General features: G+C 44.0%; 58 protein-coding genes (2 of these 58 cut by a window edge). 26 read left to right on the top strand and 32 right to left on the bottom strand.

Annotated elements, in window-relative coordinates; translation table 11 throughout:
- The 4 genes from AAFX28_RS15900 to AAFX28_RS15885 all read left to right on the top strand — a co-directional run.
- Positions 1 to 829: the 3' portion of an MFS transporter gene (locus AAFX28_RS15900; protein ID WP_408689079.1), read on the top strand. The gene continues 422 nt to the left of window position 1, outside the view; 829 of the gene's 1,251 nt are visible here — the last part of the coding sequence; the start codon falls outside the window, past its left edge; its stop codon occupies positions 827 to 829.
- Positions 826 to 1,389, top strand: coding sequence for a DUF1415 domain-containing protein (locus AAFX28_RS15895; protein WP_408689077.1), 564 nt, complete (start codon positions 826 to 828; stop codon positions 1,387 to 1,389). Before AAFX28_RS15900 ends, AAFX28_RS15895 begins: the two co-directional genes overlap by 4 nt.
- 172 nt (positions 1,390 to 1,561) lie before the next feature.
- A complete protein-coding gene (locus tag AAFX28_RS15890) occupies positions 1,562 to 2,248 on the top strand; it encodes a response regulator (protein WP_408689075.1) in 687 nt (228 codons plus the stop codon).
- Positions 2,245 to 3,627, top strand: coding sequence for an ATP-binding protein (locus tag AAFX28_RS15885; protein WP_408689073.1), 1,383 nt, complete (start codon positions 2,245 to 2,247; stop codon positions 3,625 to 3,627). The genes AAFX28_RS15890 and AAFX28_RS15885 overlap by 4 nt, the downstream gene beginning before the upstream one ends.
- Here AAFX28_RS15885 and AAFX28_RS15880 read toward each other — a convergent pair whose 3' ends face one another.
- Genes AAFX28_RS15880 through AAFX28_RS15815 form a run of 14 tightly spaced genes read right to left on the bottom strand, consistent with a single transcriptional unit; the run spans position 3,628 to position 14,975 of the window.
- Positions 3,628 to 4,272, bottom strand: coding sequence for an OmpA family protein (locus AAFX28_RS15880; RefSeq protein WP_408689072.1), 645 nt, complete (start codon positions 4,270 to 4,272; stop codon positions 3,628 to 3,630). It abuts the gene before it with no gap.
- Between the two features lie 16 nt (positions 4,273 to 4,288).
- Positions 4,289 to 5,575: a pilus assembly protein TadG-related protein gene (locus AAFX28_RS15875; RefSeq protein ID WP_408689070.1), complete on the bottom strand. Its 1,287-nt coding sequence runs from the start codon at positions 5,573 to 5,575 to the stop codon at positions 4,289 to 4,291.
- 1 nt (position 5,576) lies between these two features.
- Entirely contained in the window at positions 5,577 to 6,125 is a 549-nt protein-coding gene (tadF, locus tag AAFX28_RS15870; protein ID WP_408689068.1) for a tight adherence pilus pseudopilin TadF, read from the bottom strand.
- On the bottom strand, positions 6,100 to 6,585 hold the full coding sequence (locus AAFX28_RS15865; protein WP_408689067.1) for a TadE/TadG family type IV pilus assembly protein: 486 nt from the start codon (positions 6,583 to 6,585) through the stop codon (positions 6,100 to 6,102). The genes tadF and AAFX28_RS15865 overlap by 26 nt, the downstream gene beginning before the upstream one ends.
- Positions 6,575 to 7,354: a tetratricopeptide repeat protein gene (locus AAFX28_RS15860; protein WP_408689065.1), complete on the bottom strand. Its 780-nt coding sequence runs from the start codon at positions 7,352 to 7,354 to the stop codon at positions 6,575 to 6,577. Before AAFX28_RS15860 ends, AAFX28_RS15865 begins: the two co-directional genes overlap by 11 nt.
- A complete protein-coding gene (locus AAFX28_RS15855; protein ID WP_408689064.1) occupies positions 7,347 to 8,237 on the bottom strand; it encodes a type II secretion system F family protein in 891 nt (296 codons plus the stop codon). Before AAFX28_RS15855 ends, AAFX28_RS15860 begins: the two co-directional genes overlap by 8 nt.
- Positions 8,237 to 9,154, bottom strand: coding sequence for a type II secretion system F family protein (locus AAFX28_RS15850; protein WP_408689063.1), 918 nt, complete (start codon positions 9,152 to 9,154; stop codon positions 8,237 to 8,239). The genes AAFX28_RS15855 and AAFX28_RS15850 overlap by 1 nt, the downstream gene beginning before the upstream one ends.
- 9 nt (positions 9,155 to 9,163) lie before the next feature.
- Positions 9,164 to 10,447 (bottom strand): CpaF family protein, encoded by a 1,284-nt coding sequence (locus AAFX28_RS15845; RefSeq protein ID WP_408689061.1) that lies wholly within the window; start codon positions 10,445 to 10,447, stop codon positions 9,164 to 9,166.
- Between the two features lie 5 nt (positions 10,448 to 10,452).
- Positions 10,453 to 11,682, bottom strand: coding sequence for a CpaE family protein (locus AAFX28_RS15840; protein WP_408689059.1), 1,230 nt, complete (start codon positions 11,680 to 11,682; stop codon positions 10,453 to 10,455).
- A 22-nt stretch (positions 11,683 to 11,704) separates the two neighbouring features.
- Positions 11,705 to 12,178 (bottom strand): hypothetical protein, encoded by a 474-nt coding sequence (locus tag AAFX28_RS15835; protein ID WP_408689057.1) that lies wholly within the window; start codon positions 12,176 to 12,178, stop codon positions 11,705 to 11,707.
- Positions 12,175 to 13,464 carry a type II and III secretion system protein family protein gene (locus AAFX28_RS15830; protein WP_408690890.1) on the bottom strand — a complete coding sequence of 430 codons (1,290 nt, stop codon included), beginning with the start codon at positions 13,462 to 13,464 and terminating at the stop codon, positions 12,175 to 12,177. The genes AAFX28_RS15835 and AAFX28_RS15830 overlap by 4 nt, the downstream gene beginning before the upstream one ends.
- A gap of 48 nt (positions 13,465 to 13,512) precedes the next feature.
- A complete protein-coding gene (cpaB, locus tag AAFX28_RS15825) occupies positions 13,513 to 14,301 on the bottom strand; it encodes a Flp pilus assembly protein CpaB (RefSeq protein ID WP_408689056.1) in 789 nt (262 codons plus the stop codon).
- A gap of 8 nt (positions 14,302 to 14,309) precedes the next feature.
- Entirely contained in the window at positions 14,310 to 14,708 is a 399-nt protein-coding gene (locus tag AAFX28_RS15820; protein WP_408689054.1) for a prepilin peptidase, read from the bottom strand.
- Between the two features lie 54 nt (positions 14,709 to 14,762).
- Entirely contained in the window at positions 14,763 to 14,975 is a 213-nt protein-coding gene (locus tag AAFX28_RS15815; protein WP_408689052.1) for a Flp family type IVb pilin, read from the bottom strand.
- A 259-nt stretch (positions 14,976 to 15,234) separates the two neighbouring features.
- Here AAFX28_RS15815 and AAFX28_RS15810 point away from each other — a divergent pair, with 259 nt between their 5' ends.
- Positions 15,235 to 15,810 carry a nucleoside triphosphate pyrophosphohydrolase family protein gene (locus AAFX28_RS15810; protein ID WP_408690889.1) on the top strand — a complete coding sequence of 192 codons (576 nt, stop codon included), beginning with the start codon at positions 15,235 to 15,237 and terminating at the stop codon, positions 15,808 to 15,810.
- A 75-nt stretch (positions 15,811 to 15,885) separates the two neighbouring features.
- Here the strand turns inward: AAFX28_RS15810 and btuD are convergent, their stop codons facing one another.
- The 9 genes from btuD to AAFX28_RS15765 all read right to left on the bottom strand — a co-directional run bounded on the left by btuD (position 15,886) and on the right by AAFX28_RS15765 (position 24,347).
- Positions 15,886 to 16,641 carry a vitamin B12 ABC transporter ATP-binding protein BtuD gene (btuD, locus tag AAFX28_RS15805; RefSeq protein ID WP_408689051.1) on the bottom strand — a complete coding sequence of 252 codons (756 nt, stop codon included), beginning with the start codon at positions 16,639 to 16,641 and terminating at the stop codon, positions 15,886 to 15,888.
- Entirely contained in the window at positions 16,628 to 17,623 is a 996-nt protein-coding gene (gene btuC, locus AAFX28_RS15800; protein ID WP_408689050.1) for a vitamin B12 ABC transporter permease BtuC, read from the bottom strand. Before btuC ends, btuD begins: the two co-directional genes overlap by 14 nt.
- Positions 17,624 to 17,731: 108 nt before the next feature.
- On the bottom strand, positions 17,732 to 18,760 hold the full coding sequence (locus tag AAFX28_RS15795) for a succinylglutamate desuccinylase (RefSeq protein ID WP_408689049.1): 1,029 nt from the start codon (positions 18,758 to 18,760) through the stop codon (positions 17,732 to 17,734).
- 201 nt (positions 18,761 to 18,961) lie between these two features.
- On the bottom strand, positions 18,962 to 20,752 hold the full coding sequence (locus AAFX28_RS15790) for a M3 family oligoendopeptidase (protein ID WP_408689047.1): 1,791 nt from the start codon (positions 20,750 to 20,752) through the stop codon (positions 18,962 to 18,964).
- A 9-nt stretch (positions 20,753 to 20,761) separates the two neighbouring features.
- A complete protein-coding gene (locus AAFX28_RS15785; RefSeq protein WP_408690888.1) occupies positions 20,762 to 21,379 on the bottom strand; it encodes a histidine phosphatase family protein in 618 nt (205 codons plus the stop codon).
- Positions 21,380 to 21,384: 5 nt separating this feature from the next.
- Positions 21,385 to 21,924 (bottom strand): bifunctional adenosylcobinamide kinase/adenosylcobinamide-phosphate guanylyltransferase, encoded by a 540-nt coding sequence (gene cobU, locus AAFX28_RS15780; protein ID WP_408689046.1) that lies wholly within the window; start codon positions 21,922 to 21,924, stop codon positions 21,385 to 21,387.
- A complete protein-coding gene (locus AAFX28_RS15775; protein WP_408689044.1) occupies positions 21,924 to 22,697 on the bottom strand; it encodes an adenosylcobinamide-GDP ribazoletransferase in 774 nt (257 codons plus the stop codon). Before AAFX28_RS15775 ends, cobU begins: the two co-directional genes overlap by 1 nt.
- Positions 22,694 to 23,728, bottom strand: a complete 1,035-nt coding sequence (gene cobT / locus AAFX28_RS15770) for a nicotinate-nucleotide--dimethylbenzimidazole phosphoribosyltransferase (RefSeq protein ID WP_408689042.1) — start codon at positions 23,726 to 23,728, stop codon at positions 22,694 to 22,696. The genes AAFX28_RS15775 and cobT overlap by 4 nt, the downstream gene beginning before the upstream one ends.
- Before the next feature lie 7 nt (positions 23,729 to 23,735).
- Positions 23,736 to 24,347 carry a flavin reductase family protein gene (locus tag AAFX28_RS15765; RefSeq protein ID WP_408689041.1) on the bottom strand — a complete coding sequence of 204 codons (612 nt, stop codon included), beginning with the start codon at positions 24,345 to 24,347 and terminating at the stop codon, positions 23,736 to 23,738.
- 534 nt (positions 24,348 to 24,881) lie between these two features.
- On the opposite strand from AAFX28_RS15765, the gene AAFX28_RS15760 reads away from it, so the two are divergent.
- From AAFX28_RS15760 to cdd, 6 genes are all read left to right on the top strand, one after another.
- Positions 24,882 to 25,562 (top strand): oxidoreductase, encoded by a 681-nt coding sequence (locus AAFX28_RS15760; RefSeq protein ID WP_408689039.1) that lies wholly within the window; start codon positions 24,882 to 24,884, stop codon positions 25,560 to 25,562.
- A gap of 188 nt (positions 25,563 to 25,750) precedes the next feature.
- Complete coding sequence (locus AAFX28_RS15755) at positions 25,751 to 27,124, top strand: L-cystine transporter (RefSeq protein ID WP_408689037.1); 1,374 nt, start codon at positions 25,751 to 25,753, stop codon at positions 27,122 to 27,124.
- A gap of 148 nt (positions 27,125 to 27,272) precedes the next feature.
- Positions 27,273 to 28,697, top strand: coding sequence for an exodeoxyribonuclease I (gene sbcB, locus AAFX28_RS15750; RefSeq protein WP_408689035.1), 1,425 nt, complete (start codon positions 27,273 to 27,275; stop codon positions 28,695 to 28,697).
- A gap of 142 nt (positions 28,698 to 28,839) precedes the next feature.
- Positions 28,840 to 29,205, top strand: a complete 366-nt coding sequence (locus AAFX28_RS15745; protein WP_408689034.1) for a CidA/LrgA family protein — start codon at positions 28,840 to 28,842, stop codon at positions 29,203 to 29,205.
- Positions 29,205 to 29,882, top strand: a complete 678-nt coding sequence (locus tag AAFX28_RS15740) for a CidB/LrgB family autolysis modulator (RefSeq protein ID WP_408689032.1) — start codon at positions 29,205 to 29,207, stop codon at positions 29,880 to 29,882. The genes AAFX28_RS15745 and AAFX28_RS15740 overlap by 1 nt, the downstream gene beginning before the upstream one ends.
- Positions 29,883 to 30,124: 242 nt before the next feature.
- Positions 30,125 to 31,012, top strand: coding sequence for a cytidine deaminase (cdd, locus tag AAFX28_RS15735; RefSeq protein WP_408689030.1), 888 nt, complete (start codon positions 30,125 to 30,127; stop codon positions 31,010 to 31,012).
- A 66-nt stretch (positions 31,013 to 31,078) separates the two neighbouring features.
- On the opposite strand, the gene AAFX28_RS15730 is transcribed toward cdd, so the two are convergent.
- Positions 31,079 to 32,299: an HD-GYP domain-containing protein gene (locus AAFX28_RS15730; protein ID WP_408689029.1), complete on the bottom strand. Its 1,221-nt coding sequence runs from the start codon at positions 32,297 to 32,299 to the stop codon at positions 31,079 to 31,081.
- Between the two features lie 295 nt (positions 32,300 to 32,594).
- On the opposite strand from AAFX28_RS15730, the gene purT reads away from it, so the two are divergent.
- Entirely contained in the window at positions 32,595 to 33,770 is a 1,176-nt protein-coding gene (gene purT / locus AAFX28_RS15725; protein WP_408689028.1) for a formate-dependent phosphoribosylglycinamide formyltransferase, read from the top strand.
- A gap of 83 nt (positions 33,771 to 33,853) precedes the next feature.
- Here the strand turns inward: purT and AAFX28_RS15720 are convergent, their stop codons facing one another.
- Entirely contained in the window at positions 33,854 to 34,501 is a 648-nt protein-coding gene (locus AAFX28_RS15720) for a thiopurine S-methyltransferase (RefSeq protein WP_408689026.1), read from the bottom strand.
- Between the two features lie 338 nt (positions 34,502 to 34,839).
- Here AAFX28_RS15720 and AAFX28_RS15715 point away from each other — a divergent pair, with 338 nt between their 5' ends.
- Both AAFX28_RS15715 and AAFX28_RS15710 read left to right on the top strand, forming a co-directional pair.
- Positions 34,840 to 35,613: a phosphoribosylglycinamide formyltransferase gene (locus AAFX28_RS15715; RefSeq protein ID WP_408689025.1), complete on the top strand. Its 774-nt coding sequence runs from the start codon at positions 34,840 to 34,842 to the stop codon at positions 35,611 to 35,613.
- A 108-nt stretch (positions 35,614 to 35,721) separates the two neighbouring features.
- Positions 35,722 to 36,702 (top strand): DUF3187 family protein, encoded by a 981-nt coding sequence (locus AAFX28_RS15710; RefSeq protein WP_408689023.1) that lies wholly within the window; start codon positions 35,722 to 35,724, stop codon positions 36,700 to 36,702.
- On the opposite strand, the gene AAFX28_RS15705 is transcribed toward AAFX28_RS15710, so the two are convergent.
- The gene (locus tag AAFX28_RS15705) at positions 36,695 to 37,438 is read right to left on the bottom strand and encodes a sporulation protein (protein ID WP_408689021.1); all 744 of its coding nucleotides are present in this window, start codon (positions 37,436 to 37,438) and stop codon (positions 36,695 to 36,697) included. The two genes, AAFX28_RS15710 and AAFX28_RS15705, sit on opposite strands and share 8 nt — an antisense overlap.
- Positions 37,439 to 37,628: 190 nt before the next feature.
- On the opposite strand from AAFX28_RS15705, the gene hutC reads away from it, so the two are divergent.
- The 5 genes from hutC to hutH all read left to right on the top strand — a co-directional run bounded on the left by hutC (position 37,629) and on the right by hutH (position 43,985).
- Positions 37,629 to 38,339 carry a histidine utilization repressor gene (gene hutC / locus AAFX28_RS15700; protein WP_408689020.1) on the top strand — a complete coding sequence of 237 codons (711 nt, stop codon included), beginning with the start codon at positions 37,629 to 37,631 and terminating at the stop codon, positions 38,337 to 38,339.
- 107 nt (positions 38,340 to 38,446) lie between these two features.
- On the top strand, positions 38,447 to 39,658 hold the full coding sequence (gene hutI, locus AAFX28_RS15695; RefSeq protein ID WP_408689018.1) for an imidazolonepropionase: 1,212 nt from the start codon (positions 38,447 to 38,449) through the stop codon (positions 39,656 to 39,658).
- On the top strand, positions 39,651 to 40,649 hold the full coding sequence (gene hutG / locus AAFX28_RS15690) for a formimidoylglutamase (protein WP_408689016.1): 999 nt from the start codon (positions 39,651 to 39,653) through the stop codon (positions 40,647 to 40,649). Before hutI ends, hutG begins: the two co-directional genes overlap by 8 nt.
- A gap of 85 nt (positions 40,650 to 40,734) precedes the next feature.
- Positions 40,735 to 42,432 (top strand): urocanate hydratase, encoded by a 1,698-nt coding sequence (gene hutU / locus AAFX28_RS15685; protein WP_408689014.1) that lies wholly within the window; start codon positions 40,735 to 40,737, stop codon positions 42,430 to 42,432.
- Positions 42,433 to 42,443: 11 nt separating this feature from the next.
- Positions 42,444 to 43,985, top strand: a complete 1,542-nt coding sequence (hutH, locus tag AAFX28_RS15680) for a histidine ammonia-lyase (protein WP_408689012.1) — start codon at positions 42,444 to 42,446, stop codon at positions 43,983 to 43,985.
- Positions 43,986 to 44,056: 71 nt separating this feature from the next.
- Here hutH and AAFX28_RS15675 read toward each other — a convergent pair whose 3' ends face one another.
- Together AAFX28_RS15675 and AAFX28_RS15670 are read right to left on the bottom strand one after the other, a co-directional pair.
- Complete coding sequence (locus tag AAFX28_RS15675) at positions 44,057 to 44,518, bottom strand: methyltransferase family protein (RefSeq protein ID WP_408689010.1); 462 nt, start codon at positions 44,516 to 44,518, stop codon at positions 44,057 to 44,059.
- Between the two features lie 64 nt (positions 44,519 to 44,582).
- Complete coding sequence (locus AAFX28_RS15670; protein WP_408689008.1) at positions 44,583 to 47,615, bottom strand: FAD-linked oxidase C-terminal domain-containing protein; 3,033 nt, start codon at positions 47,613 to 47,615, stop codon at positions 44,583 to 44,585.
- Positions 47,616 to 47,817: 202 nt separating this feature from the next.
- Here AAFX28_RS15670 and AAFX28_RS15665 point away from each other — a divergent pair, with 202 nt between their 5' ends.
- From AAFX28_RS15665 to AAFX28_RS15640, 6 genes are all read left to right on the top strand, one after another.
- A complete protein-coding gene (locus tag AAFX28_RS15665; RefSeq protein ID WP_408689006.1) occupies positions 47,818 to 48,498 on the top strand; it encodes a DUF3334 family protein in 681 nt (226 codons plus the stop codon).
- Positions 48,499 to 48,704: 206 nt separating this feature from the next.
- A complete protein-coding gene (locus AAFX28_RS15660; protein WP_408689004.1) occupies positions 48,705 to 49,388 on the top strand; it encodes a DUF2786 domain-containing protein in 684 nt (227 codons plus the stop codon).
- A 143-nt stretch (positions 49,389 to 49,531) separates the two neighbouring features.
- Positions 49,532 to 50,200: an OmpA family protein gene (locus AAFX28_RS15655; protein ID WP_408689002.1), complete on the top strand. Its 669-nt coding sequence runs from the start codon at positions 49,532 to 49,534 to the stop codon at positions 50,198 to 50,200.
- Positions 50,201 to 50,354: 154 nt separating this feature from the next.
- Positions 50,355 to 51,386, top strand: a complete 1,032-nt coding sequence (locus AAFX28_RS15650; RefSeq protein ID WP_408689000.1) for a hypothetical protein — start codon at positions 50,355 to 50,357, stop codon at positions 51,384 to 51,386.
- A gap of 170 nt (positions 51,387 to 51,556) precedes the next feature.
- Positions 51,557 to 51,742 carry a hypothetical protein gene (locus AAFX28_RS15645; protein ID WP_408688998.1) on the top strand — a complete coding sequence of 62 codons (186 nt, stop codon included), beginning with the start codon at positions 51,557 to 51,559 and terminating at the stop codon, positions 51,740 to 51,742.
- A 383-nt stretch (positions 51,743 to 52,125) separates the two neighbouring features.
- A complete protein-coding gene (locus AAFX28_RS15640) occupies positions 52,126 to 53,076 on the top strand; it encodes a GGDEF domain-containing protein (protein ID WP_408688997.1) in 951 nt (316 codons plus the stop codon).
- On the opposite strand, the gene maiA is transcribed toward AAFX28_RS15640, so the two are convergent.
- From maiA to hppD, 4 genes are read right to left on the bottom strand one after another with little or no spacing between them, the layout of a single operon-like run.
- On the bottom strand, positions 53,030 to 53,683 hold the full coding sequence (gene maiA, locus AAFX28_RS15635; protein ID WP_408688995.1) for a maleylacetoacetate isomerase: 654 nt from the start codon (positions 53,681 to 53,683) through the stop codon (positions 53,030 to 53,032). The two genes, AAFX28_RS15640 and maiA, sit on opposite strands and share 47 nt — an antisense overlap.
- Positions 53,676 to 54,689 (bottom strand): fumarylacetoacetate hydrolase family protein, encoded by a 1,014-nt coding sequence (locus AAFX28_RS15630; protein WP_408688994.1) that lies wholly within the window; start codon positions 54,687 to 54,689, stop codon positions 53,676 to 53,678. Before AAFX28_RS15630 ends, maiA begins: the two co-directional genes overlap by 8 nt.
- Before the next feature lie 2 nt (positions 54,690 to 54,691).
- Positions 54,692 to 55,834: a homogentisate 1,2-dioxygenase gene (locus AAFX28_RS15625; RefSeq protein ID WP_408688992.1), complete on the bottom strand. Its 1,143-nt coding sequence runs from the start codon at positions 55,832 to 55,834 to the stop codon at positions 54,692 to 54,694.
- Positions 55,827 to 56,900, bottom strand: coding sequence for a 4-hydroxyphenylpyruvate dioxygenase (hppD, locus tag AAFX28_RS15620; RefSeq protein WP_408688991.1), 1,074 nt, complete (start codon positions 56,898 to 56,900; stop codon positions 55,827 to 55,829). Before hppD ends, AAFX28_RS15625 begins: the two co-directional genes overlap by 8 nt.
- Before the next feature lie 338 nt (positions 56,901 to 57,238).
- Between hppD and AAFX28_RS15615 the strand changes: the two genes are divergently transcribed.
- On the top strand, positions 57,239 to 57,671 hold the 5' portion of the coding sequence (locus tag AAFX28_RS15615) for a TetR family transcriptional regulator (RefSeq protein WP_408688989.1). It continues 26 nt past the right edge of the window; 433 of the gene's 459 nt are visible here — the first part of the coding sequence; its start codon is at positions 57,239 to 57,241; its stop codon lies beyond the right edge, outside the window.

Genomic DNA, 57,671 nt, shown 5'->3' with positions numbered 1-57,671 from the left:
CGCGGCTAACTCGTTAGGTGGCATCACCGGGCGAATAGTTGGTGGTACTTTGACCGATGCTTTCGGTTGGCAGCAAGCTGTATTGGCAATGGCCCTATTCACGTTAATCAGTGCGATCGGTGTCGTGTTCATGCTGCCGAAACAAAAAAACTTTACGCCGCAACGTGGAATGTTACGTCAGCACAACCGAGCCTTGGTGAAGCATATCACTAACAAAACTATTTGGTTTGCCATGCTGATTGGTGGTGTCAACTTTGCGCTATTCGTTAACTTATACTCTGTAATGGGTTTTAGGCTGGTTAGCGAACCCCATAACCTACCAATTAGTTTAGCCTCATTGATTTTCTTGTGTTATCTGGCAGGTACCTTGAGTTCAAAAATGACATCGGTTTGGACGAAAAATCGAAGTACTATTTCTGGAATGGTCACAGGAACAATAATCAGCTTGCTTGGTATGCTGATCGCCTATGTAGATGCTTTACCATTCATGATGCTTGGCTTATTGCTCATTAGCTTTGGGGCTTTCTTTACCCATACCCTCGCCTACTCTTGGGTTAGCCGCAAAGCCACCCATGCTAAAGCGACCGCAACAGCACTATATTTGGTGCACTACTATATTGGCGGCAGTATTGGTGGGTTCTTCCTCATCTATCTGTGGCAACACGGTGGCTGGAGCAACGTTATTTTTGGAGGCTTGTTCCTGTATGCCACAATATTCGTGCTTTGCCATCGATTAAACCTGATTGAATCGAGTGAAAGCATCATAGAGAAGCATCCCCGATCAGATTCTGCTATTCTTGCGCCAAATTCTAATTTGGAAGCAAAATGACAACCAATAGCTCAACACAAGTCGATGTCGTAACTAAAGCCGTAGACCAATGGTTAAACGACGTAGTTATCGGACTTAACTTATGCCCTTTTGCCGCAAAGCCACAGCGTAATAAGCAAATTAAAATCTTTGTTAGTGAAGCAACAACGGAAGAGCTCTTGCTAGAGGATATCCTAACTCAGCTTTTAGAACTTGAGTCTACTGAGCCAGAGCAACTTGAAACCACACTGGTTGCTATTCCAAATATGCTGGAAGATTTTTACGACTATAACCTGTTCATTGATTGGGTTGAGGCGCTGATCCGCCAACAAGATTGGGAAGGTATTTTCCAACTCGCGACCTTCCATCCAGACTACTGCTTTGGTGGTGCACAGCCGGAAGATGCGGAAAACTTAACCAATCGTTCTCCATACCCAGTCTTCCACCTTATTCGTGAAAAGAGCATGGAAAAAGTGCTCAAACACTATCCAAACCCTGAAGCTATTCCAGACACAAACATCGCACGAGTTGAATCATTAACTCCTGCAGAAAGAGCTAAGCTATTCCCTTACTTGATCTAGTTTTAGCCTCATATTCCAGCTACCTATTTCTTAGGTAGCTGCTAAATATCACAAGATCCGCTCAGTTAATATCAGAAAACGCTTAAGATACTGACTTCACTAACACATTGGTTTCTCTTTCTTTTCACCAGTGCTATCGTTAGTGATTGAATGTCTTATCGAGGATCTGTCTATGTTGGTTGTATTGGTTGAAGACAATGAGATTTTAAATCACCACCTCTCATCTCAGCTAAAAGAGCGCAATCACACGGTTTATGCAGATAAAACCGCTTCAGCATGCTTACAAACCATCCAGAAACACCCAAACGCTGATGTCATGATCATCGATTTAGGCTTACCTGACTTCGATGGTATTACGCTTATCAAACAGATTCGCCGTAAAGAGATTAACGTGCCAATACTAATATTGACTGCACGTGGCGATTGGCAAGATAAAGTTGAAGGACTCAATGTCGGGGCTGACGACTACCTCACGAAACCTTTTCAGTTCGAAGAGCTAACAGCGCGCCTAGAAGCGCTCGTTCGCCGCAATCAGGGCTTTGCATCATCCACACTGTCTGTTGGAGACCTCAACCTTGATACCCAAGCGAACACCATCACTTTCAGTGAGAACCTGCTAGATTTAACTGCATTAGAGTACCAAATCTTCGAGTACTTGATTCGTCATCATCAACAGGTCATCTCTAAAGAGCAAATTGCTGACTCGTTATATGACTCAGGTGAAGAGGTACAGCTCAATAATATTGAGGTGATTATTTCCCGATTGCGCAAAAAACTCGCGGCGTATACGGATGCGAAAATCATTTCAACCATTCGAGGTCAGGGTTACCGCTTAGATGCTAAGGAAAATGAGTCGTGAAACGTTTAGTCTCCACCAGCTTTAGGCGTCGAGTCCTCGTTTTATCATTGCTTGTCGGGCTCAGCTTTGTCCTATTACTTGGATTTCTTTTTTATCACATAGAAAAGGACAAGTTGATTCGAGACTACTCGAATGAGGTCTCTAGCCACATCCCATCCATCACCAATGAACTCATCTCGTCAAACCAACTACCGCCGCTTTCTGAATGGCATAAGATATACTCCCCACAGTCGTCCCTATTCTCGATGTTCATTTGTGATGCAGAAAACAATGAGCTTTGGCGATCGATGGATGAAGAGTCGAGAGCCGAGTTACTCACTCAAGGTATTGATATTCCAAAAATCGACAACTATTGCCTCGACCCACTACTGCCTTCCAAAATTCACAGCTTTAAATTGATTCAAACTAGCCGAGGCAATGCCTTTATCGCGCAAGTGCTGCCTTTAGAAGCCACCGACTATAACCCTGATGGACGGATTGTAATCTTACGTCGTATGGAAGAGAAAATTGAATTGCTCACCGATTTAAAGGTACAAGTTTCCATTGCAACGATCATTTCGGCGCTGATCATCGCTTTTCTTATTCGCTTGGTTTACCGCTGGGGATTTAGACCATTTGTGACTTTAGAAGAAGAGCTCAAGCAAGTACGTTCTGGCAAACTAAACAAGCTGCAAAAAACCTATCCCGAAGATTTAGCCTCTTTGACTAATGCACTTAATGAGATGTTGTTCCAGCAGCACGAAAATGAACAACGCTACCGCAGAGCTCTCAATGACTTGGCCCATAGTCTAAAAACTCGAGTTGCTGTCTCCCAAGCGCTTTTGAGCGATATAGAGCAAGGTAAGATCGACGCAATCAACCAGCAATTGCTTGAAATGGATGACGTAATCCAAGGGCAACTAAAGCGAGCTTCTTTTGGGGTGAAAGGGATTGCTGAAAATTCGACTCTGATTAAGCCAGTGCTCAATAGTCTGATTATGATGTTCGATAAGGTCCATCTTGAGAAAGGCCTTCAGGTCGAACTATTTATCTCCAAAGGGCAAACCTTACCGATGAGCAAATCAGACATCATGGAGGTGTTTGGCAATATTCTTGAAAACACCTATCGCTTTGCTCAATCTCGTATCGATATATTCATTAACAATAGTGAGAGCGGCCTAATGGTCACCATTAACAATGATGGACCTCCGATTGAACCTCAAATACGAGATAGTCTTTTCCAACGAGGTGTTCGCGCCGATGAACAAAACCCAGGAACTGGATTAGGTTTAGCACTATGTGACGAAATTATTCACAGTTATAAAGGGGCAATTTGGTTTGAAGACCCTTCTGACCCATCCATGGGTATTAGTCTCAAGATCATGCTGCCCTATAAGTGATTAGCTTTGTGGTTTAAGTTCTATTTCAACCCGGCGATTTAGGTGGCGTCCATACTCAGAATCATTACTTGTGATTGGATGTAGTTCACCATCTGAATTAGCTTCGCTATCAATATCTAGAAATTCTGTCACGGCTTGAGAGCGCTTCAGGCCCAATACCAAATTATATTGCTCAGCCCCGACAGAGTCGGTATTGCCCACAACCATTAAATTGCTGTCGCCATCTTCGATACGAACTTTAAGCTGAGAGAGAAGATAACGTGACTGAGCATTTAGAGCACTCTTATCAAAATCGAACAAGATTTGCGCAATTAGGTTAGCTTGCCATTGGTCATTTTCATCGATAGTCGCATGACTCAAAAGGTATTGCGCGCATTGAGCCTCTACCCCGACAGCTTCTAAGTTATGGCGAACAGCGTCAAGTTGCTCTTGAGAGTCGCTGTTGGCAGTAATTTGCATAAACGGCCCTTGGTGATACATGACCTTCTGCCCCGAACCTACAATCACTTGCTCTTGGTATTCATTACTACCTTGCTGACAGTAATAATAAAGTGCTTCGTTTACATTACCGTTGGTTGAGCTTGCCAAAGCGGATTGGCTGACCGGTAAAGCCGCCAAAAAGCACCACATAAATTTACTATTCATCTTTTATTCGCCTCTATTACTGCGCCAAATGACCGACTTCTTCGGTTATCAATGACAAGATCTGGTTGAGAATGTCATCTCTATTCTCAGCTTTATATACATTGTCTTTTCCGACACAATTTTTTAAGTTCACGTTCTCTTTTAAGTCATAATCAAAACCAATCACCGCTAAGCGTGCCGTCATTTCATCTCCGCTTGGTGTTTTCATCCCTTGGCTGGTTCCCATGCCACTGACCGTCATTTCGCCACCGTTCACTAGATTAAGAATATTGGTACACATGCCTCTGCTGATCAGTTTTGGTACTTGTTTTTCATACACATCAGAGTCTTCACCATCCGAAAGTACGATAATGAGCTGCTTAGGGTTTTCGGCGAAGGTTTTGACAATCTGGCCCGCTCGGATCACCCCTTGTAAAAAAGCAGTACCGCCGTGAGCTTTAAACTTTTTGATTTTTTTCATAAAGCCCTCAAGATCTGTCGTCGGGTAGATATCGTAAAACTCAGCTAAATCATCTTCATTTGGAATGCGCTTTGCAGCCCCCTTAACCGTGAACTGAGCATTGATCGTTTTTTGCGGATAGAACTTATCGTCTTTATCGTATCCATCTGGATCATAGTCAGTGATTCGTTGGTCACGAAAAACTAACTTACCTTTGTCATTTTTATTGCTGGTACGTCGGTTGTAGCCTGTGATAGCCACTCTATGCGGATGTTCAGGGTACAATTGATTGTAGAGACTGAGCTCGTCTGTTACTTCTTCAATGATATCCATTAAGTCTTCCAACTTAGAATGTCTACCACCGCTCCAGCCGTTATTCATGGACCCTGAAAAGTCGACAACAAAAGTAATGTCTACTGGCTGGCTTTGGTAACGACGAGCTTTTGAAGATCCCGTCACGTCGAATGTTTCTCCGAAGCCCACTATCGCATCATTTCCCGGAAACCATGACTTGTGCTCAGTTTTCCCAGCTACACGATATTCGAAATACCGAGCCTCTCCTCTTTCAACTGCGGCGGCGCACTCTGGCATCTCATCGCACTCTAGTTTTTTAACGGACACCGATTGGATCGACTCCAAGTCGTAGAGGTAATGGTCAATATAATCTTGAGCCAGTTGATCATCTTCCTCGTCTTTAGCAGAGACAGCCAGCACAGCCGCTTCCGCTGCTTCCTCTAATCGCGCTTTGGTCTGTAATGCTCTTGCCCCATCAGAACCAAGCATGAATACACCAAACAATGCGGGGATCATCATGGCAAATAGCATAGCAGCATGGCCGGACTGTTTGTTCATTGCACGTCTCATGTTATCTCCCAATCACTACAGAGTCTGACATTACGTTAGTAAACTTTTTGCCCAGCAAATCGCCAATCCAATTACTGGTTTGATAGCACAAGGTAACCCTATACAACGGCATTTCTCGGCCACGGTTGCTGACAACGGTGAGGTACTCTAAATCGCGGATTGATTGCCCAACCTGGCAAGTCATACCGCCACGATTCTCAGCGATGATCGGGTTAGGCTTACCCACTTCCTCAAAGCTAAGCTCTTCAACCAATAAACCATAGTTATCCGCTTCAAACGCGCCAAAGGTCCTTTGCAATGAACGCTGCGCGAGGGTATCGATATCATCAACCTCTTTCGCTGTCAGTTGGTAGTTAGCGTCATAGAGCTGAGTGCGTTCTTTGACTACATTGACAAGTGAGTACGATAAGCGATCTAGCTTTCCTTTAACCGAGAGCTTAATGATCACATCACCACTAAACGCCAGAAGTAAGCTGAAGAAAATGCCGACGATGGCGAGTTCGACACTAAAAGTGCCTCGCTGCTTAAACTTCAAATTGAGAGCGTTCATATTCTTGCACCACTATCATCTCGCGACTCATTAGGTTGTGAGTTGTCACGAAATAGCTAAAAATGGGGTTGAAACGATAGTTAATTCGATAGATAGCCAAGGCTGCGTTTTGCTCCTTGCCACACTCAGTACTCTCTAGAATTTCCGCTTCGCCACATAAGTTTTCGACGTTAACGAGATTCTTTAGCGAATCGACATATTGAATCGTGACTTGAAAGTCATTTCCGTCCACTACTTGATTCCAAATACTGTCTTCTTCATGAAGCACTTCTTGAACCGTCTGCATATAATCAGAGGAGTCTTTTTTAGCTGTTCGAGCAATTTCAGAAATGGCTAGATCATTAATCGCTGAGATGTAAGAGATATAGCTCATCTCAACCCACGCCATACACATCAACCAAAATGCGAAAAAGCCAATTGCAAATTCGATGGTTGCAACACCTCGCTGCTTAACTTTCATCAGATACTCCGCTGTCTTGAATACCACTTAACGCTAGGGCGCGATTTTCAGCTGAATACGGGCGATGGTTGCGAAGAGAACGATATATCTGTTGTATTTGATGCTTGCTATAACGATCACTCAATACAGAGTGAACAAATTCATAGTGGCCAAGTTTCGCCATGCTTAGCGTCAAATTCGCCATCATCTGCTCATTGGCTTGACCGCGTTTATACAATGGCAGTAATCGTTGAGCTGCAAGCTTGTATTGCTCCTGAGCAATATCCAACACCGCTAGATTATTTTTTACTACTGCTGCATCGTAGAAATGCTCTCTTGCACGTTCGAAGTAGCCACGGGCCAGTTCAAATTGGTAACTGTAGCCATACAGAGTGCCAAGCAAGTTTTCTGCTTCTGCATGCTCAGGGGCTTGCTCTAGTACTCTTTTCGCACTGTTTATTGCCGCTGGGTATTGGCCTAATTCGCTATAAGCTTTAGCTTGTAAAAGTAGACTCGCAACACTGGCAGAGTGCTTTTGGGCTACTGGAGCGATATAGAACAAAGCTGACTCAGCATCACCCATTGCCAAATAACTATTAGATAGCTTTTCTCTAACCTCATTGGTGTCGTTGGCTTTGAGCTGCTTCTTGTAGAGTTCAGTCAATTGGACATAATTGTCTGTTTGTTGATAGATGGTTTCTTTTGACTCATCTTGCTGCCAACTCGATTGAGTAGAACTACAAGCAGCGAGAAACAACGTAAAAGAAATTGTGATGATTTTCTTAAGCATTGAGCATTAACCTCATGACACCAGGAGCGGCGATAACAAAAACAATCGGGATCAAGATGAAGACGATTAACGGTATCGACATCTTGGCGGCTAACTTCCCTATTTCTTCTTCCAACTCCAGCATCTGAACTTCACGGATATCACCCGCCAATGTCGTCAACATGGTGTAAATCGATGAGCCGTGTTGAATACTTTGGCTCAAGGTCATCACAAAACTACGCATTTCTGATGACGGTACTTTTTCATATAACTCTTCAAGCGCTTGCTCCATTCCCACTACTCGCGCGCGATGGTTAGTTTTATCAAGCAAGCTTGCCATCTCTTGGTTAAAGCTCTGCATCTCCACCGATAGGTACTTCATAGAAGCTTCAATTGTCATACCGGTTTGCACGCATATCGCCATCAAATCAATCAAGTACGGCATTTGCTTAGAAACGCGTCTCTGCCTCGCTTTTGCCATTGAGTTGAGCACAATGTCTGGCAAAGCAATCGCAATCATTGCCCAAGCTCCGGCTGCTGCAACCCACTGTTCTAGTTTCCCTTCAGTTGACCAAAACAGAGCCGCTATAAGCCCCTGTCCCACGACAAGGGCCGTATATTTGAGTGGCATGAATAAATGAGCAATACGAGAATCATTTATTCCGGCGTTTGACAGTCGAAGCGTGACATCATCCTGAGAGGTGGTGAAAACCGACGTCACTGGCTGTAACCAGTCAGAAAAACCTAAGCGGGATTTAGCTTTGTTCGCTGCATACTGATTGTGTTTTGCTAAAGCAGCAATGCGGCGTTTCTGACGTACAGTCATGAATAGCCAGTAACCTAGAATCAAGATTCCAAATGCTACCCCTGTCCAAGCTAGGAACATCTGTAATTTCTCGTTCATCACTTCACCTTCTTCATTAACATCCAGATGATGAACATACCGATGCTTTCACTGATAATGACGTAGTAGAGAATCGGTTTCCCTTCAGGGTGAAACATCACAAACTCAAAGTTTTCCGGACTTAGAAACTGCAATATGAACAGAAAGAAAAACGGTGTTGCACCGACGATCTTGGCTGAAATTCGCGCCTCTGACGTCATTGCATATTTCTTTCGCTCTACCGCTCTCGCTTCAAACATCTGCCTATTCAAACGAGACATCACTTCTTTTAGCTGACCGCCACGCTGCATATTGGCGCGTAAGGTGATGACGAAAAAATGAAACGAAGGGTATGGGAAACGACGACATGATTTACGGAACACTTCATCAATTGGTTCACCAAGATTTAAACGTTCGCTCATTAATTTGAACTCTTTACCCACTTCGCCTTCTAGCTTTTGTCCGACATAACGAATACCACGGCCAATACTTTCCCCTGCACTCAGTGAACTGGCCAGCATGTTAAGCGCATCAGGGAACGTCTCTTCGAATCTCTTTTGCTCTCTTTTTTGCAGATATACATATCCCCAAGTCCATACTAGAACCAATGACACTGGGAATACTTGAAACAACGGTAAGCGCAACATCGTCTGATTGATTACACCAACAACCATCATGGCTATCGCTGTAAACAAGATGATTTTCAGAGCTGCCATATTGCCCAATTGGCGCTGAAGGTTATCCCAACGTAGCAAAATCCGTTGCTTTAAATCCCTGTCGGACAAACTAGCAACGTTGATTGCTTGCTGAGTAAACCTAGTGCTGCTTTGTCCGTTAACTTTTCCTTGTTCCAAATAGTCTTTAACTGCAGGTTGGCGCTCAGGTTTTAAGGCAACAATAACTAACGCGATCCCACCAAAAATAATTAACCAATACATAGGAACTCACTAATTGTTCAGCGCCATTGACTCAATCACTTGGGTCAGCTGCTGCTCGACACCAAAGAAGCGTGCTTTCTCATATAATGCCGAACGAGCCATTACACCCGAGGTGGTGTACGCCCCTTGAATTCGACCGTCACTGCCTTCCGGTGACGCTTTGAATGAAAAAAGTTCTTCAAGCACAACATTGGTTCCCTCAATACCCACTACTTCCGTGATGCTCATAATTTTTCGGGAGCCATCATGTAAGCGGCTGACCTGAACAATTAGATCAACTGCGCTTACGATAGAGCGTCGAATCGCTTCTAAGGGCAAATTATTAGTTGCCATCATGACCATGGCTTCGACACGAGCTAACGCATCTCTTGGTGTATTGGCATGCAATGTCGACATCGACCCGTCATGACCTGTGTTCATCGCTTGGAGCATTTCAAATGCTTCACTACCACGACATTCACCAACAATAATTCGATCTGGACGCATACGTAAGGAGTTAATAACTAGATCTCGTGACGTTACCGCACCAGTCCCTTCTACCCCGCTGTTTCGCGTTTCCATACGAACCACATGAGGCTGCTGTAACCGTAGCTCTGCAGTATCTTCAATTGTGACAATACGTTCTCCGTCAGAGATGTGCTGAGATAACGCATTGAGCAACGTGGTTTTACCCGAACCAGTACCGCCAGATACCAGAATGTTGAGTCGACAACGTGCTGCGATTTGAAGCAGTGCTGCCATATCTTGAGTTAGTGAACCGAACTCCACCAAATGTTCAAACCCAATACTCTGTTCGCGAAACTTACGAATCGAAATCGATGTTCCATCCAATGTAATCGGGGGGATAACAATATTGACGCGACTGCCATCTTCTAAACGGGCATCACATGTTGGCGAAGATTCATCAACGCGGCGCCCTACTCGACTTGCAATGCGTTTGGCAATATCAAGCAACTGTTGCTCATCAATAAAACGAATCGGGGCTTGCTCGACTAAACCATTTCGCTCTATATATATCTGCTGGTGGCCATTGATCATGATGTCAGTGATTGAATCATCATCCATCAAAACTTGTAATGGTCCTAGGCCAACCAGCTCGTGAATTAAACTGGTCACATACTCTGATTTAGCCAGTGACGATACTGGCAACTGCTCTCGGCTCACCAGCATATCTACTGCATTCGCCAACTGAGCTTCTAGTTCACTGCGAGATAAACTTTCAATCACGCTAGCGTCCAACGCATCAAAGATCTGGCGACGGAGCTTTAGGTAAACTTTTTGTGACTGTTCCATACTTTCTACCCCTTACGCTTAAGTAAGCGGCGCAGAGAGAATCGGCTAAAGTGACTCACTTTCTCACCGACTAATAGAGCCACTAGATTTTGCAATCCATGCTTCATTTCCGAACGAGAATCGCTGATTAATTCCCCTTGCAATAAGTAATGATTGGCTTTGAAATCAAACACCAATTGCGCATCAGCTTTACGGCCGAAATACTTTTCTACATCCCCTTCATTGATCGATGCTGCATTATCAGGCCGAGAACGGTTCATCACTGTGAGTACCGTTAATTCTGGATAACGCAATTCAATTTCTGAGGTAATTCTATTGAGCTCGCGGAGCGAAGATACTGTCGCATCAAATACCAAGACTAATACGTCAACACCCTCTATTGCTCGTTCAAACTCTTCGTTGGTCGTTGCTGTATGAGAGTAATCTTCCACAATGAAAGTATTACTTTGAATAACCTGTTCTTTTAGTGCTTGAGTATATTGGTGTAGATCTTCTCGGCTAAACTCATCTGACTCTACAGCCAAAATAGACAAGTGTTTTTCAATATTCTGGATGAGACTCAACGCAATATCATTGTCGATACCTGATGCTAATGTCCCTTTCTGAACGCTTCGCTTAGTGAACTTTTTAAGCCCCAACATGACATCAATGTTGCTCCCCGCATAGGTATGATCCACCAGCAAGGTACTCGCGTTATGGTATTTAGCGAGTGAGCGTGAAACTTCACAAGCCACTAGAGAAGTGCCAACGCCTCCTTTTACGCCCATAAACGCAATCTGTTTGGCTTTTCGATTACGTCCAACGCCTTTCTTTTCAGCATGATTACGAGCAACACTTCTATAGAAATCGGTCACTTCCGCTTCAGTCGCTGGCCAAAACAGATAATAAAAACCTAGCTCTTTAAGTCCGCGAATTGTCGAGATTGCATCTTCACTACCAATGATGATCACCGAAACCTGTGGTGGTAAATTGCGTAGTAGAAGCTTGGCATCAGTGATCACATCTTGGCTTTGGTTTAGTTCGACCAACACCACTTCTACCTCTGGATGTTGCTCCAACTTTTCAAAGCTTTGAGCTTGGTTGGTGAGAGTGACTGGCTCTTCAAACCCTTCAAAACGGAACGCTTTTTGAACCAACGCACTGCATAATTGAGATTGATAAAACAATGCACAGCGACTTTTTTTCGCTACTTTCTTAGGTTCTGAGCTACTTAACTTATCAACTAAATCAAACATTAAGGTGCCTCAATTTGGATTATTACAGTGCGTTTTGTGGATTAACCATTGATTGCCAACGGCTTGTGTCTGTATTACAGCCTAAGCTGCCATAGCCGTATTTTCCGACTTGGTCTTGATGGCACACCTCAAGCTTTACCTGATGCGTTGTCGCGGAAACTTCGACCATAAAATATTCATCAGCTTGTTGTTTTACGTAGCGAATATGACTCGGCTCGACGCCTGCATCCATCAGTTTCTTTTTCGCTACTTGATACAGGCTGCCACCTCTGGATTCCGCTGCCGAAATTTCCCAATCGGCCTGCGTAACCAAATCAGGATGCCTTTGAATGAAGGTGCTTAGCCGTTCACTAAATTGTGTTTGTTGTTTTGTGTTCAGTTTGAACTGGTAAGTGACCGGAACAACTTCAATGGTTGTTCCTCTTGGTTCACTTATATGGTCTGCACAGCCAGATAAAGCAGCGACGATGACGAACGAAGCGATTAATGTTTTCATTGGCTAAATCCTCCGGCAGACAGTACCTCGTCAGCCCATTTCTCTTGCGATGTTTCATACTCACCATCTAATGCGAAAAATCGCTTCAGAGTGCTGGTTTTTTTCATCATTGGTAGCTGTATTTGATTTGCCTTAACGGGCTGAACAAGATTCACCGTTGCTACAATGACCAACTCAGTTTTCTTACGTTCTGTACCCGTATGACGAAAGAGGCTACCTAAAATTGGAATATCGCCAATAAAAGGGATACGCGTTAACGATTCTTTCTCTTCACTGTTGAGCAAGCCACCTAGAACAAAGCTCTGGCCATCTCCCAACTCAACTGTGGTTTGAGCACGACGGGTATGCAACGCAGGCATGTCATAGCTATCACTTGAATATTGTTTGTCGATTGAGCTAACTTCCGGTGTCAGTGCCAGTTTGATCTTATCGTCACGCAGCACCTTCGCCATTAGCTCCAAACGGACACCAAACTCTTTATATTCCACACTGGTTCCGCCATCATTGGAGGTCACAACAGGCAGTTCACCACCGACTAAAAAGCTCGCTTTTTCCCCAGAAATAACCGATAAATTTGGCTCGGCAAGAACTTGGCCAACCGTATCTGTACCTAACGCTGAAATAACCGACACAATGTCACTCGCACTGAAATGCGTAAGCTGATCAACAAAGATCCCAGCACCACCACCAGGACCGGCACTTCCCATCTTAATACCGAAATCCTGCATGAAAGAGTGAGATACTTCTGCGATAGTAAGTTTGACGTTTACCTGTTTGGTTGCTGTTACTTCAATGTTGTTGACCAAGCCTGGATAACGAAGCTGGGTCATAAAGCCGATTGTGAAGTCAGAGTCTCGGTCATCTTGCATTTCAAACTCGGTCACTGTCGGCTTTTTATCGAGTAGTTCACCAACCAATTGATGGATGTTATCTTTGACCTGCTCAGTTGCGACTTTACCGCTGAGTACAACCTTATCCCCGATGCCTGCTACCGACACTTCTACATCTGGATATTGCACCGCGATTTGTTGCTCTATGGTGCGATAACTTTGATTCACAACGAGGGTCCGATTGAGCAATTCGTTGCCCTTTGCGTTAAACGCAATCAATGACGCTTCCCCAACCTTTTTGCCAAATACGACAATTTTATGTTCATCAATCACTTGATAGTCAGCAACACCTTGACCGGAAATGAATACCGAAGCGACATTACCTTTGACTGCAAAAGTCCTTGCTTCGCCTTCAGTAAGATTGACCGTACTTTTTGCCCAAAGGCTCATCGGCATAAAAGCCAATAACAGTAAGCTTTTTATTATTTTGTTCATGCGAGCCTCTTAATCAAAACGGAATTCGCGTATACCTTCGTTACTACCATTTGTTGGAATGATGTCTGCTGAATTGGCTTCTAGGTCATCGGAGTATTCTTCTCCTAGAGAGCGGTGCAGAGTAATTTCTGAAATACGCTGAGCAACGGTCAACTTTGCTAGCTGCTGATTGGTCACTTGTAGTATCAGAGTCATATTCGTTTCAGTTTGGCTGGTCAATTTACTCACTGATTTCTCTGTTGAAACCATATCTAAAACCGTTACCTGTCCAAGCAATGGTGTCATTGTTAGGTGTTGAATATCATCCACATCTTGGTCAGTTGAAAGGTTCTCTTTCGGCGTAGACAGAACTGAAATATCTACTGAATCACCGACATTAATTGTTCCACCAATGACATCCTTACCCGGAACCGTAACGTTGTAAGGAACAAAGCCAGGTTTAATTACGGTTTGTAAGTAGTCTTTATCACCTGGGGATGTCAGCACATCTTCACTAGCGACTTCACCCATAATTAAGTCGCGTGCTGCAAACTCCGGTTTATCCCAATCCAAATCGATATCGCTATCGATTCCAAGCAACGCAGCTTTCGCTTGAGGTAAATGTTCAACAATGAAGTCAGTACGCGATAATTTAGTGCCTTTCACAACATCGTGTTTAAGGCGCCAAACTTTGAAAGTCACCTCATTGGTTGTAGGGGGTTCAACCTGACTTTCTTTCGCAGGCGTCGCATTGGTGACGCCATAAAGCCCAACAGATATAGCGACGAACGCTAAGCCAAGAATGATTTTAGAATTCATTGATTAACCTATAACGATGCAGCTATACCTAATAAGCTTCCTAGACAAATAGGTACGCCATAAGGCACCCCTTTGTTGACCCACTCTGTATTACCTGTCAGTTGACAGATAATCCACTGGGCGATAGCTAAAGCTCCACCTGCAAATAAAATGATAAAAATGGTCAGCAAAAAGCAATCGGGCGATATCATCAGGCCAAAAGCTGACAAGAGTTTGCTGTCTCCAGCCGCCAATATGTTGAAGTAAAACAACACCATGCCTATACCAAGGACGAGTATCGGCAGTATTAGTTGTTCATACCGGCCATAGTTAAAAACAAAAAAAATACCCATCAGAGCAATTACCTGCACCACTCCGTTGGGTATCTTTCTATTTTTGATATCTTGATAACTGGCTATCAGAGCCATGGTAGCTAACGTTATTAGCCACCATAATTGTTCAGTCACTTTCGGCTTTACACATTAGCCATTTACAGAGTTAGCACTGTCAATGTTTGATGAGATAGTATCGATCGCGCCAGAAAGAGCATCGCGTAGAGTGCCGTTGAATACCGCTAGTACGATTGCTGACATACATACACCTAGAATTGCGTATTCGATCGCCGTAACACCACGCTCGTCGTTCTTGAATGATTCGATAAGTAGTTGAGTTTTAACAAATGCTTTAGTTAACATCTTCATTTCCTATTGTTTAATGGACAGTGTTGTTTACGGGAGAGATATTAAAAACTGTTGCATTTACGAACAATGGAAGTGCGGGGGTCTTCACATTTCCATGACATTACCAAGGAGTTCATTCAGTTTGGATTCAGGTTCGCGGCGAATATTGCCCAATAAGCACCTTTATAAGGTAATAATTGGTTTTCGCTAATAGCGAGAGGATGGCCACTTTGATAGTATTGGCACAACATAATGACATCCGGACTTAATGGATATGCACCTTTCAAAACTGACCACTGATATTTTTAACCACCTATACCGTGATATTTCTGAATTCCGTAGCACGTTTGATCTTCCGGTTGCATCACCGGAAAGCTTAGATGACAAAGCAGATACACTGCACACATCTTTGGCAATCGAGGAATTAACAGAACTTGCTGAAGCGGATAATAAAACCGAACAAGCGGATGCAATCATCGACAGTGTTTACGTTTTGATGGGGCGTTTGGTACACCTTGGTCACGAGAAGGTTGAAGATAACCTAGCGATCAACTACCTAATTGACCTGTTATTGAATGTAGCTGTTAACCGTGGCATCGACTTTATTCCTTGCTGGGATGAAGTTCACTCAAGCAACATGAGTAAAGTGTGCCGCAATGAAAAAGAGTACGCTGAAACTGAAGCGCATTACGCAGAGCAAGGTATTAAGCTAATGGCCGTTCAAAAAGGCGATTACATTATCGCGAAATGTGCTGAGGACTTCGTTGCGGAAGGCAAAACAATTCGTCAGGGTAAAGTACTAAAGTCAGTTTACTACCGTCCAGCAGACCTTGCGCCGTTAACGAAGTAAACCTAATAAGACATTACGTATTAGAAAACGCCGCTTGAATTCAAGCGGCGTTTTTATATCTAACTGAAATCAAGATTAATCAAATAAAAGAACTGAACTGCCATCTACATCCACTTTCTTAACGGTCGTATTGAACACTCTCGACAATTCCTCAGCCGTCAATACATCAGCGACCTCACCGACTTTCTGTAAAACGCCCTGCTCCAACAACAGTGCTTTATCAGCATGTTTCAGTGTTCGATTCAGGTCATGGTTAGACATTATGACACTTATGCCCATGTCAGCCACTCGTCGAATCAGGTTATATAGCAAGGTTTCTTGACCAATATCTAATGGGGCTGCAGGCTCATCAAGGATCAACAGCTTTGCATAGGGGTTTAACGTTGGCCAAATTTGAAGACAAATCGCGCATAGCCTTACCCTTTGCCACTCCCCACCCGACAGATGATGAATTGATCGGTGGAGCTTGTCAGCAATTTCCAACAGTTCCGCTAACTCTTGAATAACCGCTTCCAATTCTTTTGAATGGGATTGAACGTGCCCTGGTAAAGAGAGAGCAAGATATTGAACCACATCTAAATTGAATGCAGGCCGGTCGCTTTGACAGAGAAATGCACGGCATATTGCAAGTGACTCTATTGAACTCGTTCTGACATCTTGTTCAAAGATCTTTGCTTCACCTTCAAAGTCGAGTAGCCCTGCAACAGCCGTCAGCAAAGTACTTTTTCCGCTGCCGTTAGGGCCAATAACATGCAGCACTTCCCCTGGGTGTGTATCAAAGGAGAGTGGCAATAATCGAGAACCGACCGATAAGCTATTAACGTGAATCATGATTATTTACCAACATCCAAATAAAGATAGGTGCACCAATAGAGGTCGTTACTACACCAAGTGGAAGCTCAGCAGCATCAAGAGCGGTTCTCGCAATCAAATCAGCAAACACCACTAGCGTAGCTCCTGACAGCGCTGAAATCGGAATCAAGTATCGATTCTCACTGCCTAAAGCGAGTCGTAATAGATGCGGTACAACTAAGCCGACAAAACCGATAACACCACCGAGCGCGACTGCCCCGCCAACGAGCAGAGAAACTGCAAGGATAAGCTTCCAGCGTACCTGTTCAACATCAACCCCGAGCTGCTTAGCATGTTGCTCACCCATCATTAACTTATCAAGCAATGTGCCTTTAAAGCAGAGCCAAAGCAAAACAGGGATAAGAACTAACGTGAGAGTATGATGATACCAGCTCGCAGCGCCAATGCTTCCCATGAGCCAGTACATAAGCTGGCGAAGGCTAAGATCATCGCTGAAATAGAATGCCCATGTTACCACTGCACCAGATAAAATACCCAGAGCTACCCCTACCAATAGTAACCTAGTGGTCGTTAGCCGCATTGCCTTGGCCATAGAAACGAGCAGTAGCGTAAAGACAAGTGCACCAATAACCGCTGCAACCATAAAACCAGCGGGGGTGGCTAGGGTTGGGATGAAGAATAGAACCAACACCATCATGACACTTGCACCGCCCGATATACCGAGCACACCAGGCTCTGCCAAGACATTCCCGAGTAATACTTGCAAGACAGCGCCAGAAACCGCAAGTGATGCTCCCACAGCAATGGCTGCAAGCAGTCGGGGTAAACGAAGCTGAAGGATAAGCTGTTCTTGTAACGGAGATAGTGTTTGGAAAGGCGAGATAAATACCTCACCAACCACAAGGTAAGCAACACTTATAAGGACAAGTGAGAAGGTAAAAAAAGATCCAAAGCGCATCCATCTTTGATGCCTACGATTAAGTAGTTGAGTAAATTCCATGCGGTTGCTGAGTTATCGAGTCTAGCCCCTAAAAATAATGGCTTAACGATACCGTTAAGCCATTAAAATAGAAAGCGTAATCACTACATTCGTCTTGAATGAGTATTATTAATCGTAAACGAGCTGGCCTTCTTCATAACGAGTCTTCACCGGGCAGACCATAAGTGCTGCACGCTGACCAACCGCCACATGACGGTTTGGAAAGACGATCGCTTCACCTTCATTCTTAGCCATGAGTGGTTTATCTCCGTCATGACCAAATACTTCACCATGTTTAAAGGCAGTAAAGTTCTCTACTCCATCATCAAATAAGAAGTCAAAATCATCATGCAGACGAACAATGGTTCGACTCACTCGATACATGACCGCTTTACGTGGTAAATGTTCAGGCTCGCTATTTGAGATTAAATCACGCAGAGCAAGATCAAACGCCACCAGTTTGTCCAATTCGTTTTCGCCAATCTTAGCAACTCGTCCTAGCTCAACTGTTAATGCTTGCGCACCAAAGTTTTCTGCACTGTACCAGCTAAATGTGCTCGACGGAGCATTGGAAAACATTACCGCTTCTAAATGAGCACTTGAAACGAACTCCATTAATTCTTGGCTACGAACCGGATGCCTTACTTTCGGGCTGACAACAAATGAATAATGTTTCGAATCACGGATTGCACAATGGAGATCTAGGTGCCATCGCTGCTCTTGCTGAGTATCTTCAAAGAAAGCACTAACAATTTGTTTTAGATTGTTGGCAATGTTGAGCTCTTTTGAAGGTTCATACTCTTTATCATCAAATAAGCGATTTAAGTTCATCTCAATAAAGCGCGTATGGGCGTTAGTTGCCTCTGGGTGCGCATTGATAAACAAAAGGCGCTCTGTCGTCGCTTGAAACCCGCTTTGAATATCTGTGATGATTTTATCTACGATCTCCATTGGTGCTGTTTCATCACCATGAATACCGCAAGAAATAATGATGTGCTTACTCTCAGGTGAGAGATTCGGAGGGATGACCTCCAACACACCACGTTGATGTAATTTGAATACTGTTCCACCCGCTACAGTGATTTCACCGGCCGGCATTTCTTGTTCTAAGTCTAAGCTGTCAAAAAGAAAAGATTGGCGAAAGAGGTTTTTCGTCATGCGCTACTCCTTTATTGCACAGCGGGTATGTTAAAGAATTGTTCATGTAAATTATGTAGGGGCGATCCCACTTATGGACACAAATTTTGTGCTTCATCGAAATTTATTAAATTGCTATCACCCTCTCTGGGGTAAAAAGCTTTGTTATCAAAATAGCCGAGCAATAACTCGGCTATTGATAATAACATGTTTTATAGGCCGCTATTTTTGATCTAACAACAGTTCAAATTCATCAATTTTTGCTTTTACACGATCGATGCTTTGTTGCCAAAAGTCTGCTTGGGACAAGTCCATACCAAGATGCTTGGCGACAACCTCTTCTGCCATCATTGAGCCTGTGTCTCTCAGCAAGTTAACGTAGTCAGCGTAGAATGCTTCGCCTTTGCTTTCACGCTGAGCATAGACCCCAATACTAAACAGATAGCCGAACAGATATGGATAGTTGTAGAAGCTCACTTCTGAAATGGAGAAATGCAGCTTACTCGCCCAGAAATAAGGGTCTGGCTCAGACATTGATTCACCATACCACTCGGTCCAAGTTTCGCTCATCAAGTCACATAGCTCAGGGGCAGATAGCTCTCCATTACTACGTTGTTCATAAAAGCGTTTCTCGAACTCAAATCGAACCGGAATATTGATCATTAACGCGTAGCAACTTGAGAGCTCTTCCCACAGCATCTCTAGTTTTTCTTCTCGGCTAGATACTTGTTCTAACAGATAGTCACGAACGATATTTTCGGCAAAGATTGACGCTGTCTCTGCAAGTGTCATCGGGTAGCGAGTTTGACACAGCGGCATATCACGCATCACCCAGTTATGGAAGGCATGACCAATTTCATGAGCAAGGGTAAGTAAATCAGAACGACTTCCTCCCCAAGTCATAAACACGAGTGGAGTTCGTGTTGCTGCAAACTTCGTACAGTAGGCACCTAAACGGCGGTTCTCGGTCGGCTCTGCGTCAATCCAACCGTTCTCAACCATACGAGTCACAAAGCTCGCCATTTCAGGTTCGACTTGATTGAAGGCAGCGTAGATAATCTCTATCGCTTCATCAAATGAATAGACCTTTGGCTCTGCGTCAGTCAGGCTTGGCATACCTGCTAAGTGATTCCAAGGGCGCATTTGTTGTAAACCATGAACACGTGCCATTAACTGACCCGCCTTTTGTCCAACGTCTCTGTTCGCTTTGGCCGTTTCCATCATTGCATTTAGTGTCGAAACTTGGATACGACTCTCATGCAAACTTGGGTCTAAAAAATCGACGTCAGTAATCTTGGAACGTTTTTGATATTCCGTTAAACGCCAACCTGCCAGTGCATTTAAGATCGCAGCAAATGACTCTTGATTATCCTGCATCGCAGATTGAATTCCGCGCCAAGCAGGCTCTTGGCCTTCAAAGTCTGTGCCATATAGTGTGCTTGCTGCTTGAGAAAAGCCCACTTTAGTTTGCTGACCATCTTGCAGCGTCACTTGCAATGAACCCGTGATATTGTCGTACAGTCGACCCCAAGCATCTCGCCCATCGACTTGCATAGCCGTTAACAGTTGTTCTTCGGCTACCGATAGCTTTGTTGCAGCAATTTTTCGCGTACATTCGATCTGAAACGCTTGTCCACTGACATCACCGCTATCATGGCTAAGTACATCATTAATGAAACTATCAGGTGCAACTGTCAGAGCATTTTCATAAGGCGTAAATGCCTGAGTAAGCTCAGAGTTCAATTTCGCAATACGACCAATTAGTGCTTTCGCCTGGCTGTTAGTTGCGTCGATAGAAGCGTGACATTGTGCAAAGGTATTTACTGTTGCCAGTAGTTTCCCTGCCGCTTCACTAGTTTGAATCGCGTTTTGCATCACATTGACGGCATTGCAATTGTCTACGTGAAGAACAAGTACTTCGATGCACTGTTTGATTAAGCCAATGTCTTGTTCAATTTTTGGGTCTTCAAGGTTTTGATACGCAATTGATAAATTCCAGCTCGGTGCAGTCATTTTGTTTCCTTACCTATCGGTTATTGGTTTGCCAATCATACAAACTCGTGTGTAGTTCTTATCCGCTTTGGTGAGTTGTATGTGGGAAATGGATTGATGGGCGATGTGTAATGTCGAATACAGCATTGGGTTGGCGAAATCTAGCTGCAACACTTGTGCTAATATCATTCGAATCGTCCCACCATGGCATACGATCAATGTATCTTGTTCTACAGCTTGGGTAAAGCTCTGCCAAGCCATTGAAATTCGGTTATAAAACTGTTCTAAAGGTTCAGCATTAGGCAGTGGATTGGCTACAGGGTCATCCCAAAAAGCCTCAAACTTAGGCCATTCCGAGTGAGCATTTTCAAAAGGCACACCATCTAAATCACCAAAATTGGTTTCCTTCCAATCATCTGTAATAGTAAGGCTCAGTGATTTATTCGCGATAGCGATCCGTTGTGCTAATGCTTCACATCGTTTAAGTGGCGAACTTTCAACAGCGACAAACCCAAGCTTTTCGTTATTTAATGCCTGATGAATAGACGCTTGAGTTTCTTCGGCAACAGCAACATCTGTATGACCGTACAATGCTGGCGCACCTTCAGTTTTACCATGGCGAAGTAAATAGATATTAACGGTATTAATTGGGCTCAAAACTTCATCTCTTTCAACACCATAGGTAGACCCGCTGCGACAAAAGTTACCTTGTCTGCTATTCGAGCGAGCGCCTGGTTCATCCACCCTGCATTATCAACAAACAAGCGAGAAACGTCTCCCATTGGTACGATTCCTAAGCCTACTTCGTTAGAAACCAATATGACTTTTGCTTGGGTTACTGACAGCACATCAACCAATTCAGTTACCTGCGATTGGATAGCCGATTCATCAAGGGTTATGCCATCGTTATAAATAATGTTGTTCAGCCATAACGTTAAACAATCTATTAAAACTACATCCTCACTACCGAAGCTCGGTATTAAAGAAACAAGTTGAGTCGGACATTCGTGCTCTACCCACCCCTCTCCTCTCGATTGCTGGTGATGAGCAATTCGAGCAACCATCTCATCGTCAAAAGGAGTTGCAGTCGCCACATAATGCTTACGCTTCTGTTGAGCAGATTCATGGATGCAAGACTCCGCAAAACGAGATTTTCCAGAGCGCGCTCCGCCTAGTATGAGATGAACTGTCATTAGTTGTTAAACACCCATGCAATCAAAGTAAGATATATGAGTAGCTCAGAGAGTTGTTGAGCAGCCCCTAAACAGTCGCCCGTAAAACCGCCAATTCGAGCAATCAACCAACGCTTAAACAGAAAACGGAAAGTAAGAACCACCAGCATCAATGAAACAACCAAACTCAGGTCTAACCATATACACGGAAGAAGCCCCGTCATAAATAAGACCACAAGCTCCAGTTTCGATTGTCGCTGAGCTAGAGGTTTGCTTTTACTCGTATCTGAATCACTCACATAAGGCATATCGTAGATCAATGACGCCGCCACTGCTCTCGACAAAGTATAAGCAACAATGATGAAAGCCGTAGTTTGCTCAAATTTAATTAATTCAGACAGAAGTACAAACTTCCCAAGCAGCGCCATCACTAATGCACTCGCCCCGTAAGTCCCAATACGGCTATCTTTCATAATGGTGAGGCGGCGTTCTAACGTCATGCCACCACCAATACCGTCAGCCATATCAGTCAAACCATCTTCATGAAATGCGCCGGTCAGCATTAAGCTAAACACCATCATGATGATGATCGCGACTGAGGAAGGGAAAACAGACGAAGCTAAATACAATACAAACGCGCAGAGGGCGCCAAGCAATAACCCCACTAGAGCAAAGTAGCGCCCCGCTTGGTTCATCCGCTCTTCACTATAAGGGATAGATGCCGGCATTGGGATTCGAGAAAAAAAGCCTAACGCCAACATAAACAGTTGATACTGATATTTAACAGCGGTCATTGCTCGACAACGACTCCCGCTTCTTCAAAACTGGCCATGTTGTTGTAAAACTCAGCCGCCGCACGAATAAGTGGAAATGCAAGTACAGCCCCAGTGCCCTCGCCTAAGCGAAGAGAAAGGTCCAACATCGGCTCTGCGTCGAGCTCTTTCAGTAAATACTGATGGCCAGATTCATGGGATTGGTGAGCAAAGGTCATCACATCGCGACATTGTGGGTTAATTAGGCAAGCCGCATATGCCGCTGCGGACACAATAAATCCGTCAACCAAAACTGGGGTATTTTCTTTAGCCGCAGCCAAGAAACCGCCGACCATTTGCACTATTTCAAAACCACCAACTTCTGCTAAAGTTTCAATCACATCAAGGTCATGACAACGAGAAACGCCCTGTTCAACAAGCTCAACCTTACGTTGCCATTGCTCATCCGTAATACCTGTACCGCGACCAACACATTCTCGAGCATCACGTTTTGATAACGCGCTTAAAATGGCCGCTGCACTGCTGGTATTACCGATGCCCATTTCGCCAAACATCACAATATTACAGCCATCATTAATAAGCTTATTAACTAAAGACTGACCAAGTTCGATACCTTGTTTAACTTGCTGTAGCGTCATTGCAGCTTGTTTAGCGAAGTTTTGAGTTCGCTCACCGAGTCTTTGTACAATAAAATCTGCACTACTATGCTCGACCGGAATCAAAATACCGGTATCAACAACTTTTAAATTGACATCATTTGCTCGGCAAAAGCAGTTAATCGCAGCTCCGCCAGCTAAGAAGTTAAGCACCATCTGCTGAGTAACCGCACTAGGCGCAATACTCACGCCTTCATCAGCAATACCGTGGTCGCCAGCAAAGACGATAACAGTCGGTTTATTTAGCTTAATGTTAGTGACGACGTCACCTTCATTTTTGCTTTGAATAATAGCAAGTTGATGGGCAATTGTTTCAAGTTGACCCAATGCACCAACAGGTTTTGTTTTTTGATTGATACGATGCCAAATAGCATCAGAATAGCTTTGGTTTAACATAGGTTGATTACTTTGGCCTTGCGACTGAAAAGACATTATTGATAGTGGCGTATTGGCTACCACCTAAACGCGATAGTGGGTTAACTTTAAGCGCGTCTACGACTAGACGGTCACTTCGTTCACCTATCACAGCAGGGTCTATGTAAACTTGCTCGATCTCAGCAAAGATTAAGCTCTGAGGCGTCTCACCAATCTCTTTGACTTCATACAACTTACAGCCAAACGCGATTGGACAGCCTTTCACTCTAGGTAACTCAAATTCTTCAAACTCAACGAGTTCTAGGTCTGAGGCGTCGACTTCAGAATCACCATGTTCGAGTGTCGCTGCAGTTTGTGTTACGTCGTTAGCGAGTGCTTCGTGAGCGATGTGAACGACCATACGGCCCGTTTCCAGTGCATTGCGCGTTGTATCTTTCACTTCGCCGGTTGGTTTTTTACCAACAGAAAACATCAGTAACGGTGGATTACTTGAAACAGGTGTGAAGTATGAAAATGGAGCAAGATTATAGTTTTGCTCACCTGAGTCAGTAAGTACCCAAGCAATTGGTCTTGGTATCACCGTTTGGGTCATTAGGTGATAAATTTGGGTAGGTGCAAGCGTGCTGAGATTGATATTCATCTCTTATCCTTATCACAGAGTTCCTTTCGCCTGAGTGTAACGTGAAATCAGGGAGTTAACACCCCTTATCATGAACTGCCCACCAGCTAACGTATCAATATGATTCCTATTCTGCGTAGAAAAATGAAAGTTTTCGGTCATTTGGTCTATCTTATTAAATAGATGAGGAATTATAACGGCACGAACTCTGCATCCTTTTAGCCGTGATATCGCTTATCTCATCTATAACGTGAAGGAGGCTTTATGTTTGCCAACCAACGATCGAATAAGCAAAAAACGAACAAATCTCCACAACGAAATCAAAAGAAAGTACCTATGTCTCTAACATAGAAAAAGAAAAAGGCCTCGCTAAAATCGCGAGGCCTTTATGATTGCACTGACTGTTTGGCTATCATTGACCTTAGCCTTTTCAAAATCGACCTGTTAAGTATTAAGCATTTTGTTTCCGATCACAGTATTTCCTATAGGTTTGTTAGATCCTTATCGTTTATTCGCGGGATTTCCGCATAACACTTAGCACCCTACGCTGAACCTATGACAGATAACTTAATTGTGATCACTGCAGGCAGTACTGGCCTGGTTGGTAATGAACTACTCAAGCAGATGCTTGATGCTGAACCGATTAACAAAATATACGCCCTATCGCGTAAAGAACTGCCGTTTTTCCATACCAAGCTAACCACAATTAAGCACCCTGAACTACGTATACTTGATTGGAAGTCAGATGATCTTGAACCTAAATACGGGTTCATTTGCCTTGGCACAACGCTTAAAGAAGCTGGTTCTAAACAAGCATTGGAAAAAATCGACCACGAATTGGTCTGTCAGGTTGCTCAAGAAATGAAGCTACTCGGTGTCACCCATCTAGCTGTGGTTTCTAGCCTTGGTGCTTCAACCCGGTCTTTGTCTCATTACCTTCGCTGTAAAGGACGTATGGAGCTTGCCATTGAGCGAATGCAATTTGAGCATGTTGTTTTTGCACGGCCAGGACCGCTAAAAGGGTTAAGAGAAAACCCGCGTAAGGACGAAATCGTAACTCAAACAATGCTTAAAATTATGCAGCCTTTGATGATTGGCCCACTTGCTAAGCTCATTCCAATCGATGCATCTGATGTTGCTCAAGCCATGCAGTATCAATTGTTTGGTCATAATAAAAAGCGCGTAGAATTTATTGATAGTGTCGATATGAGAAGGTTGCTCAATAAGTATCGATAATTTGGCTCAATTCATCTTAATTCGCTCAAATATCCCTCATCGCCTCTCTTAAATAACTGAACGTTATATTTAATGCCCAAATGTCACTTCATTTGGGTATATCAAATCATTAACCTCTTACCGCATAAGACCCCATAAGATATAAGGCCAACTTATATCTACTCCAAAAACCATAAGGACAATCAATTATGTCAGTCGTTGTTATCGCTACATTAGCGGTATTTGTTGGCATTCTCTTCTTTCTCTACGGACAGCAGAAAAAAGAGAACACACTTTCTCGCTTGGTACTATTAGGCTTAGTATTTGGTAGCACTTTCGGCCTAGCACTTCAGCTTATTTTTGGTGAAGGCAGCCCAGTTATCGCTCAAACACTTGAGTGGGTAAATATTGTAGGTCGTGGTTATGTCGGCTTGCTTAAAATGATCATCATGCCACTTGTGCTTGTATCTATGATCGCAGCTGTCGTTAAGCTAGAAAAAGGTGGCGCATTAGGTAAGATCTCTGGCCTAACTATCTCTGTTCTTCTTGCGACTACCGCTATTTCAGCCATCATCGCTATCGTAGTGACGCAAGCATTTGGTTTAAGCGCAGAAGGCTTAACAGAAGGTGCACGTGAAACGGCTCGTATTGCTGCGCTAGAAAGTCGTGCAGATCGTGTCAGTGACCTTACAATTCCTCAAATGTTAGTTAGCTTTATCCCAACTAACCCATTTGCTGACTTGACTGGCGCTCGCTCTACTTCAATTATTGCAGTGGTTATCTTCGGCGTACTAACGGGTATCGCAGCACGTAAAGTGATGGCTGAGAAGCAAGAGCTTGAGTCACCAATTCGTACTTTCGTTGAAGCAGCTCAATCAATCGTAATGCGCTTAGTGAAGATGATTATGGCGCTTACACCTTACGGCATTGCAGCGCTAATGGCTAAGGTTGTTGCGACATCAAGCGCATCGGACATTCTAAACCTACTGGGCTTTATCATCGCTTCTTACGTAGCTATCGCTCTTATGTTTGTTGTTCATGGCATCTTGGTTTCTTTTGTTGGTGTGAATCCAAAAGAATACTTCCAAAAGATCTGGCCAGTACTGACCTTCGCGTTCACATCTCGTAGTTCAGCCGCAACGATCCCTCTAAACGTTGAAGCACAAATTAACAAACTGAACGTGCCACCAGCTATCGCTAACCTATCAGCATCGTTTGGCGCGACAATTGGTCAAAACGGTTGTGCGGGCATCTATCCTGCAATGCTAGCAGTTATGGTTGCACCAACAGTTGGTATTGACCCAATGGAGATTAATTTCATTCTGTCTCTAGTGGCAATCATCGTGGTAAGTTCATTTGGTATCGCAGGTGTTGGCGGCGGCGCAACATTTGCAGCTCTAATCGTACTACCAGCAATGGGGCTTCCTGTTACCATTGCAGCGCTACTTATCTCTATCGAGCCGCTTATCGATATGGCGCGCACAGCATTGAATGTTTCGGGCGCAATGACAGCGGGTACAATTACTAGCCGCCTAATGAAGAAGAAAGCGTCTGATGAACAGTTAGAGACTCAGCAAGCTTAAGCTTTATTACTCCTCCCCTATCAAATGGCCGACAATGATTGTCGGCCATTTTTTTGTCAATTGAACGGATTTAACTCTATCTCGTTTGCTATGCAGTCAGTGCAATGGTCTAATATCGAAGTGAATTTCAAACACTTGGTAATAGATAATGCAACAAGAGCACCAGCCTACGTTTTTCTTTTTTGACTACGAAACGTGGGGAACTAGCCCTGCTAAAGACCGTCCGTGTCAATTTGCGGGTGTGCGCACCGATATGGACTTCAATATCATCGGTGAACCTCTTGTTATCTACTGTCAGCCTCCTGCTGATTACCTTCCTCACCCTGAAGCCGCGTTAATCACAGGGATCACTCCACAGACAGCCGAGAAACAAGGTCTATCAGAGCCTGAATTTATCGCAAAGATTCATGAGCAGTTAGCTACACCAAACACCATAAACCTTGGTTACAACAGCATTCGATTTGATGATGAGGTAACGCGTTATACCTGTTACCGAAACTTTATCGACCCATATGCATGGAGCTGGCAAAACGGCAACTCTCGCTGGGATCTATTAGATGTGATGCGTGCGTGTTATGCACTCCGTCCTGAAGGTGTCGAGTGGCCTGAAAATGACGAAGGATTCATCAGCTTTAAGTTAGAGCATTTATCGGTCGCTAATGGGATTGAACACGAGAATGCGCACGATGCAATGGCCGATGTAGTTGCGACGATTGAGATGGCAAAAAAGGTTAAAGCCGCCCAGCCTAAGCTGTTTGATTACTTCTTAAGTATGCGCCACAAACGCAAACTGAATGAGCTCGTCGATATTGTGAACATGACGCCGCTTATGCATGTTTCAGGGATGCTAGGCAAAGAGTGTAATTACACCAGTTGGATTGTGCCTGTAGCTTGGCACCCGACTAACCAAAATGCCGTTATTTGTGTCGACTTAGCAAAAGACCCGCAGGCATTGCTGGATCTTGACGTCGAACAGCTGCGCGAACGTTTATACACCAAACATTCTGAACTAGACCCTGATGAGTTACCTGTCCCGGTAAAACTTGTTCATTTGAATAAGTGCCCTATTTTAGCACCAGCAAAAACGCTAACCGCAGAAAATGCCGAGAAAATTGGCATTGACCGTGAACAATGTCTTCAGAACTTGGCACTGTTACGTCAGCACCCAGAAGTACGTGAAAAGCTGATTGGCCTCTACGCCATTGAACGAGAATATGAGAAAAGTTCAGATGTCGATACCATGCTGTACGATGGTTTCTTCTCACCAGCAGATAAAACCGCAATGGATATTGTCCGCGAAACGGATCCTAACAATCTTGCAGCTCTTGATATTTCCTTTAACGATGAGCGTATCAAACCATTGTTATTCCGCTACCGTGCTAGAAACTTCCCTTGGACTTTAGATGAGTCTGAGCAACAGCGTTGGGCAAATCACTGTCGTGAGTACTTCGAAAGTCGTATTGAAGACTACATGCTTAATTTGGAAAACTTAGTCCACGAGCACGAGAGTGATGAAAAGAAGATGGCTATTTTAAAATCCATCTATCAATACGTACAAAAGCGAGTATCCTAGAAACAAATTAGAACAACGATTACTAAGTCCTGCCCCTACAAGAATGCCTGGTCACCCAATCTAATAATAATGAAGGGATTAGGCTCTTAAATCACTAGAGCTTTCATCCGACTGAAAGCTCACAGTTGGACATTACTACATTATGGCGAAAACTTTGCTTCAATATGTCGTCTCCATCGGCTTGATATTTCTCTGCCTTGTGGCTGGCATTAACATTCAACACCTTCTGGATATTTCAATTCCAGGTAGCATCATCGGCATGTTGATTCTATTTGGTTTAATGGCAAGCGGTCTTGTACCTTCGGATTGGGTTCGTCCGGGTGCGTCGCTATTCATTCGTTACATGGTGTTATTGTTCGTCCCTATCAGTGTCGGACTGATGCAGCATTTCGATATGTTGATCGCCAATGCTTTACCAATCCTAGCCAGCGCTGTTGGTGGTACCTTGATAGTCTTAGTCCTTCTCGGGTTAATGCTTGATCGTATGCTTAAAGGGGGACAAAAATAATGTGGCTACTCGTTACTATTTTGGTCTTCTTCTCCGCTCGCTGGATCTGTCAGAAATTTAATAGCCCCTTTATGAATCCGCTGTTAGTGAGCATCGCGGTGATTATTCCTATTCTAACCTATTTGAAAGTGCCCTTTGAGACCTATTACGCAGACAATCAATGGATCAATTACTTGCTTCAACCGGCAGTCGTGGCTTTGGCATTCCCACTTTATGAGCAACTTCCTCAGATCCGTGCTAACTGGCGCATCATTATGTTGGCGTGTGGTGTTGGCAGCGTTATGTCAATGGCAACGGCATCACTGATAGCAGTCTACCTCCAAGCAGATCTTTCTTTGATCGCGAGTTTGCTCGGCAAATCAGTCACGACTCCAATTGCAATGGAAGTTTCTAGCCATTTAGGAGGCGAACCGGCAATTGCAGCAATACTCGTCCTGATTGTTGGCCTATTTGGTGCGATTATGGCCTACCCAATCTATAACCTTCTGAATATTACCCACCCTATTGCCAAAGGGTTGACGATGGGTACGGTTTCTCATGCGCTTGGTACAGCAACATGCGCAGAGAAAGACCCACAAGACGCTGCATTTAGCTCATTAGCTCTTGTCGTTTGCGGTGTCATCACATCGATACTAGCTCCTTCATTTTTCACTTTGGCTGTCTGGTTGGCAGCCTAATACTCCTCTGTCGAGCTACGATATGTGGCTCGACTTACATCACGCTTTCTCCGACTGCAATCGTTATCATGTGTGAGCTCACTCTAATTGTGAAATTCAGACAACCGTTACATATATATGTGTGATCTACATCTCTGAACTATTCTGTGTTTTACCTAAAATGTAATACCAATATCCTAGTTTACTGTCGGCTTTTCGGCTCTAAACTCAAAGGTATCAACTCAGTTATTAAAGGACTCACTATGAGAAGCCGCATTGAACAGGCGTTAGCTGAAGCGCCAAAAACCGTAGCAGATTTCTTATCTCCTATTCTTCTTGCTGACGATTTTGACGCGACGCTTTCTTCGGAACAATTTGAACAGTTATTGGCTCTTTCTGGTATGGAAGATGCTGAACTGCGTGTCGCTTTACTTCCTTTTGCAGCGGCATACTCATACGCTCCACTTTCAAATTTCTACGTGGGTGCAATTGTTCGCGGTCTATCAGGTAAGCTCTATTTTGGTGCTAACGTTGAGTTTGGTGGCGTACAACTTGGACAAACTGTCCACGCAGAACAATCAGCAATTAGCCACGCTTGGATGAAAGGAGAACAAGGTGTGGCTGATATCACGATCAACTTCAGCCCATGCGGCCACTGTCGCCAGTTCATGAATGAGCTTTCTACTGCTGATAAGTTGGAAATTCAACTTCCTCAACGCGACAGCAAACTACTACAAGAGTATCTGCCTGAATCGTTTGGCCCGGCCGATCTAGGCATTAAGTCAGCATTAATGGCTAAGACAGATCATGGAAAACAAACCCAAGAAGATGATCAGTTACTTCAATTAGCGGTTGCTGCATTAAATCGAAGTCATGCTCCTTATACACACAACTTAAGTGGTGTAGCTCTTCGTATGAATAACGGCAAGGTATATCAGGGTGCGTACGCAGAAAATGCCGCATTTAACCCGAGCCTACCACCACTTCAGGTAGCTTTAATCCAGCTACTATTGGATCGCCAAGACTTGGCTGATATCGAGTCAGCAGCATTAGTAGAGGTAGCGGAAGGAACGATTAGTCATCTAGCGACGACTCAATCAACACTTGAGGCTCTAAACCCTGATATTCCAATGAGTTACCTAGAAGTCTAAAGCTCACTTATTGAAACCGAGAATATTAAAAAGGCGCTGTAATAGCGCCTTTTTCTTTTTTAGATTTTAAGCCTCAAAGAAAGGGGTCGCATCCACCTCTAACTGGCTTTGAGCAATCGCTTTCTCGATTTTGAGCTGTGAACCTTTGAGGCTAACAAATGCGACATCAATAAAGCGTTTATATTTTCGAGAGTAAAAGCACTTTACTTCGGGCTTAAGAGGGTCGTTTGCATTCGAAGTCCAGACGATACCTACGCGCCCATCACTCAGCTCTACAATTGCTCCAACCGGATACACACCAATACAATTAATAAACTTGTATACCAGTTCTTTATCAAGATGATTAGGCGTCAAGCTAAGTAAAATCTTAAATGCTTCTGCAGGACTCATTCCTTTTTTGTAGCAACGGTCCGCAGTCAGAGCATCATAAATGTCAACGATACAGCTCATACGACCATGTATAGGAAGTTGCTCTTCCGTCAACCCATTAGGGTAACCAGTGCCATCGAGCTTTTCATGATGCATTAAGCAGACATCACGGCTAACGTCACTCAGGCCTGCGACCTTCATAATGATTTCACCTGCATACACTTGGTGTAACTTCATGTGCTCATATTCTTCAGGCGTTAATCTTGCTGGTTTGTGAAGAACTTTATCATCAACCTTAACTTTACCTACGTCGTGGATAATTCCTCCGATAGCCATCTGCTTTAGTGTCTCTTTTGGTAACGCTAAATGTTTACCAAACGTCACGAGAAGCGTTGCTACATTCACTGAGTGTTCGAGCAGGTATTCATCTTTGCTACGTAAAGCAGACACACATTGCAAGGCGTCTGAATTCAGTAGAACGGATTCAATCAAGTCATCGGCTAACCCATCTAACTCATCAACCTGAATCGGTTTACCGTCAAAAGTTTGCGATAGAATTTTTTGGGCAAGGCCTTTCGCATCTCTAATGATCTTTTGGGCTTTTTGTTGCTGAGAAAAACGACTCACCTTTTTTCTTTTAAGTGGTGATGTTGTAACTGCTGGAGGTTCTAAATCAAGATCTTGTTCCAACGCCTTTTCAACCACCGGCTTAAACACGCTCCCCCTAGCTGACAGTTCCTTGTCTACCCACGCGTATTTAATACCATTTTTGATCAACTGATCGATCGCTTTACGGTTAGGAACCCTACCGGCATTCGCTAAGTTAACTCTTTTGCTGTCCTCAATAGCGGTGACGAACATACCTGTCATAAGAGTATTAATTGGAATTTTTATGGAATTGTTGGGATCATACTGCATTGATAGTGAAGCCAATATTAATAATGAGGAGACTTTAGTTCACAAAAATTATATCTCTATTTGCCTGCTTTTACTCAATTCATCACGATTTAACTATAAATCCGGTCAATTAATTGCGCTAACTTGAGACCTAAGTCTACGTTGTCGACAAAACATTCACTTTTCTGATCGTTTGAGCTACCACACTCTCCAAACCGAGAAAAACATAAAACAACAGACGCAAACGTTTGCTTTTTCTAAATGGATGAGTATTATGCGACACAGTTATTATTCCTCTTAAACGTTAAGGTTATCTATGTTTGGTACTGCGACAGCTAAAAATTCAACTCGTGTTTTGTTATTAGGCTCTGGTGAACTTGGTAAAGAGGTTGCCATTGAATGCCAACGCTTAGGACTAGAAGTAATCGCATGTGACCGCTACGAAAACGCGCCAGCAATGCAAGTTGCACACCGTAGCTACACGTTAGATATGCTTGATGGCGATGCGTTAAAAGCCATTATCGATAAAGAACAACCAGACTACGTCGTACCAGAAATTGAAGCGATTGCGACAGATACGCTCGTTGAATTAGAAGCGAACGGGTTAAACGTCGTACCGACGGCGAAAGCAACTAAGCTAACCATGAACCGTGAAGGCATTCGTCGTCTAGCGGCTGAGGAGTTGCAGCTTACTACCTCTCCTTATCGTTTTGCAGACAACTATGAACAGTTCACTACTGCAGTTGAAGGTGTTGGTATACCTTGCGTGTGCAAGCCAGTAATGAGCTCTTCGGGTAAAGGTCAAAGTGTTATTAAGACAGCTGAAGATGTCGAGAAAGCTTGGAACTACGCACAAGAAGGTGGGCGTACTGGTGCTGGTCGTGTGATTGTTGAAGGCTTTATCGATTTCGACTACGAAATAACACTACTAACTGTACGTGCTGTTGATGGCATTCATTTCTGTGCTCCAATTGGGCACCGTCAAGAAGATGGAGATTACCGTGAATCTTGGCAGCCTCAAGTTATGTCTGAGAACGCGCTAAAAGCCGCTCAAGATGCTGCAGGTAAAGTGGTTAATGCATTAGGTGGTTACGGCATCTTTGGCGTAGAGCTATTTGTCAAAGGTGACACGGTTATCTTCAACGAAGTATCACCGCGCCCACACGATACTGGCCTTGTCACACTCATGTCTCAAGATAGCTCTGAGTTTGCACTTCACGTCCGTGCGTTTACCGGTATGCCTATCGCGGGAATCACCCAATATGGCCCAGCGGCATCTGCCGTTATTCTTGGCCAAGGAACCTCTGACAATATTCGTTTTGAAGGTCTATCTGAAGCATTGTCATTACCACAAACTCAAATTCGTCTATTCGGTAAGCCTGACATTGATGGCCGCCGTCGTTTAGGTGTTGCGATTACACGTCGTGAATCGATTGAACAAGCAATTGAAGAGGCTGTTGCAAGTGCCGCTAAGGTCAAAGTGATTTACTAAGTCCTTTAATTTGTCTTAAAAAACTTGTTTAAAATAAACGAAAAGGCCTAGTCATATGACTAGGCCTTTTCGTTTATTTGCAACTAAGCTTCAATCAAATAAACTTCTTCAGCAAATCGAGACAGCCCTTTCTTAGCAATTTTAGGGTGGTCTTCATCTGCTTCATCACGGTACAACTTAGTCACTTTGAACTCTGCATAGAGTGAACGAATTTCTTGTTCAGGAACAGAGAACGGAGGCCCTGCCATTTCGGATTGAATGTAATCTAAACTCACTAACAGTATACGAGCACCTGGCTTAAGTAGTGATTTGATTTTTGCTACATAGTCGCCACGCATCTCTTCTGGTAATGCCACCAACGAAGCACGATCGTAAACAATATCGATAGGCTGAATCGGCGCGGTGAAAAAGTCGCCGGTATAGATCGATAGTTCATCAAATTGAAATAGCTCATGCTGGCCATTCACTGGCATAACCATTGGCGTGTAAAAATGCTCAGCAAAGAAAGCTCTAACAGCAATATTACTTAGCTCAACACCTTGAACATCTTCGTGTTTTGTTGCGAGCCAAACCAGGTCTTCCGATTTACCACATAAAGGGACAAATACTTTGTCTTCGTAACTTGGGTTGGTTTTGTTCCAGTACTGGATCAATAACGGGTTAACATCTTCTAAATGGAAACCAATCTGATTGGCCGCCCATTTACCATGCCAAAACTCTGGATCTCTCATCGCTTTTCTCATTGACTGACTTTAATGGCCATAGCCTATCTGAAAGCGCTCTCAAGTGGTATCCCCGATTGGTAGACAAGATGAAAGTTCTATTCAGATTATGTTCATCTTCAACATTTATAATTGCTTACAAGTTGGTAATGAACCTTGATGACCAACCACGCTCTAAACAGTAGTGAAGAATTTGAGAGTAACTTCAAAGTTCTAAGCAACAGATAAACGGAGCCGCTTGGAATTGTAAAAAGCAGCCCCATTTAATAAGTACAGATGAGTAGCGCTAGTGATTGAAACTTTTTCGACACCTTTTTAGCTAAGCCCTACACATCTAAGGAGAGTGAATGAGCCTATTTTTGCGAACTACGGCCCTGATGCTACTAATGCTCAGCCGTGCACCTGCATTCGCTGCTATTCCAACCGCACCAGGTAACGAGGAAAATCGTTCTACTAATCAGAACGAAGTTTGCTCAAAAGCATTCAAACATAACCTAAGCGGCCTTTACGGCATTCAATCTATGTCGACTTCACCACTACAACCTTATTCTGATTTCGACGTGCTTTATAGCAAAGCTCACCAAGCACAAGCTGAACTAGAGACGCTTTGTAAAAGTACTGCTCTACTGACTTCCACTGAATCTTATTTCGCGGGCGTAAAATCATCTCAACGTGCGAAAGAAAAAATCGCCTATGAACTTGACGGTCAGACTGCCCGAATTACAGACCTTGCACGCGCAACTATTGTTGCTGACGATATTGAAAGTCTGATGTCTGCGTACGAAGTTCTAAACCGAGAAACGACGATCGTCAAAGTTAAGAATCGCTTCAAAAAACCTGCTGCTTCAGGCTACCGAGACCTTAACCTACTCGTCCAATTGCCAAAAACAAACTTAGTGGCAGAAGTTCAGTTGCACCTAAAAGCAATTGCTGACGTTAAAAGCGGCCCAGAGCACGCGATCTACGAACGAATTCAGAAAATCGAACGTACTGCGGCAGTCGAGTCTCGTGATTTTAATGAGTTTGAACAGGCTCAGATTAAAAATATGCGTCGAGAATCTAAAGAGTTATACCAAAACGCTTGGCAGCCTTACATCACTACCCATCTAAGTGCTGCATAACCTTAACACGGTCATTCCCCTCTCCCTGAATGGCCGTGATTTTTCGTAAAACCCAAACTTTTAAACTACCTTTTGATTAAAGTATTAATAATAAAGTTTGGGGTGACTATGCGTGTACGCAATGGAAAGCTCACCGCGTTAATCAGCTTACTATTGCCAATGATGGCCTATAGTGACGATGGTTTCGGTCCCGTCCAAGGCTATACTCAATCACCTTTCCACACCAACAACCTTTCTCCTCAAGTCCGTTCAGGGTTTTCAATGCCATTGGCACATTTTGAAATATACGCTTCTGGTGTTGTTTCTAGTATTTGGGCAGTGACAGACGAATATGAACTCGACTATTACCAAAATCAAATCGCTATAGGTGGAAAATGGCAGTTCAGCGAAAACTGGCAGATCGACCTGAACTATCGCTGGAATTACGCGGGAAACAATCATCTAGATGGGTTAACAAAAGATTTTCACGATGCCTTCGGCTTAGATCAGAATGGCAGAGATAATGTCGATAACAACCGCTTTGTTATTAATATGCCGAAATATGGCATTCAAGAGGAAGGATTTCGAGGAGAAACCTTAAGTCACGCTCTCACTAGTTACCTGCAGTATCAGGTTTTCAGTCAACAACATCACGGCGTGTCGATTGGTGCATCTTTGTACTTCAATGACACGTCTCGCGGCATTTTTAGTTCATCAGATTTTGAACAAGCAATACAAATTAACTATGGCTATGTTCGTGATAAACATGCCCTAGACACGATTGCAGCTATCACCTTTCGTAATACTCCAACTGTATTTGAAAAGATGCCATATAGAGACCGAACCTGGACATTTGGCGCTAGTTATCGTTACCAACTGTTTGAAAACCATTCATTTATTGGGCAATTAGTCGTACTACAAGGAGTAACAAATGATGGTGGAGAGTTTTCTAAGCCATCCACCGAATTTACCTATGCCTATCGCTATACACTTAAAAATACCGCAGTGGAGATCACTGCGGTAGAAAATATGTTTAATGCCGACAACAGTACCGACATCGCTTTTGGTGTTGCGTTTCGCTACCGTTTTGGACCTAGCGAATCTAGATAGACAAGATGCGATTGACGGCTGAGGCAATTTCACTATCTGATGCACTTCTTGCCAGAGAAAACGAAAGGTATTGATCACCTCTCATACTGAACGATCGGTCAACCTCTGCAAGACAATGAACTAGATTGCCGTCAAGGATGAAGGAAACCTCAATTTCTTTCTTATTAATAAAACCATTGCTACGAAATTCGATTTCTTGATAGCAACCTGATTTAGAAGAGAAGTTACCACCACGTAAAAAGCCTTTCTCGACATCAGCTTTCACCATGCCAAAACCTGCCTGCTCAATCGCTGACAGTACTTTCGCTACAACAGGAAGCGGTTTAACTTCAACGAAATCTCGATCTTTCGGATCAATTGCAAAATCAATATCGAGAGTCGTTTCCACCCATACATGACATTGATTTTTCAGCGCATTTAACGCCGTGACCGGAGTCTCATCATTCAACTTAAATTCAAAAGGAACTTGTTTAGTTTCGTTTGGCTGAATAACAAAAGGTTGAACAGCTTGAAGTTTACCGATAATGAAATCTTGGTAGCTCGTACTTTCATCACTCTCGACTTTTACTTCTGTACACAGCTTTAGGTTAATTGCATCAATTTGCTGCTCTACGTCACCACCTTGGATATGGACGGTACCTTTTAGTGTATCTCCCTGAAAAACAGACATACTGTCTAAAACTGTATCCACTTTCGCCGCGCCAATTCCCAAAGAAGCTTTTAACTTTCCAAACATAGATTGTCCTTATGATTATATTGCGTCTACTGATTTATCCTGATGACACCATTTATGCAAGGGCTTTCTCTCAAGAGCCTGAAAAAACGTGCGCACAGGTGAGGTTTCACAGTATCGGTAGAGCAATAACTTGCATTAATCCTGCAAATGTATAACCATTTGTATAGTCAAATATCTAAGTTAGAGTTTTATGAACAGTTCACCTCTTTATCTTCAAATTAAGCAGTTTATTTCCGATCAGATCGACCAAGGGTTTTGGCCTGTGGGACATCGCATCACGACTGAGATTGAACTCACCAAGCAGTTTAACGTAAGTAGGATGACCGTAAATAAAGCCATTCGTGATCTGGTTGCTGAAGGCCGCTTAGTAAGACGACCTCGCTTGGGCACTTTCGTTTGTGCACCAGATGACAAAGCGGAATCACCACTACTTGATATTCGCAACATCGCGAAGGAAGTCGAACAAAGAGGAAAGCAATACAGCAGCAAGGTGATCAAGCAGATCTCGTTGAACGCAGACGACACTGTAGCAATGAAGCTTGGCGTCATGTTAGGTAGTGAGATTTTCTATAGTGAAATCATTCACTTTGAAGATAACTCCCCTATTCAGTTAGAGCTTCGCTGGGTCAACGCGGGCTACGCTCCTAACTATCTTGAACAAGATTTTTCTCAAATGACTCCCAACCAGTATCTTTCAGAAAATTGCCCATTAAGTGCCATCGAACATACTGTTGAAGCAATCGTTGCTGATGACTCTGTGCGCTCAGCATTGAGACTCGCGATAAATGAGCCCTGCCTGTTGTTAAATCGAAGAACCTGGAGCGATGAACGCTTAGTCAGTACGGCATTACTCTACCATCCAGGGACAAGATACAAATTAAGCTCTAAAGTTTTACTCTGATAAAGAATTTCATACTTTTTACTGATCACATTTTCGCAACATTAAACTTGATCAATTGACTGATTTAAACGAATAATTGTATATACATTTAAATCAGAGCATTCGTTATGAGTTTTTGTAGTGACCTAGTCTTATCCAATGCCAAGGTCGTGTCGATGACACCGGGGCAAGATGGATACACCATTTCGCCTCTTTGCCATATTCAAATCAAAGACGGGCGCATTGCCTCTATATCACAGCAACCGATTGATTCTACGGTGACATACGATTGCCAAGGGAAGCTAGTTACCCCTGGCTTTATTGATTGTCACACCCACCTTATCTTTGCTGGCAGTCGAGCAGATGAATTTGAAAAACGTCTCAAAGGCGTACCGTATCAAGAAATAGCCAAACAAGGTGGCGGTATTCTATCTACAGTAAAGGCGACTCGCCTAGCCTCTGAAGAGCAGTTAACGGAAATGGCACTACCAAGGCTGGATGGTTTGATTCGTACTGGTGTTACTTCGGTAGAGATTAAATCTGGCTATGGGCTAACTGTCGCTGACGAGCTCAAAATGTTACGCGCAGCGAAAGCGTTAGAAGCGCATCGTAAAATTCGTATTACGACAACGTTACTCGCAGCGCATGCGCTACCTCCTGAGTATGCGGGTCGTCAAGACGATTATATTGAACTGGTGTGCAAAGAGATTATCCCCATTGTCGCAGATGAAAAACTCGCCACCAGCGTCGATGTTTTCTGTGAGTCTATCGGCTTTAATGTGTCACAAACCGAAAAAGTGTTTAAGGCCGCTATTGAGCATGGGCTTCACGTAAAAGGTCACACTGAACAACTGTCAAACTTGGGTGGGACGGCATTAACCGCCAACTACTCAGGCCTCTCCGCCGATCATATCGAGTTCTTAGATGAATCTGGCGTTAAAGCTTTAGCGGCTGCCAATACTGTAGCTACCCTACTTCCTGGTGCGTTCTATTTCTTGAAAGAAACTCAGCTCCCCCCAATTGAACTGCTGCGTCAATACAAAGTTCCTATGGCAATCGCTACAGATTTGAACCCAGGCACATCACCATTCTCAGATTTAACTATGATGATGAATATGGGCTGCACTCTGTTTGGATTAACACCAGAAGAAACGCTTCGCGGAGTTACCGCAAATGCAGCTAAAGCGCTTGGCTATGGTGAAACTAGAGGCCAGATAGACAACGGGTTTGACGCTGATCTAGCGATCTGGGACGTATCTCATCCAGCTGAGTTTAGCTATTTCCAAGGTGCGCCTAGACTCTCTGCTCGCCTTGTCGCTGGAGTATTGGATCATGTCTAATCAGTTAACCACTAATCAAGAGTTTCATTGGCAGGGTCGCCACGACGCTGAAGATGGAGCGCAAGGAAAGCGCGTTCACCACGTCATCAAACAAATTCAAGTCACCGAGCTACAGCCGTACCACAATGCGGTGAGTATTCTTGGTTTTTGCTGTGACGCGGGTGTCGCTCGAAATAAAGGCCGTATTGGCGCTCATCGTGCTCCAGATTTAATCCGACGAGCACTAGCCAATTTAGCATGGCACAAAGAAAGCAATCTCATCGACCTTGGCAATGTCATTTGTGACGATGACCAACTTGAACAAAGTCAGGCTCAGTGTGCGGATGTCATTGCTACAGCACTCAAATCTACGCCAGTCATCACGTTAGGCGGAGGGCATGAGGTAGCATGGGCATCATTTCAAGGGTTAGCTCAGTACTTTGAGTACATCAATCCCTCGAAGCCACCTAAGATTGGCATAATCAACTTCGATGCTCACTTTGATTTGCGTGCTTTTGAAAGTGAGCATGCCGATGTCAAACCAAGCTCTGGTACCCCATTTAATCAAATTCAAAAATATTGCCACGATAAAGGTTGGCCTTTCCACTATGCCTGTTTGGGCGTAAGCAAAGCCAGCAATACTGAAGCGCTATTTAAACGCGCTGATGAGCTTGATGTTTGGTACATCGAAGATAAGGAGCTGACTTCTCTTAATCAGGTATATCACTTGACTCAGCTACAGCATTTTATTGATAACTGCGACTTTATCTACCTGACCATTGACCTTGATGTATTCCCTGCTGCCACCGCACCCGGTGTAAGTGCGCCCGCTGCTCGTGGTGTCAGTATTGATACGATCGCACCATTTATCGACCGAATTTTACATTACAAACAAAAACTGGCCATTGCCGATATCGCAGAATACAACCCAACTTACGACGTAGACAGTCAGACAGCACGTCTCGCCGCTCGTCTATGTTGGGATATCGCAAACGCCTTCTCAGAAAAATAACAACCAGACAATGGCTAGCCCCTATGATGCTTTAGCGTCCTAGCCCCCGTTTGTCTGGATAACGTGAACCACAAGGAGTTTTACCATGACACAGCGCCAAGTAGAGGATATGCGTCTCGACACTACTAGAACAATACGTGCGCCACACGGCACGACCTTGAGAGCAAAATCTTGGCTAACGGAAGCACCACTTCGAATGCTGATGAACAACTTAGACCCGGATGTTGCAGAACACCCTCACGCTTTAGTTGTCTATGGTGGTATTGGCCGTGCAGCCCGCAATTGGGAATGTTATGACAAAATCGTTGAGGTATTAGAACGTCTAGAAGATGATCAAACATTGCTGGTTCAATCAGGCAAACCCGTCGGTGTTTTTCCAACTCATAAAAATGCCCCAAGAGTATTGATTGCTAACTCAAACATTGTGCCTCACTGGGCTAATTGGGAGCACTTCAATGAGCTCGATAAAGAAGGTCTGATGATGTATGGCCAAATGACTGCGGGAAGCTGGATCTACATTGGCTCACAAGGCATTGTACAAGGCACATACGAAACGTTCGTCTCTGTCGCGAAAAAGCACTTTGATGGTAATGCGAAAGGTCGTTGGGTTCTTACTGGTGGCCTAGGTGGTATGGGCGGCGCTCAACCTCTTGCAGCAACCATGGCAGGCTTCTCTATGATTGCAGTAGAGTGCGATGAGTCACGTATTGATTACCGCTTACGCACAGGTTACGTTGACAAAAAAGCGACCAGCTTAGATGAAGCATTGGCGATCATTTATGAATCTGAAACCCCCGTTTCTGTTGGCTTACTTGGTAACGCCGCTGATGTATTCCCAGAGCTAGTAGAACGTAATATCACTCCAGATGTCGTCACCGACCAAACGTCTGCACATGATCCGTTGAACGGTTACTTGCCAATCGGTTGGTCAATGGAACACGCCGCAGATATGCGCCAGAAAGATGAAGCCATGGTTGTTGATGCTGCAAAAGAGTCAATGGCGATTCAAGTTAAAGCAATGCTAGCTCTTCAAGAGCGTGGCGCTGCGACACTTGATTACGGAAACAACATTCGTCAAATGGCGCTAGAAAAAGGCGTAGAAAATGCGTTCGACTTCCCTGGATTTGTTCCTGCTTATATTCGTCCACTATTCTGTGAAGGTATTGGGCCATTCCGCTGGGCAGCACTTTCAGGCGATCCTGAAGATATCTATAAAACAGACCAAAAAGTGAAAGAGCTTATTCCAGACAATCCACATCTACATAATTGGTTGGATATGGCGCGTGAGCGTATTCAATTCCAAGGCTTACCTGCACGTATCTGTTGGGTTGGCTTGAAAGACCGTGAACGCCTTGGCCAAGCCTTCAATGAAATGGTTAAAAATGGAGAACTTAAAGCGCCAATCGTCATCGGTCGCGATCATTTAGATTCGGGATCGGTTGCAAGTCCAAACCGTGAAACAGAAGGTATGATGGACGGGTCAGATGCCGTTTCAGATTGGCCACTACTCAATGCACTACTGAATACTGCAGGTGGTGCAACATGGGTTTCTTTACATCACGGCGGTGGCGTTGGTATGGGCTTCTCTCAGCACTCTGGTATGGTAATTTGTTGTGATGGTAGCCAAGATGCTTCTGAGCGTATTTCTCGTGTTCTCCACAACGACCCTGCAACAGGTGTTATGCGTCATGCTGATGCAGGCTATGACATCGCTAAACAGTGTGCTTCGGAACAAGGCTTAGATCTGCCAATGTTGAACGAAGAATTGCGTAAGCTTAAATAAGGATTATGAAGATGTTAAACCTAGAACTTAAGCCAGGGAAATTGAACCTTGCGCTACTTCGACAGATCAGCCGCTCACCAATCAATCTTTCTCTTGACCCAGAAGCAATCCCGGCGATAGAAGAAAGCACACAAGTTGTTGAACAGGTTATTGCCGAAGATCGCACTGTCTATGGTATCAACACTGGCTTTGGCTTATTGGCAAATACACGTATCGCCCCTGAAGATCTGGAAACTCTACAGAAAAGTATCGTCCTTTCTCACGCAGCAGGTATAGGCAAATTTATGTCTGACGAAACCGTTAGACTGATGATGGTACTAAAGATTAACAGCTTATCGCGCGGCTATTCAGGTATTCGTCTGAAAGTCATTCAAGCACTGATCGACCTAGTAAACTCTCAAGTTTACCCTTGTGTTCCACAAAAAGGCTCAGTGGGTGCATCAGGTGACCTAGCACCACTTGCTCACATGAGCACGGTACTACTTGGCGAAGGACAGGCACGCCACAACGGCAAAATCATTTCGGGCATTGAAGCGCTTAAGATTGCAGGATTAGAGCCAATCACCTTAGCACCGAAGGAAGGGCTAGCGTTATTAAACGGCACGCAAGCGTCTACTGCTTTTGCGCTTGAGGGGCTCTTTGCTGCAGAAGATTTATTTGCCTCTGCGACCGTGTGTGGTGCGATGTCGGTTGAAGCCGCGTTAGGTAGTCGTCGCCCATTTGATCCTCGTATCCATCGTGTTCGCGGTCATCGTGGTCAAATGGATGCTGCAGCGGCGTATCGTCACCTTCTTGATATCAACAGTGAGATTGGTGAGTCCCATACCGCTTGTGAAAAGGTACAAGATCCATATTCGTTACGCTGTCAGCCTCAGGTGATGGGAGCATGTCTACAGCAAATCCGCAATGCTGCCGATATTTTGCAAGTCGAAGCTAACTCAGTCTCCGATAACCCGCTGGTTTTCGCTGAAGATGGCGACATTATTTCTGGTGGTAACTTCCATGCTGAACCTGTGGCAATGGCTGCTGACAACTTAGCGATTGCGATTGCAGAAGTGGGGAGTCTTTCTGAACGTCGTATGGCTTTGCTGATTGATAGCGCGCTTTCAAAGCTTCCTCCATTCCTTGTTGATAATGGCGGCGTGAATTCTGGCTTTATGATTGCTCAAGTAACTTCAGCAGCATTGGCGAGTGAGAACAAAACATTGGCCCACCCTGCGTCTGTGGATAGCTTGCCTACATCAGCAAACCAAGAAGATCACGTGTCTATGGCTACGTTCGCCGGTCGACGCTTGCGTGATATGGCAGAAAACACCCGTGGAATTCTCGCGGTTGAGTATTTATCGGCAGCTCAAGGACTCGATTTCCGAGCACCAAACAAGTCGTCAGCGCGTATAGAGGAAGCAAAACATATCTTGCGTGAGAAAGTTTCGTTCTACGACAAAGATCGTTACTTCGCTCCAGATATTGAAGCTGCTAACGCGTTACTCAAACTAGCCGTACATAACCACTTAATGCCAGACGCACTGTTACCGAGCGTGAAACTCACTTAAGATTTAGTACGAGATAAATAAAAGCCCTGCTTACTCAGCAGGGCTTTTCGTATATTTGACTATCCGCTTAACTAAATCCAACGCCTTACTCTTTGTTTGTAATCTAAATAAGCTGCACCAAATAGAGACTCTAAAGCTTTTTCTTCTGGGCGGATTTGAAAGCGGTTCATATAGAGAATAAAAGTAAAAGAAAAAGTGATTGAGACAAGGTTCTGCTGCCAATAAGCAAAACCGAACAACAGTAAGAACAACCCTAGGTACATAGGGTTGCGAGTGAAAGCAAAAATACCGCTATCGACCACTGTTGATGCATCATCGACCTTTATCGGGTTTACCGTTGTCTGCGCTCGCCGAAACTCATAAACGCCCGCGATACCAACGATACCCGCAATCGCAAAGCATACTAAAAACACCACCAAGTTCAGAGGTAAGTTGACGGTAAACCGCACAAACTCATGACTAAGGTGATTAATAGCCACAACAAATAGGACAAACAAAGCTACAGGTGGGATCTTTCGCTCTAACACATCCATCTACTTTCTCTTCAATTAGTTACCTATAAAAATAGCTCAACCACCGGGGCTGAGCTATTTAAAGTTAGATTATTTTTAGAAGCGCTTGGAGTGGATGCTGCACTTTCTCATTCTCAAAGCGTTTAACTTGGCTCCTACATGAGTACCCCGTAACAAGGCATCGCTCTTTAGGTAGGTCTTGAAGCCTTGGCTTCCAGCTTAGAGCGTATATATCTTTCGACATCTGTAGCTTGTCCACCTCATGACCAAAGGTGCCCGCCATACCACAACAGCCCACAGGAACGGTATTCAGTCGAGCGCCAAAGTGAGCAAAGATCTTGCCCCACTCTTTCTCAGCGTTTGGCATCTTAGTTTTTTCCGTGCAGTGTGCAAACAAGTACCATGGTTCATCACCATTAGCATCTCGTTCGACAAACTCTTGCAGCTTTGGCTCTAACCATTCATGCACAGTAAGAACTTGGAAATCACCACGTTTCTCTTGCAAAACCTCTTGGTATTCGTCTCGATAACAAAGCACCAATGCTGGGTCGACCCCAACAAGTGGGATATTAATGTCAGCTATTTGTTGTAAGAACGCTGCAGTATTCTTGGCGCTATCTGCAAACTTCTTGAGGAAACCTTTCACATGCTGAGCTTTACCATTTGGCTTAAATGGCAGTAATACTGGTGTCTTACCCAACTTACTCACTAATGCGGCAAAATCTTCAACCACTTGAGCGTCGTAGTAGCTGGTAAACGGATCTTGAACGATCACAACATGGTTTGCTTTATCTTCTTTAGATAACGCAGCCAACTGTTGTAAATCGAAAACTTTCAAATCCGAAAGTCGCTTGTTCAGCGTCGGCACTGATAGCAATGGTGAATCAACATAACCTACCGTTTTAGCGGTGAGATCTTGCACCCACCCTTGCTTTAACGCGCCATTAACCAGCTTAGGTGCTTTAGCCAATACGGGTAACATGGTTTCGATATTCGCCACCAAGTAATCTTTTGCTGGGCGTTGATAACGTGAATAGTAGATATTTAGGAAACGCGAGCGGAAACTTGGGACATCCACTTTAATCGGACACTGACTCGCACATGCTTTACAGGCTAGACAGCCATTCATCGCCTCATAGACTTCATGTGAAAAGTCATATTCGTGACGTTTATTTAAACTATTGCGAACGCGCTCAATCATAGTTTTGATCGAGGTATTGTCAGAAAGAGCTTGATGCTCAAGATCCAGAATATCAACACCCTGATCCGTCAATTGGCGTAGCCATTCTCGAACCATTCCTGCTCGGCCTTTTGGAGAGTGTCTCCTGTCTGCCGTCACCTTCATCGACGGGCACATTGGCGAGGAAGTGTCGTAGTTAAAACACAGGCCATTGCCATTACATTCCATCGCTTGCTTAAAGCTGTCTCGAACTTGAACATCAATCTGGCGATCGTAGTAGCCACGCTTTGTATCCGTCACTTTAACAAGCTCTTGGTTACTTTCTAAAGGCGTACAAATTTTGCCTGGGTTCATCTTGTTGTGCGGGTCAAAGGCGGATTTGACGCGGCGAAGTTCTGTAAACAGTTCATCACCAAAGAACTCTGCTCCATACTCTGAGCGAAAGCCTTTACCGTGCTCACCCCACATTAAACCACCATATTTTGCTACCAGTTTGACCACTTCATCTGAGATCTCATGCATCAACGCTTCTTGTTTAGGATCACATAGATCTAATGCAGGACGAACATGGAGTACACCAGCATCGACATGGCCAAACATGCCATAATTCAACGATTTCTCATCAAGCAGCACTCTAAACTCAGCAATAAAATCGGCTAAATTCTCTGGAGGAACGCAGGTATCTTCGGCAAACGCGACAGGTTTCGCCCTGCCTTTCGCTGCACCTAATAAACCAACCGCTTTCTTACGCATATTGTAGATACGGCCTATGCTTGCGACGTCGCTACATACTTGATAACCAATAATGCCAGCTTCATTGCTTTCTAACATCGCATCAAGGCGGCGACTTAAAGCGTCGACTTGTGCATTAACCTCTTCGACATCTTGGCCTGCAAACTCAACCATGTTGATGCCCTGCATGTCTTTACCAGGTACATCCGTCAATAAGTCACTCACCGTATGCCAAACAATGTCTTGCTTGGCGAGGTTCAATACTTTTGAATCGACAGTTTCAACAGACAGGGCATTGGCTTCAACCATAAATGGAGCGTTGCGTAGCGCGGAATCAAAGCTGTTGTATTTAACGTTAACTAAAGTTCTCGCCTTAGGTATCGGAGTGAGGTTGAGCTTAGCTTCCGTGATAAACGCCAGTGAGCCCTCAGCGCCACATAGCACACGAGTTAAATCGAATTTGTCATTCTCTACATCTAAAGCGTTTTTCAGGTCATAGCCCGTTAAGAAGCGGTTGAGCGGTGGAAACTTCTCATCAATCTGAGCTCGTTTTTCACGACATACGCTCTCTGTGGTGTGATAAGCATTGAAAGCGTACTCACCTTCTTTTGGCATACCGTGAGACAAGTCGGATTCAATAATAGAGCCATCAGCGAACACGGCTTGTAGAGATAAAACATGATCCGATGTTTTACCATATTTTAGAGAGCCTTGGCCCGAAGCGTCGGTATTGATCATCCCACCCAATGTCGCACGGTTACTTGTGGATAGATCCGGAGAGAAAAAATATCCGTATGGACGAACCGCATCATTAAGCTGATCTTTTACCACGCCAGTTTGAACACGAACCCAACCTTCATCTTCATTGATTTCGAGTACTTTGTTCATATGACGAGAAAGATCGACCACGATACCTTTAGTCAAGGACTGACCATTGGTTCCGGTACCTCCACCGCGAGGGGAAAATGTGACTCTTTCGTACTTGGATTCTTTGCTCAGCTTGCCTATGAGGGTGACATCTTGAGTGCTTTTGGGATGTACAACCGCTTGTGGCAATTGCTGATAGACACTGTTGTCAGTGGCGACCGCTAAACGGCTAGAGAACTGACTTTCTATATCGCCCGTGAAACCAGCGGCTTCGAGCTCTTTAAGAAAGGTGAGAACAATCGGATCCACATCCGACTGAGAATGTAATCTTGGTAACATTTGCTTCCTGCTCCCTACGACGCTGATCCAATCAGCACTGGGTTCGCTATAATTTGAACTATTATTTGAATCTCGTCACTTTACAACATTTAAAAGGGTGATCAAAACAGAAATGCAGTGTCAGAATGGAACTTATCGCATTTTTTTCCCACACTTAGAATTAACAAAAACAATTTGAAGTGTCTCTATGAGCGAATCATCAATGAAGAAAAATAAAGTCATCACAACAGAAGATATTCTATTGAAGTTATGCCAGTCCGTTTCTGGCGTATTGAGTTCGGCGACGAGTTCGCAAGTTTCCTACTCTGCTATGGTTCAAAAGATCACTAAAACCAGCTTAAAACCTGACTTTGGGTGCTTTGTCCTATTTGATGGAGGGTTCTCTGGCCTGGTTGTTATCAACTTCACTTCAAAAGCAGCACTTGAGGTTTACACAAACTACATGCGCAACATGGGAATGCCCGAGGAAGAGTTAGCGGTTCTCCACACTTCAGACGAAGTCGCAGACGTTCTGGGTGAGCTTATGAACCAATTAGTAGGTAACTTTACTAACCAAGTTCGCAAAGATCTGCACACTCACATCACGCAGAACCAACCAAAAATGTTGGCACTTAACAAGCAAGTAAACCTATCAGTAGATACAAACCTTGACCGTCCACAAGCTCGCCGTGTGACCTTCTCAACCGAGCAAGGCAATATCTTCTACCTAGAACTTGCGATGGACAAAACTGAGTTCATTCAATTGGAAGAGTTTGAAGCCGCTGAAGATGAAAGCCCAGATGCAATTCTGGAGCAAGCCCAGCAAAAGATGAAATCCAAACAACAACCAAAAGAAGAAACTGGCTCAAATGCTAACGATCTCTTAGATGAACTAGGTATCTAACCGACACCATTCTTCGTAAATCTCTTTCTACGCCACCCTTCTCACGGGTGGCGTTTTTTATTGAATAAATACTTCCCGCTTTTCTTCGTCGAGACACGTATTGGTGACCGATTTCTCGTATTCCATTCAATTTCATTATTTCCGTTTTTTCTCATAACACGTTAAAATGTCCGACTTCGTAAAATTAGTGAGATTTGTTCCGGTCGATGGATAAACAAAAAGCCCTTAAAAAAATTGCAAAATGTTTAGAGCTTGGTAACTCTGCCAACGTAAACGAAGCAGCAAATGCGATTAAAATGGCACACCGTCTGATGCTGAAATATGGCCTCGATAAAGACGATATCGAGTTTATCAAGATGGGAAAAACCCAGTCGACTCACCTGCTTCCTGCAAATGTCGGTTCAAATCTGCTTAGAATCATTCGCGGCATTAACACCAAATTTGGGGTGGAAGCTGTGTTGCTTAACCATAAAGGCCTAAAGCGCGTGGAATTTATTGGTGAAGCGGATCGCGCAATTTTCGCTGCTTTTGCTTTCGATATCATCTATCGCGAAATGAACGAACAAACTGGTAAGTTCAGAAATGGATTTGCTGGTTCCGGCACATCCAACACTGAGGTGACCCGACGCGTTAATTCATTCCTTTCTGGGTGGGTCGAAGGTGCTTTAGAGAAGCTTCCGATCATCAGCCCTGATGAAGAGTCAGCAAAAAAGATTGATGATTACATCGATAAAGAATTTCAAAATATTGACCGAGAAACCTTCAAGCAGCAGTTAAGAGAAGCGATGAAGAACATCACTGAAGACTACGAAGTTGGTCTCAAGAAAGGCCGCACTGTCTCAGTCAACCGCCCAATCAACGGTGCTCAAGCACCAAAGATGCTCCGATAGAGCAAAAAACGCTCAGTGAACATTAATATTCTGTCAATTTATGTTTTTTGAATTGACATAAGGGATATCATAAGGTTAATTCACTAGATACTGATTACCCGTAAGAATGACGGGAACCTAAAATAATACACGGAGATGTTAACGTGAAAAAAATCACACTTGCTCTAGCAGTTGCAATTGCCCTAACTGGTTGTCAAGCAACTCAACGCCAAAACGCGACGACTGGTGAATCAGAAACAAACTCAGCGACGAAAGGCGCTCTTATCGGTGCAATTACCGGCGCAGCTGTTGGCCTAGCAACAGGTGATGACGCTGATGAACGTCGTAAACATGCACTAATTGGTGCTGCAGGTGGTGCCGCTGTAGGCGGTGGTGTGGGTTACTACTTTGACCAACAAGAGGCAGCGCTTCGTAAAGAGCTGTTAGATTCAGGCGTTCAAGTCGAACGTGTCGGTGAAAACCAACTGTTGCTTCGCTTAGAAAATGGCATTGGCTTCCAGTCAAGCTCTTACGCCCTAGACCCAAGCATTCACAATACACTGCGTGGTGTTGCGCGTATTTTGGTTGAATACCCAGACACTAGCCTAGTGATTGACGGTCACACTGACAGTACTGGTAGCGATACCACAAACCAAACATTATCAGAGCGCCGTGCTGAATCTGTACGCTCATACCTAGTTTCTCAAGGTGTAGCCGCTGGCCGCGCTATTGCACGTGGTAATGGCGAACGCTATCCACTATGTACTAACAGCACAACTGAAGGCCGTGCATGTAACCGTCGCGTAGAGATTCAAATTCTACCTCTGAAATAATATTGCGATAGCACAAAACCCTAGTAAAAATGGCTTCCTCGGAAGCCATTTTTGTGTCAGTCACACAAATTTTGCTTATCTACCTCTATCTCTGCATGCTAATTGATATACTTAGCAAATAGTTAAGTTGGTTCAGACAATTTTCGAGGTCACTTTGCGCACACTTCCTTTACTGCTGTTGTTGCTATCTTCTTCATGCTTTGCGCAGTCGATAGAAGAGCTTATCGAGAGTGCACAAAATCAGAATGTCCACGCACAACTTGAATTAGCAAAACGCTACGCCAGTGGTGATCAAGTAGACCGTTCCGACTCGGAAGCCTTTTATTGGTATCAACAAGCCGCTGAAAATGGTAGCCACAACGCTGCAAGCGCATTAGGTCAAGCCTACTTTAAAGGTATTGGAACCAAACCCGATATTGAGAATGCAATATTCTGGTTGAGTCGAGCTGCAAACAGTGACAACTCTGAAGCGGCCAAATTATTAGGCCAAATTTATGAAGAAACCCAACAACAGCCCAACGCGCTAGACCTTGCAGAATTATGGTATCAAGAAGCTGCTCGCCAGGATCCTAAGGCAGAAGAAGATTATGCCCGAGTGCTAGAGGCTCAGTTTAATGCCCGCCGAGCAAAGCAAGTGGCAGCGATTGATCAACTTGAGGTCGCCTTCGATACAAGTGATATTGAAGTAAGCCCAAAAGCTCAGTCCATCGCTGATAGCCAAAAAGATAAGAACCTAACTCTATACGGCACTTTAGCCCTTCTTGGGTTTAGTCTAATGACAATTTTATGGCTACTTCGTACCAATAAACGTCTTGCACATACCGCGACGGAGAGTGACGGAGATGCTAGGCGAAGATACATTAAGTTGGAACGTGAGATAAAGAGAAAAGACCAGCTGATAAAACAACAAAAACGTCAACTAGAAACGCTTTATCGCCATGTTAAGAAGCAGCAAGTTAACTCGGTAAAACCACAAAATACCGATTCGACGGCTAAAGAAAAACCATTGACGCTAGCATGCGCGCTATTTGGATTTAGTCCAGCAAACATACCTGATGAAAAACAAGTTAAAGCTCGCTATAAGCAACTCTCAAAAATTTACCATCCGGATCTTAAGGGAAGTGATGCTGAGATGAAACGTCTCAACCAAGCGCTAAAACTCATCATAAAAAATATTAACAAATAGTTACATTATCAATCACAATTGATTGGGGAAACACGACAAGCCTTACAATACTTGGCCGCGCAATCGATCACCCTCCCATTAATCATAACAAATACTTAACCAAACCATGTTCGTTATGCCATACTCTGCCGCGAAAATAACACCTAACTAATAAAGGTGGGGAGAGTATTATGTTTACGATCGAAGGCATTTGTGACTGGTGTAAAAAGCCAAGTATGCTTGCCAAGCATGAATATGTTGATGGTCTATGCCACCATTCATGCAAAGAGTGCAATGACTTAGCAACGCTAGATGTACGTCAATTTAACATCGCCGAACTACAGCAAAGAGAACGTAGTCCTAACGGTTTACGATAAGTTGTTCGCTTCTCCATTGAAGAAATAAGGGCCGCCATCTGGGTGGCCTTTTTGCATTTATATCACCTACTAACAAGGTTCTCACTTGTTTACATCATTCTCGGATTAAGGTAATTTCAACCATACATTACAGAATAACACCCTATAAAATGGAACGTACTTTAGAAAGTGAGTTAATCCGTAGAAAGCATATCGAGATGATAGACGCTTTCCCAATCGTTGCTTTTGTTCACACTATCTTAGCCACTATTGTACTTTCCATTTCATTCTATTTTTACGGGCTCTCGAACCAACTTATAACATGGGCAATTTTATTTCCTAGCATTATTGCCTTACGCTATTGCCTAGATAAGCACCTACGACCTCGCATCTTGAGTTCATCGATGAATAAGCTTGATTGGCTAGGACTTATCTCAACTCGCTCCCTACTTGGCTTTGTCTGGTCTATTGGCTCTATCTGGTTCATTCAAATTGATCCCGAACGAAACCTAATGGCGACTACGTTTTGGTGTACTGCGCTAGCTTATGCAGGGACTATTTTCCACATCAACTCGATTACCTCCCTTCAAACCTATTTTTGGTCACTAATGGCTCCACTTGCCGCCTATTTTACTTTTGAACTTCAACTCTATTTTGAAGCCTTTATTATCATTATCTCGGGTACGATTTACGTCACTCTTTACACCAAAATCTTGCACCGTAAAGCAACGACTCGAATCGCAGAGGCAATAGAAAAAGAACACTTGATTCAACAGCTGTCAGACGCCAATGTCGCCATTAAAAAGCTCGCCGAAGAGGATGCGCTGACAGGTCTTAAGAACCGTATGTATTTCAACCAAGAGATAGAAAAGATTTGGCACAAATCCATCACTGCACGCCAACCCCTATGCTTGGTTTTATTCGATATTGACCATTTCAAGGCATACAACGATAACTACGGCCACATAGCCGGGGACGAGGCAATTAAAATGGTTGCTCATAGCTTAGACAAGGTCGACATTAGTCACTGTGATGGATTTTTCGCACGAGTTGGTGGGGAAGAGTTTGTCGCTGTATTGCCAAACGTTGGACTCAATCAGGCTATTGAGATTGCAGAAGAGATCCGATTTAACGTCGAGAACTCTCAGCTTTATCATCAATACTCCTCATGTTCAGATATGGTCACGGTCAGTGTCGGTGTATCAATGACAGAACCGCAGTCTGACTCTCATATCAACGAGTTGATTGAGCAATCCGATCAAGCCCTCTATCGAGCAAAAGAGGGCGGGAGAAATATCGTGGCTACGATCAGGTTACATCCGCATCAGGCTGTCTCTCAGGAGCTGCTAACGTAAATGCTCTGACCCTTCCAAGTGACGTTGTCACATCAAGTAGATTCGGATAGCTTGTCAGATCAACACCAAATCGACGAGCATTATAGATTTGAGGGACCAAACAAACGTCGACGAGTGAGATGTCATCGCCAACACAATATTGACCTCTCGTGCTCGCAATTCGTAGTTCCAAGGCTTCAAAGCCCGTAGCTATCCAATGTTTATACCAAGTGGCTTTATCTGCATCATCAACATGAAGCTCTTTCGTCAAGTATTGCAGCACTCTTAAATTATTCAGAGGGTGGATATCAACCGCTATATCTTGGGCAAGAGCCTTTACCAAATATCGTGACTCACCACTTTTCGGCACGAGCAAACTATCAGGATAAGTTTCATCAAGATAATCAATAATAGACAGAGATTGATTGAGTACGAGGCTATTATCAACCAGCACAGGCACCAACTGATTTGGGTTCAGCTGCTTAAAGTTGGCGGAGTGTTGCTCTCCACCACCTTTGACCAAATGCACAGAGCGTTGCTGATATTCTAACCCTTTCAGGTTTAGTGCAATACGTACTCTATAAGCTGCCGATGACCGCCAGTAACCATAAAGAATACGATCACTCATATTTCACCACTTGCTGGTCAATCGCACCGAATATGGACTCACCTTGATCGTTAAGCATTTCCATTTTTATTCGATCACCAAACTTCATGAATGAAGTCGACGGCGAACCATCTCGAATCGTTTCGATCATTCGCACTTCAGCAATACATGAATAGCCAACACCGCCTTCAGGTATCGACGTACCATATTCTGTCCCCTGCTTATTAGACACCGTCCCTGAGCCAATAATCGCCCCTGCTGACAAAGGACGACTCTTCGCTGCATGTGCAATTAGCTCCGGAAATTCAAAAGTCATATCAACACCCGCGTTCGGGCAACCGAAAGGCTCATTATTATAAAAGCTCAACAATGGAAGGTTCACCTTGCCCCCATCCCAATGGCTACCTAGTTCATCTGGCGTTACTGCTACCGGGGAAAAAACTGAAGAAGGTTTAGATTGGAAAAAGCCAAAGCCTTTGCCGAGTTCATTAGGGATCAACCCACGCAACGACACATCATTTACCAGCATGATCAAGCGAATTGATTGGGCAGCTTGGTTAACCGATGCACCCATCGGAACGTCCCCCGTGACCACGGCAACCTCACCTTCAAAATCAATACCCCACTCTTCACTGATTGTCGGAATATTGTCTCTCGGGCCAATGAAAGCATCTGATCCCCCCTGATACATCAATGGATCAGTCCAAAAACTTGGGGGCATTTCCGCACCGCGCGCTTTTCGAACAAGCTCTACGTGGTTCACATACGCAGAGCCATCTGCCCATTGATAAGCTCGCGGTAAAGGCGATTCACAAAGCGCTTGGTCAAAGGTAATTTCCTTCGTCAGTTCCCCATTGTTAAGAGCAACATAGACCTCATTGAGTTGAGATTCCACACCATCCCAATTATCTAGAGCATACTGCATCGTTTGAGCAACTTCAGGAACAGCAACACATTTGGTGAGATCACGGCTCACCACCACCAGCAAACCATCACGGCTGTTATCTTTTAAACTCGCTAATTTCATACTCAATCCTTAAGTGGCTTCTCTTTCCAGCTGTATACGTACTCTTGGTTCTCAACTTGCTTTGCTTCATCGCTAAATGAGAGCGCGTGTCTAGTATCAATCATCACAGCCACTTCATCGGTGAATTTTTTCTTATACTCTTGCCCTGCTTTGAACGCTTTTGGGTGCGGGCCATGAGTAAACCCAGCGGGGTGGAAAGTCACCATTCCTGCTTCAATATTGTCGCGACTAAAGAAGTCTCCGGCGTGATAGAACAACACTTCATCGTAATCATCATTATTGTGATAAAACGGGACTTTGAGTGCCCCAGGATCACTCTCAATCGGTCTAGGTACGAAAGTACAAATAACGAAACCTTGCCCAACAAACGTAGTATGCGCCGAGGGTGGAAGATGATATCGATGAGACATTAATGGCCTGATGTCACGCCAGTTCACTCGTACAACTGACAAGTCACCATGCCAGCCAATCGCATCAAGCGGGTTGAATGGATAAGTGACGACACTGACTTGATCATGACGTTTAATTTGGACTTGCGTCGACTGCTCTGAATATTGAGCTTTGAAAGCCTCATCTATCTTCGGCACGTCTAATACCGCCGGATCGAACACCGCGTGGTTCCCCACCATTCCTTTTTCAGGCAATGTGTAAGCCGCATCAGTATTTTCGATCATCAGCACAAACATCGCTTCTTTGGGCTCAATTCGCCAAGTGGTCGAACGAGGGATCATGACATAATCCCCTTCTTTGATTTCGAGGTGCCCATAGTCACAGAATAGGTCGGCCTTGCCTTGATGGATAAACAGAAGCTCATCGCCATCTGCATTGCGTACCAACTGGTCCATCGTGCTATCTAGCTTCCACACTCTGACTTTGCAGTTAGCATTGTGCAGCAAATGAGGGACAGACCATGGTGAATTCTGACAAGCAGTTTCAACGTTGTTGAAGTTAAAAGCGCGGGGTTTTAAGTCACCTTCCCACTCACTCCAACCTGTTGGGGCGTGTTGATGATGAAAGTGAGCTGCTGGCCCAAAGAACCCACTTCGGCCTGCTTCTCGCTCATAAATCGCCTCTTCCGGGAAGTCCGCATGCGCTTGCTTAGAGCACACCCCCTCCCGGTGAGGGAATGTGATCCATTTATGCATCGTCTAGTACTCCACGACGAATCTGATCTTCTTCAATCGATTCGAATAGCGCTTTGAAATTACCTTCACCAAACCCTTCATTGCCCTTGCGCTGAATAATTTCAAAGAAGACGGGGCCAATAACCGTTTGGGTGAAAATTTGTAAAAGGATACCATCTTTGGTCGGCGCACCATCAATCAGAATTCGTAAATCTCGTAGCTTTGAAAGCTGTTCATTATGGCCTTCTACTCGATCGTTAACCTTTTCATAATACGTATCAGGTGTCGGCATGAAGTCCATACCGCGGTCACGTAGTGTTTGAACCGTTTGGTAGATGTCGTCCGTCGTCAATGCGATATGCTGAATGCCCTCACCGTTATACTCTCGGATGAACTCTTCAATTTGGGACTTATCATCCGATGACTCATTGATTGGGATTCGGATTTTTCCACAAGGCGCAGTCATTGCACGACTCACGAGACCAGTAAGTTTACCTTCAATGTCGAAGTATCGAATTTCTCGGAAATTACCAATTCGCTCGTAGAATCCAGACCATACATCCATGTTACCTTGCTTCACATTGTGAGTAAGATGGTCAATTTCGTACAAACCGACGTCCATCTTCGCTAGGCGCTCTTTTGCATCGTCATAGAAACGGAAATCCACTTCGTAGATGCTGCCGTCTTGGTAACGGTCAACAAAATATAGCAGGCTCTCACCGATACCATAAATGGCTGGGATGCTTAGCTCCATCGGCCCAATTTCGGTCACATACTGTTCACCGCCATTACTTAACGCTTGTTTCATCGCCGCTGCCGAATCAGCAACTCGAAAAGCCATCCCGCAAACAGATGGGCCGTGCACCTTGGCAAACTCATGAGCCTGACTGTGCGGCTGAGCGTTGACGATAAAGTTCACATCTCCTTGTCGGTACAACCATGCTTCTTTAGAACGGTGTTTCGCGACTTCTGCAAACCCTAAAGAGTTAAATAGATTCTTTAACTTTTCGATGCCTTCTTGGTCTGCCGCTGTGTACTCGACAAACTCAAAGCCATCGGTTCCTAATGGGTTGTACGCTTCGTTCATTATTCGTCCCTCGTTATTGTTTGATTCCGTGTTTCACTCAATAACTTGGCCCACATGGCTCAGAAAATGAACCTTTCACTGTTAGTTCATCATTAACAGTTACAACAACCCGAAGTGTAAACGCAATGTTAAATGCAGCTCAAACACTGAAAAAACAGAAACTTAACAACAAGCACACAGTAACAAATTATTTACATTCGTAATCTACCCCATGATTTTGCGATAAATTATCCCTAGTATTGAAGCATTCTTATAATGTCCCTACCACTTTATGGTAATCAGTACTGTAATGCGTTACACTACGACACTCCATAACAAATTATAAACGTTTCCTAGTCATGCCAAAACGTAGTAAAGAAGATACTTTAGTTACAATCAACCTAATCCTAGATACCGTTACCAAACAGCTTTTAGAAAATGGGTATGATGCAATGTCGTACACTACGCTAAGTCGTGAGACTGGTGTTTCTCGTACTGGTATCAGTCATCATTTCCCTAAAAAAACAGACTTCCTTGAAGCTCTGCAAGGTCGCCTACTTAAAATATTCGCTGATCATATCGATTTTAAAAACGATCTCGCTGCATTCGAGAAAAGTTGGAATGACTCATTAGGCAAAAAGACATTCTGTTCTCTTTTGTGCCTAATCTTGTCCCAAATCGGCAAAGGCGATCGTGAGCAGCTTTTCGCTCGAACTTTTGTTCTTCATATCAATCAGACTGCGATGTCAATTTTTGGAGATGAAGCAAAAGAGCGGGTTGACCGACTTATTG

The organism is Vibrio sp. TBV020 (assembly GCF_046056895.1).
Classification (GTDB): Bacteria; Pseudomonadota; Gammaproteobacteria; order Enterobacterales; family Vibrionaceae; genus Vibrio.
The sequence above is the reverse complement of the archived record's forward strand: the minus strand, read 5'-3'. Positions and strand labels throughout refer to the sequence as shown.

Coding starts and splice junctions, on each gene's coding strand:
- AAFX28_RS15895 (WP_408689077.1), top strand. CDS start 826: ATGACAACCAATAGCTCAACACAAGTCGATGTCGTAACTAAAGCCGTA.
- AAFX28_RS15890 (WP_408689075.1), top strand. CDS start 1,562: ATGTTGGTTGTATTGGTTGAAGACAATGAGATTTTAAATCACCACCTC.
- AAFX28_RS15880 (WP_408689072.1), bottom strand. CDS start 4,272: ATGAATAGTAAATTTATGTGGTGCTTTTTGGCGGCTTTACCGGTCAGC.
- AAFX28_RS15875 (WP_408689070.1), bottom strand. CDS start 5,575: ATGAGACGTGCAATGAACAAACAGTCCGGCCATGCTGCTATGCTATTT.
- tadF (WP_408689068.1), bottom strand. CDS start 6,125: ATGAACGCTCTCAATTTGAAGTTTAAGCAGCGAGGCACTTTTAGTGTC.
- AAFX28_RS15865 (WP_408689067.1), bottom strand. CDS start 6,585: ATGAAAGTTAAGCAGCGAGGTGTTGCAACCATCGAATTTGCAATTGGC.
- AAFX28_RS15860 (WP_408689065.1), bottom strand. CDS start 7,354: ATGCTTAAGAAAATCATCACAATTTCTTTTACGTTGTTTCTCGCTGCT.
- AAFX28_RS15855 (WP_408689064.1), bottom strand. CDS start 8,237: ATGAACGAGAAATTACAGATGTTCCTAGCTTGGACAGGGGTAGCATTT.
- AAFX28_RS15850 (WP_408689063.1), bottom strand. CDS start 9,154: ATGTATTGGTTAATTATTTTTGGTGGGATCGCGTTAGTTATTGTTGCC.
- AAFX28_RS15845 (WP_408689061.1), bottom strand. CDS start 10,447: ATGGAACAGTCACAAAAAGTTTACCTAAAGCTCCGTCGCCAGATCTTT.
- AAFX28_RS15840 (WP_408689059.1), bottom strand. CDS start 11,682: ATGTTTGATTTAGTTGATAAGTTAAGTAGCTCAGAACCTAAGAAAGTA.
- AAFX28_RS15835 (WP_408689057.1), bottom strand. CDS start 12,178: ATGAAAACATTAATCGCTTCGTTCGTCATCGTCGCTGCTTTATCTGGC.
- AAFX28_RS15830 (WP_408690890.1), bottom strand. CDS start 13,464: ATGCCGATGAGCCTTTGGGCAAAAAGTACGGTCAATCTTACTGAAGGC.
- cpaB (WP_408689056.1), bottom strand. CDS start 14,301: ATGAATTCTAAAATCATTCTTGGCTTAGCGTTCGTCGCTATATCTGTT.
- AAFX28_RS15820 (WP_408689054.1), bottom strand. CDS start 14,708: ATGGCTCTGATAGCCAGTTATCAAGATATCAAAAATAGAAAGATACCC.
- AAFX28_RS15815 (WP_408689052.1), bottom strand. CDS start 14,975: ATGTTAACTAAAGCATTTGTTAAAACTCAACTACTTATCGAATCATTC.
- AAFX28_RS15810 (WP_408690889.1), top strand. CDS start 15,235: ATGCACCTTTCAAAACTGACCACTGATATTTTTAACCACCTATACCGT.
- btuD (WP_408689051.1), bottom strand. CDS start 16,641: ATGATTCACGTTAATAGCTTATCGGTCGGTTCTCGATTATTGCCACTC.
- btuC (WP_408689050.1), bottom strand. CDS start 17,623: ATGGAATTTACTCAACTACTTAATCGTAGGCATCAAAGATGGATGCGC.
- AAFX28_RS15795 (WP_408689049.1), bottom strand. CDS start 18,760: ATGACGAAAAACCTCTTTCGCCAATCTTTTCTTTTTGACAGCTTAGAC.
- AAFX28_RS15790 (WP_408689047.1), bottom strand. CDS start 20,752: ATGACTGCACCGAGCTGGAATTTATCAATTGCGTATCAAAACCTTGAA.
- cobU (WP_408689046.1), bottom strand. CDS start 21,924: ATGACAGTTCATCTCATACTAGGCGGAGCGCGCTCTGGAAAATCTCGT.
- AAFX28_RS15775 (WP_408689044.1), bottom strand. CDS start 22,697: ATGACCGCTGTTAAATATCAGTATCAACTGTTTATGTTGGCGTTAGGC.
- cobT (WP_408689042.1), bottom strand. CDS start 23,728: ATGTTAAACCAAAGCTATTCTGATGCTATTTGGCATCGTATCAATCAA.
- AAFX28_RS15765 (WP_408689041.1), bottom strand. CDS start 24,347: ATGAATATCAATCTCAGCACGCTTGCACCTACCCAAATTTATCACCTA.
- AAFX28_RS15760 (WP_408689039.1), top strand. CDS start 24,882: ATGACAGATAACTTAATTGTGATCACTGCAGGCAGTACTGGCCTGGTT.
- AAFX28_RS15755 (WP_408689037.1), top strand. CDS start 25,751: ATGTCAGTCGTTGTTATCGCTACATTAGCGGTATTTGTTGGCATTCTC.
- sbcB (WP_408689035.1), top strand. CDS start 27,273: ATGCAACAAGAGCACCAGCCTACGTTTTTCTTTTTTGACTACGAAACG.
- AAFX28_RS15745 (WP_408689034.1), top strand. CDS start 28,840: ATGGCGAAAACTTTGCTTCAATATGTCGTCTCCATCGGCTTGATATTT.
- AAFX28_RS15740 (WP_408689032.1), top strand. CDS start 29,205: ATGTGGCTACTCGTTACTATTTTGGTCTTCTTCTCCGCTCGCTGGATC.
- cdd (WP_408689030.1), top strand. CDS start 30,125: ATGAGAAGCCGCATTGAACAGGCGTTAGCTGAAGCGCCAAAAACCGTA.
- AAFX28_RS15730 (WP_408689029.1), bottom strand. CDS start 32,299: ATGCAGTATGATCCCAACAATTCCATAAAAATTCCAATTAATACTCTT.
- purT (WP_408689028.1), top strand. CDS start 32,595: ATGTTTGGTACTGCGACAGCTAAAAATTCAACTCGTGTTTTGTTATTA.
- AAFX28_RS15720 (WP_408689026.1), bottom strand. CDS start 34,501: ATGAGAGATCCAGAGTTTTGGCATGGTAAATGGGCGGCCAATCAGATT.
- AAFX28_RS15715 (WP_408689025.1), top strand. CDS start 34,840: ATGAGCCTATTTTTGCGAACTACGGCCCTGATGCTACTAATGCTCAGC.
- AAFX28_RS15710 (WP_408689023.1), top strand. CDS start 35,722: ATGCGTGTACGCAATGGAAAGCTCACCGCGTTAATCAGCTTACTATTG.
- AAFX28_RS15705 (WP_408689021.1), bottom strand. CDS start 37,438: ATGTTTGGAAAGTTAAAAGCTTCTTTGGGAATTGGCGCGGCGAAAGTG.
- hutC (WP_408689020.1), top strand. CDS start 37,629: ATGAACAGTTCACCTCTTTATCTTCAAATTAAGCAGTTTATTTCCGAT.
- hutI (WP_408689018.1), top strand. CDS start 38,447: ATGAGTTTTTGTAGTGACCTAGTCTTATCCAATGCCAAGGTCGTGTCG.
- hutG (WP_408689016.1), top strand. CDS start 39,651: ATGTCTAATCAGTTAACCACTAATCAAGAGTTTCATTGGCAGGGTCGC.
- hutU (WP_408689014.1), top strand. CDS start 40,735: ATGACACAGCGCCAAGTAGAGGATATGCGTCTCGACACTACTAGAACA.
- hutH (WP_408689012.1), top strand. CDS start 42,444: ATGTTAAACCTAGAACTTAAGCCAGGGAAATTGAACCTTGCGCTACTT.
- AAFX28_RS15675 (WP_408689010.1), bottom strand. CDS start 44,518: ATGGATGTGTTAGAGCGAAAGATCCCACCTGTAGCTTTGTTTGTCCTA.
- AAFX28_RS15670 (WP_408689008.1), bottom strand. CDS start 47,615: ATGTTACCAAGATTACATTCTCAGTCGGATGTGGATCCGATTGTTCTC.
- AAFX28_RS15665 (WP_408689006.1), top strand. CDS start 47,818: ATGAAGAAAAATAAAGTCATCACAACAGAAGATATTCTATTGAAGTTA.
- AAFX28_RS15660 (WP_408689004.1), top strand. CDS start 48,705: ATGGATAAACAAAAAGCCCTTAAAAAAATTGCAAAATGTTTAGAGCTT.
- AAFX28_RS15645 (WP_408688998.1), top strand. CDS start 51,557: ATGTTTACGATCGAAGGCATTTGTGACTGGTGTAAAAAGCCAAGTATG.
- AAFX28_RS15640 (WP_408688997.1), top strand. CDS start 52,126: ATGAATAAGCTTGATTGGCTAGGACTTATCTCAACTCGCTCCCTACTT.
- maiA (WP_408688995.1), bottom strand. CDS start 53,683: ATGAGTGATCGTATTCTTTATGGTTACTGGCGGTCATCGGCAGCTTAT.
- AAFX28_RS15630 (WP_408688994.1), bottom strand. CDS start 54,689: ATGAAATTAGCGAGTTTAAAAGATAACAGCCGTGATGGTTTGCTGGTG.
- AAFX28_RS15625 (WP_408688992.1), bottom strand. CDS start 55,834: ATGCATAAATGGATCACATTCCCTCACCGGGAGGGGGTGTGCTCTAAG.
- hppD (WP_408688991.1), bottom strand. CDS start 56,900: ATGAACGAAGCGTACAACCCATTAGGAACCGATGGCTTTGAGTTTGTC.